Below are 57671 nucleotides of genomic sequence, written 5' to 3' on the forward strand. Positions count from 1 at the left end.
ATCAAAAAAATCAACGTCGGGAGCTTGAAGAAGCAACACCGTCCCTATTCTTTGACCTGAATACATATTCACTTGACGCAAAATATTCGTTGAGTGAAAAAAATGGCTGGCAACATGTATTTGGTATTAGTGCTAGCCAAGAACACAGTTTAAATAAAGGCGTTGAATTCTTAATTCCGGCCTATGATCAGTTGGAATTGGGCGCTTTTGGCTATGCAAAGAAAACCTGGGGCGAAAATACCTTTAACGTTGGATTACGCTATGACTACGTCAATAACAAAGGCAAGCAGCTCTTTATTGAAGACGAAGAACAGTTCGCTGGTTTTAAAAATAGTTTCAGCAATGTTAGCGGAGCGCTTGGATATACCCATATTTTCAGCGAAGACCTCAATTTCAAAGCAAATGCCGGTTCGGCTTTTAGAGCGCCTAATCCGGCAGAATTAGGTTCCAATGGGGTACACGAAGGAACGTACCGCTATGAAGTGGGAAATGAAAACCTGAAACCTGAACGAAGCTACCAAGCGGATGCAACCCTCGAGTTTGGGCATAGCATCGTTACAGGAAGTGTCGGAATCTACGAAAACTATATCCACAATTTTATCTATGCCTCAACAACAAAAGGCGACACGAAAACCGTGGTGGGCGAAGATGGCGATGCGCATACCTACGACGTATATCGCTATGGCCAGGTCAATGCCAATCTTTACGGTGTCGAAGGAAGCCTGAATTTTCACCTGTTGAACTGGATACACCTGGATAATACATTTAGCTATACCCATGCACAGAACAATACCTTTAACAGACCCTTGGCATTGATTCCAGCTGGCGTTGTACACAATACACTGCGTCTTGAGCCCAAGATTAGCGGCCTGAACGCTTTCTACGTTTCTGTGGGGCTGGACAATTATTTCAAACAGAACCGCATTGATGAAACGTTCGAGACTCCAGCGGACTCCTACACTTTATTGAATGCAGGAATCGGGACGACATTACATCTCGGATCGCAACAGCTCAAAGTATTTGCAGCAGCTTCAAACTTGACCAACAAACGTTATTATGATGCATTGAGCCGATTGCGCCCAGGACGTCTTTCACAGGAAGACACGAGCTTTGGTGTCTACAATATGGGTAGAAATATCACCTTCGGTGTGTATCTGCCATTGCGTATAAAGTAAATTAATCGTGATAATAAATGATCGTGAAACGGAGTAAGAATTAGTCCATAATAAAAATAGAAAAGCGGGATCTTCAATATCCCGCTTTTCTATTTTATACTTATTTGGGGTCATCTGCTGTTGCTTCCCTTGCCAAGGCCACTTCGTCGGGCATGGCTTCCAAGGAAGAATCCAACGCAAACAAGGACTCATCTGAAGCGCGGTCACCACCAGCGATTTTCAGTTTATCAATCAATTCCAATGCTAACTTCTCTTCCTCGATCTGCTCCTTGACAAACCACTGTGCAAAGTTCCATGTTGCCCAGTCCTTCTGGGCCAACGCTAAATTGACAATGTTATAGATCGCTTCGGTATTATCGACTTCGTGTTTAAAAACGCGATTAAAGCATTCGGTCAGCGATTGCGGATCCGCGGGCGGCGCTGCAATAGCCTGTATTCTGGGGCGGCCACCTCTTTCCAGAATATAACCCATAATTTTAGTCATGTGATTTCGCTCTTCTTGGGCATGTCTATACAGAAAATTGGCGATTCCGCCATAACCCTGATCATCTGCCCATACCCCCAACGCCAAATAAATCTGTGCAGCCTCAGCCTCTTTTGTCATCTGACTGATTAAAATTTCCTGCATTTCCTTTGACAATCGATTCGTTTCCATAATATTCATTTTGATTTAGGAAAAGAACAGTTTCAGTGCCTAATTCGTTTGAAATTTATCAAAGTAAAAACTGTCGAAAATTTACTCCTCGAAATGAAACTGGCTCTCATTTGTGACAGGCATATTCCAACTGTTACATTCCAATAAGTACATTTCAATCGGCACAAAATCAACAGGCACAAAATCAACAGGTACAAAATCAATAGGTACAAAATCAATAGGCACAAAAAAAAGGGAATACCATTGGCATTCCCTTTATCTATGCTTTTATAGCGATACTATTTCAAGTTATCTCTATATACTTTCGCTTTTTTGATTTCTGTTTGGATATCTTTTTTCGATGCATCAAAGCTCAACACTTTTTCGTAATCCTTGATTGCATTGTTATAAGCGTCAGTTGCCATTGCCTTATTGTAGTTAGGGGTACCCTCTGTTCCGATCAAGATACCTAAATCACGATTAGCGATCGCTCTATTTTGATAGAATTTCGAATCGGTAGGCGTAATGGCAATTGCTTTTGAATAATCTTCAATAGCTACTTTCAACAACTGTTCTTTATTCGCAACAGATGTTTTGTTCGTTGATTGAACAGCCAGATTGTTTGTTGCTTTCGCTTTGAAGTATAGCGCATTGGCATTTTTCCCGTTTAATGCAACTACTTTTCCAAAAGTTTCAGCTGATTTTTTATAGTCACCATTTTGAAATTGAGAATATCCCAACATATATAATACGTCCGGATCTTTCCCTTCCTGAGGGAGGGCTTTAGTCAAGTATGACTCTGCATTCTTGAAATCACCATCCAAAAGAGCTTTCTGCCCCATTCTCACATTAGCGTTGCTATGCTCAGCCTGTTTTGGTTGTTGTGCATTCGCGCTAAAAGCAACTAAAGCAAAAACCCCAGTAAACAAACCCAATTTAAATGATTTTAAATTCATATCTAAATAGTTACGTTTTTATATTCACTCTTTAATGATCACTTGTGATCGTTTCTACATCTGTAAAAAAGCATCCGATTGATTTCTTTAAACTTAAAAACTGCCATCGGCGCCCTTTCACATTCCAATATTACAATTATTATGCCTATTTCTCCAACAAATGGCAGATAAATTTTATTTAACCTGCCTTTTTTTCCTATTCTAGAAAATAGATTTGTAATTTTGCTCACTTTTAGCAATTGGCACTTCCCTTGCAATATAGGGGAAACAACAATAGAAGCTTAAAATTTGAAAGTCAGCCGTCAACATGTCAGCGACTGCCAAATACACAAAATAAATACTATGAGCAAATTCGAAACTTTTGATTTCAGTCAAGCAATTCCAATCGTTGCAGAGGATACCGAATTCTTCCCCCTACTTACACAAGAGGATGAAGATAATATGGCGAATGCTGAAATTCCAGAAGCATTGTCTATTTTGCCTTTACGTAATACCGTATTATTCCCCGGTGTTGTCATTCCGATTACCGTAGGTCGAGATAAGTCCATCAAATTGGTCAAAGAGGCCTATAAAGGCAGCAAGACTATCGGTGTTGTCTCTCAAAAGGATATGACAGTAGAGGACCCAGGATTTGAAGAACTAAATAAAGTGGGCACGGTAGCTCATATCATTAAAGTGCTCCAAATGCCGGATGGTAATACCACCGTCATCATCCAGGGAAAACAGCGGTTCAACTTGTTGGAGATTGTGGAAACCGAGCCTTATTTAAAGGCTCGTGTGGAGAAATTCAACGAGGCAAAGCCGAAGATGACCAAGCACTTCAAAGCGACCATTTCCACTTTAAAAGAAATGGCGCTGCAGATCATCCAACTGTCGCCAAACTTACCTAGTGAAGCTGGTATCGCTATCAAAAATATTGAAAGCCCTTCTTTTCTGATCAACTTTATTTCGTCGAATATCAATGTCGAAATGACAAAGAAACAGGAGCTGCTTCAAATACCTAAAGTAGAGAATCGTGCCAAACTTTTATTGGAGCTGTTGACGACAGAAATCCAGATGCTGGAGCTAAAACACCAGATCCAGAATAAAGTACGCGTCGACCTTGACAAGCAACAACGTGATTATTTCTTGAACCAACAGCTTAAAACAATTCAGGAAGAGCTGGGAGGAAACACGCCCGATCTTGAGCTGGAAGAGCTTAAAAAACGGGGTAAGAAAAAGAAATGGAATGTTGATGTTGAAAAACATTTCACAAAAGAACTCGAAAAGCTATCGCGTATCAATCCTGCCGCTGCAGATTATTCGGTACAACTCAATTACCTTGAGCTACTACTTGATCTACCCTGGAATGAAACAACAAAAGACAATTTTGATTTAAACAAAGCACAAAAAGTACTCGATAAAGATCATTATGGGCTTGAGAAAGTAAAAAAACGTATCATTGAATATCTTGCGGTATTGAAATTAAAAAATGATATGAAAGCACCTATTCTTTGTTTAGTAGGCCCTCCGGGAGTCGGTAAAACCTCTTTGGGAAGATCTATTGCCAAAGCATTGGGGCGTAAATATACCCGTATGGCCTTGGGTGGTGTACGCGATGAAGCAGAAATCAGAGGACACCGTAAAACTTATATCGGCGCAATGCCGGGCCGTATCATACAGTCACTGAAAAAAGCAGGAGCAGCAAATCCGGTTTTTATTTTGGACGAAATCGATAAAATGAGCGCGGACTTCAAAGGAGATCCTTCGTCGGCCTTATTGGAAGTATTGGATCCGGAACAAAACACACATTTCTATGATCATTATGTCGAAATGGAGTTTGACCTTTCCAAAGTAATGTTTATTGCGACCGCCAATTCCTTGAGTTCTATTCAACCTGCGTTATTGGATCGGATGGAAATTATCGAAGTGAATGGTTATACCATCGAAGAGAAAATCGAAATCGCGAAAAAGCACCTTTTGCCAAAACAACGCGAAATGCATGGAATGGCAGCCAAAGATGTGTCGTTAAAAGCTAAGATCATCGAACAGATTATCGAGGATTACACACGTGAATCTGGTGTCCGCGGATTAGAAAAAAAGATCGGCTCCGTGGTACGTGGTATTGCAACACGCATTGTCATGGAAAAGGATTACAGTCCGAGTATCAACGAACAGGATCTGCTCGATATCCTGGGTGCTCCAATATTTGATAAGGACATCTACGAAAATAACAATGTTGCCGGTGTTGTAACGGGTCTGGCCTGGACATCCGTAGGTGGCGATATCTTATTTATAGAATCTTCTCTGAGCCCCGGAAAAGGACGTTTGAGCCTGACAGGTAATTTGGGTGATGTCATGAAAGAATCTGCGTCGATTGCACTAGCCTACCTGAAAGCCCACGCTTCGGATTTCGGCATTAACTATCGCGTTTTTGACCATTGGGATATCCATATTCACGTTCCTGCGGGCGCCATTCCAAAAGATGGTCCCTCAGCTGGCATAACAATGCTTACCGCACTGACATCGCTATTTACCCAACGTAAAGTGAAGGAAAAATTAGCCATGACAGGTGAAATTACCTTACGTGGTAAAGTATTGCCTGTTGGCGGTATTAAGGAGAAAATCCTTGCTGCAAAACGTGCGAACATCAAAGATATTATCCTTTGTAAATCCAATGAAAAAGACATCTTGGAAATCAAGGAAGATTATATCAAAGACATGCAATTCCACTATGTGACTGAAATGTCGCAGGTGATCAAACTCGCGCTATTGGAAGAAAAAGTAACTGGTGCCATCGATCTGGCTCAAGATATAGAAAATACCAAAAAAGAGAATTAACAGATACCCGAAAGGTTTTGAATAGAAAGGGATTGTCCAAATGGACTGCCCCCAAAAGATTGGACAAATTTAGTTAATTAGATTTGTAATAATGAGCTCGATATTCTGTCGGGCTCATTCCATTTAAATTTAGTTTTATCCGTTGGTTATTGTAATAGGAGATATAATCTTCTATTTCGCTCACAAAACCTGATCAGCTATTCTTGAACAGTTTGAGCTGATTTCCAAACAATTCTTTGTTGGAGCCAAGCTTCTTTTATCATAGCTTTGATTGCAGAAATCATCGTTTAGAACCTAACTTTTCATGTAGGAGCTCCTCGTCCAGACTATCTTCATATTTTGAAATCACCAGCGTTGCCGCTGAATTTCCGATCAAATTGGTTATCGCTCTTGCTTCACTCATAAAACGATCCACACCAAAGATCAAAGCGACAGATTCTACCGGTACATGGCCAACTACAGGCAAAGTCGCGGCAAGGGTAACGAAACCACTTCCTGTTACGCCCGCAGCCCCTTTGGAGGTCAATAGCAATACCAGCAATAAGGTAATTTCCTGCTCCAGGCTGAGATGCATATTGAGGGCCTGCGAAATAAAGACCGCCGCCATAGTCAGATAGATACTTGTCCCATCGAGATTGAAAGAATAACCCGTGGGGATAACTAAGCCCACAACAGGCTTGGCACAGCCCGCATCTTCCATCTTCTGCATAATGCCCGGCAAAGCCGACTCAGAAGAGGAGGTCCCCAAAACGATTAAAATCTCTTCTTTGATATATTTTAAAAACTTAAAAACGTTCACCTTGAGATAAAAATACAATACCGCCCCAATCACAATGATCACGAAGATAATACAGGTCAGGTAGAAGCTCAACATCAGCATACCGAGTTTAGATAAGGCCTGGATTCCAAACTTACCGATCGTAAAACCCATTGCTCCCATTGCCCCGATTGGAGCCAGATACATGATCATTTTGATAATGGAGAAGAGAACCTTCAGAAAAGATTGCAATACATGGAGCACAGGCTCAGATGCTTTCTGTCCTATTTTTGTCATACCGATCCCAAATAGCACTGCAAAAACGAGTACCTGCAACATGTTGTCCGACGCCACCGCAGCAATCACATTACCTGGAATAATCCCGATGATAAAATCCATAAAACCATGTGGCTCTTTGGATTCTGAAATATAATGGGATACCGAAGATACATCAAGACTAGCGGGATCGGCGTTCATTCCGGTCCCCGGTTGTATCCAATTAACAAAGACCAAACCGATAATCAGGGCAATCGTTGTCATGATCTCGAAATAGATAATGGAGGTTAAACCGATTTTCCCCACTTTTTTCGTATCCTGCATTCCCGCTATACCGATCACAATGGAGCTAAAAATCAATGGCGCAATAACCATCTTGATCAGTTTAATAAAAGCATCTCCTAGTGGTTTTAGCTTAACAGCAAAGTCTGGGTAATAGATACCACAGATAATCCCTACAAGTATACCCACGATGACTTGAAAATAGAGGCTCTTAAAAATGTGCTTCATGATAGATTTATTTACGGACAGCAATTCCCTTTGCTTTAATCGGTTTTTGGTTTAGGATATTGAAATTAATCGGTACGAATATAAAAAAAAAGGGATGCATTTTTGCATCCCTTCCTATGATAATTTTGAACTTAGCTACTGAAATATGCTCTTACATTCTTTCCTTCAATCCAGTTCATATAAGCTTTATTGACAACCTTGTTTCCACCAGGTGTTGGGTAATCGCCGGAGAAATACCAATCACCTTTATGGTCTGGACAAGCTTTGTGTAAATTATCCAAAGTTTGATAAACTACTTCAAGCTCTGCTTTCAGGTGGTGAGGTCTTACAATACGAGCGATTTCTTCCGAAATCTCTTCATCAGTAAAAGGCGCGTAAATGGCTTTGACATAATTATCGATATCATTGACATCTTGGGTCATTGATACCACACATTTTTGATAAACTTCATCGATAATATGTGCCATACCACGTTGTTTTAGGAGATTAATAGCGGCTTCGAAAGCGACAAACTCACCCATACGTGACATATCGATACCATAACAATCTGGATAACGGATCTGAGGCGCAGATGAAACGATCACGATTTTTTTCGGATTCAAACGATCTAGGATCGTTAAAATACTTTGTTTCAATGTTGTTCCCCGAACAATCGAGTCATCAATGGCAACGATCGTATCTTCGTGATCCTTTACAATACCGTACGTTGTATCGTATACGTGCTGTACCATATCTGTACGATCCGCATCCTGCGTAATGAACGTGCGCAGTTTAGCGTCCTTCACGTTAAGTTTTTCAAAACGAGGTTTAATACTCAAGATCTCATCCAATTCTTCATCAGAAATTTTTTCTGAGCGATTCAATAAAGTATCTTTTTGAAAATCCCGAACATAGGTATTGATACCATCCATTAAGCCATAGTATGATACTTCAGCTGTATTTGGAATAAACGAGAATACGGTATTTTTGATATTATTTTTGACAGATTCCAATACCTGAGGCACCAGTAATCTACCCAATTCTTTACGTTCTTGATAGATATCAGCATCTGATCCACGTGAGAAGTAAATACGCTCGAAAGAACAAGAACGTTGTTCTACGGGTTGTCTAAACATCTCTTGGGATACTGTACCATCTTTTTTAGCGATCAGGGCATGGCCTGGTTTAATTTCCTTCACAGCACCAATAGGAATATTGAATGCAGTTTGGATGACCGGTCTTTCCGATGCTACAACCAGGATCTCCTCATCCTGATAATAAAACGCCGGACGGATACCAGCTGGGTCACGCATAACAAAAGCATCACCATGACCAAAGATACCTGCGATGGTATAACCGCCATCCCAAGTTTTGGCCGAACGCTTCAATATTTTGGTAACATCAATATTTTTAGCAATCAGCGAACTGATCTCAATATTAGAATGACCTTCTTTTTTGAATTGATCGAAAAGATCTTGGTTCTCATCATCTAAGAAATGGCCAATTTTTTCCAAAACGGTTACGGTGTCCGCTTTTTCCTTTGGATGTTGTCCCAACTCATATAACTGTTGCAACAATTCGTCCACATTGGTCATGTTGAAGTTACCCGCTACCACCAAATTACGAGACATCCAATTGTTTTGTCTTAAAAATGGGTGACAGCTTTCGATACTGTTCTTTCCATGCGTTCCATAGCGCAAATGTCCTAAAAGTACTTCTCCCGTAAAACTTACGTTATCTTTTAACCATTGCGTATCTTTTGACTCCTCCGGAAATGCTTTCTGAACAGAAGCAAATTTTTTCTGTACATATTCGAATATGTCTGCCACAGCAGTTGAGCCCATTGCTCTGTAACGCGAAATGTAACGATTTCCAGGTTTTACATCAAATTTAATGGTTGCAATTCCAGCCCCGTCTTGTCCACGGTTATGCTGTTTTTCCATTAATAGGTACAATTTGTTGATGCCATAAAATGGCGTACCATATTTTTCCTGATAATAAGATAAGGGTTTTAACAGGCGAATTAGTGCGATTCCGCACTCGTGTTTAATAGCGTCGCTCATATCTTGATTTGATGTCGCAAAAATAAGAATTATTTAGCACTTAGCGATCGCCCCGCTCACTTTTTCAGCAATAAAATTACAGTGAATAGACAGAGGCTCTTTTGAATAGCTCCTTAAGGCCTATTGGGCGATAAAAACAGGGACTTTCACCGCATGTCGCAGCTTGTTAACTGTCTCACCGAAAACAAAATCCTTCACACCACTGTGCCCATGGCTTCCAACAACCAGTAGATCGGCGCCGTATTTTTCACATACTTCGGCAATACTCTTGATCCGGTTATTGTATCCCAGTTCATATTCAGTTTGATGTCCTTGCGACAATAGAAAATCAGCATACAATTTCAGTCGTTCCAAATCCTGACGCGATTCGTAATCATCTGTCGAATCCCCTGTATATTTCACCGATGCACTCTCGACGATATGGACAACGACAAAGGTCGTGTCGTCATGCGACAGCTGTAAAGCATATTGGATTACTTTCTGATCTGAATTTGAGAAATCCAACGCAATCACAACTTTCTTAAAAGAGCCCTTATGTTCAAAATGCAATGCCTCAAATGGTGGGTGAACCTCCAGCTCCGTTGGTTTCGATTTGAGTAAAATGGGGTATAATACGGTCATCATCAATAAGGCAAACAAACCCACAGCGCCCGTCACCAATAATACCGTTACCACAATATTATCGACTTCACCAATCCAGCCGACCACTTCGTCGTAGACCAATTTAAAATTCAGAACAGCGATAATGGCCGCTATCAGCCAGGCCGCAATTTTTGTTAGCGGTTTAATGGCAAAAGAACCCATCTTGACTTTATCGCTCACAAAATGGATCAACGGAATGACGGCAAAAGCGAGCTGCATACTCAAGATCACCTGACTAAAGATCAGCAGCTGTCCAACGCGACCTTCACCCGAAATAAGTATCACCAATACAGCCGGGATAATCGCCAAAAGTCGGGTTATAATCCTTCGCAGTGTCGGACTAATCCGCAATCGAAGGTATCCCTCCATCACGATCTGGCCGGCTAGGGTTCCCGTCACCGTTGAGCTCTGTCCGGCAAGAATCAAGGCAACAGCAAATAATTTTGAGGCCCATTCTGTTCCAAGAAGATTACCCAATAGGTGATAAGCATCTTCAAGTTCGGCAACGTCATGAATACCGTTTTTGTGAAAAACAGAGGCTGCAAGAATCAATATCGCGGCATTTACCAAAAAGGCTAGGTTCAAAGCAATGGCACTATCCCAGAAGTTATACTTGAGCGATTTTCGGATCGAAACCTCATTCCGGTCAATCTTCCGCGTCTGCACAAGAGCCGAGTGCAAATATAGATTATGTGGCATGACGGTTGCACCTATAATGCCTATAGCAATATATAGTGCGGCACTATTCGGGATACTGGGTATAAATCCAGTGGCCACCTCCGCAAAATCCGGTTTAGCCAAAAACATTTCTACCATGAAACACATGCCGATAAGCGCGATCAGTCCAATGATAAAAAGTTCCATTTTCCGCATCCCCAGCTTCTGAAGATAGAGCAATAAGAAGGTATCTGCAAAACTGATCATTACTCCCCAGAGCAGATCAATGCCGAAAAGGAGGTTAAGACCGATTGCCATCCCCAAAACCTCCGCCAGGTCACAGGCCGCAATCGCAATTTCAGCAAGCACATAGAGCACAAAATTCATCCGTTTAGGATAGGTCTCCCTGTTACACTGCGCAAGGTCTTTACCGCGTACAATACCTAAACGGGCACATAGATTCTGTAGTACTAGCGCCATGATATTACTCATCAACAGCACCCAAATCAGGGTATAGCCAAATTGGCTTCCTCCAGCAAGATCGGTAGCCCAGTTACCTGGATCCATATACCCCACACTAATGAGATAAGCTGGACCAAAGAAACTAAGTATCTTCTTAAATTTGGATTTACCTTGATTGACATCTACACTTTCATGGATATCAGATAGGGATTTATGATGAGATTCGTCGTAATGCATAAAATACTGTAAGTGCAATATCGTCTATTGTCAGCCTTAAAGATAAAAAGCTTTACATTATTAGGCAATTAAACCGCGATATTATTAGAATTTAAATGCCAGCTGGCCAGAATTTTCCTTCGATTGGTTGCCAAATTGGATGAAATCGATGATCTCATATTGACCTAAATCAGGTTTAAACTGCCGCACATGAACGCCCTTGCACATAAAGCTCAGGTCGACAGACCGCAACTGTTCTTTTGCAATTTCAAGCTGTTCTGGCTCCAGACATCGTCCAATCGAAATATGGGGTTCGTCGCTAATCTCGATCAAATCAAATTCCGATAAAGTTTGAACAACCTTCCGCGCCCGATCCTTGAGATAACTGCGGGCATGTACTGTCGGTGCAATATAGAAAGCACCACCGGCAAATGATGAAAAATGATCGAAATAAACATACTGACTCCGCTCATAGACCAAAGTCTCCTGCAAAGCCTCAATAGCCATTGTCAGTTTGCTCCCGTCCGCTTCAAAAGCACATATCGTTACATGGGCTTTGGAATTGCAACTGGGGTACCAGCCTTTGTTTTTGTCCGGAAACAGCTCGGCTAACGATGCACGTAGTCGCCGCTTCAAGCCATCTACCAAGACAATACCAGCTTCATCAGGCTGAAAAACAAACGAATATTTATTGACACTACCCTCCATAACAAAAATCAGTTTCCGATCAGTAGGTAAGATAACAAATACCACGGAGATAACAAAACCAAAACCGAACAGCAAGCCAATGAGACGCTACCACCCGATGCCATAGTCCTCCCCGTTGTTGCTGCTGCCGCCCCAAAGCGTATGGTGCTGCTGGTCGAAATAAATAGCATTTATAGGGCCGCTGGTACGATCACCGAGCTGTATGCTATACCCCATTTTCTTTAATTGTTCAATAATTGCTGGTGCTGTATTTTTATCCAATAAAAGGCTACCTGAGCGCGGCTTTCGATCGTCGGTCTTCGCTCCCCCCAGCGATAGCCAAAGCTGGTTACTGTTGATATTGGCCGCCTCGCTGGCTTGTTGTGGCGTCATACCAAACTCGACCATATTCAAGAAAAACTGCAATAGGTTTTGATCCTGTGTATCTCCGCCCTGCACGGCAAAAGAAAGGTAAGGTTTTCCGTTTTTCAAAGCCATCGAAGGCGTAAGCGTTACACGCGGTCTTTTACCCGGCTCGACCACATTGAACGGGTTAATCAATGAATCTAAGACAAAACTCTGTAAGCGCTGACTCATGCCCACCCCGGTATTTCCGGCAATACAGGCAGGGAGCCAACCACCACTCGGTGTGATCGAAACAACCCAACCTTCTTCATCCGCAGCTTCAACGCTTGTTGTTCCCCGCAATAAACGGTCGACATAAGCACTATCCACGGTTAAAGATGCCAAAAGAGCTGTTTTTGGCAATTCCGTTAGCGACGAACTTGTGCGTGCGTCATGTTTAGGAACAAAATCATTTTTCAGCTCCGTATGTGGCGTAAACTCCTTCTTACGCTGCTCCAGTAACGAAAGATACGGATTCTGCTTACCTTCGTAGGGATAAGGGTCTCCCGGAAGTACATTCGGGTTATTTTGCGTAAGATCAATGGTTGCGGCCCTCGACTTGGCATAGGACTCATGTAAAAGACCTTGAATAGGTGTCTTAGGTTTACCGTAAGGATCACCGTAATAAAAATCCCGATCAGCAAAGGCCAAGTTCATAACCTGATAGAGTGTATGAATATAAGAAGCAGAATTATAACCCATTGCCTTTAGATCGAAGTTTTTCAGCAACTGCAAACTCTGTAGCATGGCTGGTCCCTGTGTCCATTCTTGTAATTTATATACGTCAACGCCCTTATAATTGACATGCAATGGTTCCTCCTCAATGGGTTTCCAATTGGCTAAGTCTGCTTTCGTTATTAAGCCACCCTGCTCCTTACTGCCACGGACAAATTCATCTGCAATATCGCCGGTATAAAACCGGTCATAAGCAGCCATGATTGCAGCTTTCCGGTCTTTTCCCGCAGCAAGAGCCTGCTTTTCGGCTTCTACCAATTTGGACAGGGTCCTATGCAGATCCTGCTGCACGAAAACCTCTCCCGCCTCTGGAGCTTCCCAGGATTTACCTTCATGTACTAAAAATACCTTTTTACTGTACGGCCATTCTTTAATGCGCTCTTTGCCACGTTCAATACTCGTTGCAGTTTGCGCATCAATTGGGTACCCTGCAGCCATTTCAAGAGCAGGAGCTAATACTTCTGCTAGACTTTTCGTTCCATAATGCGCCAACATATAGCACAATCCGCCGGGTGTACCCGGTGTGACAGCAGCAAGAGGGCCATATTCTGGTGGAAATTCGTAGGCCTTTGATCTAAAAAAATCGACTGTCGCTCCACTGGGTGCTACCCCCAAGGCATTTATCGCAATGACCTTCTTTAGTTTCGGATGATAAATTAACGCTTGCGTCTCTCCGCCCCAACTCAGTACATCCCACATCGTACAGGTTGCTGCGAGCATTGCACAAGCAGCGTCCACCGCATTTCCGCCTTGTTGGAATAGCTGGGCACCGGCTGTTGCCGCCAAGGGTTTGCCCGTAATAGCCATCCAATGTTTTCCATGTAAGGGTGGTTTCTGTGTGCGCTGAGCAGAGCTCAGCATTGGTATACCGGTAATAAGCAATCCAAACAGCGTCGTCAGCAGCAAGGGGGATCTTCTCTTCATAGCAGCAATCTTTCGTTAAGTAATCTTTCGTTAAGCAAAGGTTTTAGTAAAACCAAGATAGGTATTTTTAAAACAAACAAAAAACTCCCATCAACCGAGGTTGATGGGAGTTTTTAAAATCTTATTTGCTATTGAATTACCAATAAATTGAATATAATGCTGTAACCAATAGCGCTACGATCAATGCAATGACCAAAAACGCCCGGTGTGGTTTAAACATCGTGGTATCAACTTCCAATCCAGCTGGCACAACACCACGCTTATTGTCGATGATACTGATGAGAATCATACCGATAATACAGATCACGAATACAAATCCCATTCTATCCAAAAATGGAATTTCGTAGATTCCTGTTGTTGGATTTGGAACGGAGAAACCTGTCGATGACAAGAATGACAAATCGACCCAATCCGGCAATTTCTTGAAGATGATGGAGAAAATAAAACCACCAATTGTTGCAAACAAAGCTGCATTTGAAGTTGCTTTCTTCCAGAAGAATCCTAAAATGAACATCGCAAAAATACCAGGAGATACAAACCCCGTATATTCCTGAATATATTGGAATCCACCTTTTTTATCGATACCCAAATGTGGCGCAATCAGCACACCCAAGATCATGGCAACCACAACAGTTAGCTTGCCGATATTGACCAATTTCTTATCCGATGCTTCTGTATTGAATACTTTTTTATAAATATCCAAGGAGAAGATTGTTGCAATACTGTTTGCTTTACCTGCCAAAGAAGCGACCACTGCAGCTGTCAATGCTGCAAACGATAAGCCTTTTAAACCTGCTGGCAATAAATTCAACAAAACTGGATAAGCGTGGTCAGGGTTCACCTCACCATGTTGCATCATTTCATTTTGGAACAAGCCATCTTTCCACATGACATAGGCTGCAATACCCGGCAACACGACAATGATAGGCATTAATAACTTCAGAAATGCAGCAAACAAGATACCGTTTCTTGCGGTTTTCAAATCTGCTCCAAGCGCGCGTTGCGTGATGTATTGATTACATCCCCAGTAATTCAAATTAACGATCCACATACCGCCAATCAATACGGTTAGCCCCGGTAAATCGAGATAGTTCTCATTTTTACGATCCAGAATCATATGAAAGTGGTCGGAAGCTTTTTCGGTCATCAAGTGATAGCCTTCCAATATTCCTGATCCACCATAGTGTTCTGAAACGAGATTCAAGGCTAGGTAAGTGGTCGCCAAACCACCCAATACCAAAAAGAAAACCTGAATAATATCCGTATAGCCGATTACTTTCATACCACCTAAGGTAATGATCACAGCAAAAATCGCTATGGCATACATACAGGCCTCCAGACTGATACCGGAAATACTACTTACCGCAATAGCTCCCAAATAGAGGATGGATGTCAAATTGACGACAACATACAACAGCAACCAGAAAACGGCCATGATCATCGCAACAGTTCCATTATATCGTTTATGGAGAAACTGTGGCATCGTAAAGATCTTGTTCTTTAAGTATACCGGGATAAAAAATACCGCAACAACAATCAGTGTAATGGCAGCCATCCACTCGTAAGTCGCGATAGCCAATCCCATCTTAAATCCGGAACCGCTCATACCGATAAATTGCTCGGCCGAAATATTGGATGCAATAAGTGAAGCTCCGATAGCCCACCACGTCAATGACCCCTCAGCCAAAAAATAGTCTTTGGAACCTACAGATTCAGATTTCTTGCGATAATACACCCATAATCCGTAACCTGCCACAATAACAAAGTATATCAGGAAAACGATGTAATCTTTTGTGCTTAAATAATTATTCATGTATTGGTAATTGGTTTAATTTGATCGCCTAATATAGAAATATTTTTAGAACTATATATATCTATTGACCAAATTTTCTAAATACTCCTGCTTACCGCTAATCGTTTTTGGTTCTCCTAATTCCACAGCTAAATCCCTTAAGTTCTCCAGGGTCAGTGTCCGTTCTTCAAATGATGCGCCATGGCCTGTATCAAAAGAAGCATAGCGGTCGGCCCGTATTTTTTTGTAATCCGAGTCCTGCAGGATACGATCTGCAGTAATAAGCGCGCGTGCGAAAAGATCCATACCACCGATATGTGCATAAAACAAATCTTCAGGATCTGTCGAGTTGCGGCGTATTTTGGCATCAAAATTCACACCTCCACCTTGGAATCCACCACCTTCTAAAATAATCAACATGGCTTCGGTCAATTCATTGATATCATTCGGAAATTGATCCGTATCCCATCCATTTTGATAATCACCGCGGTTAGCATCAATGGAGCCCAATTTACCTGCATCTACAGCAACCTGTAGCTCATGCTGGAACGTATGTCCGGCCAATGTCGCATGGTTTACCTCTAAATTTAATTTAAAATCTTCCAAAAGATTATACTGACGCAGGAAGCCCAGCACGGTAGCCGCATCATAATCGTATTGATGTTTTGTAGGCTCACATGGTTTCGGCTCGATAAAGAAAGTTCCTTTAAAACCATTTTTGCGGGCATAATCCTTGGCCATATGTAAAAACTGTGCAAGATGTTCCTGCTCACGCTTCATATTGGTATTTAAAAGGCTCATATACCCCTCTCTTCCACCCCAGAACACATAATTTTCACCACCGAGAGCAATCGTTGCGTCCAAGGCAGCCTTGACCTGTGCGCCACCATGTGCAAGAACATAAAAATCAGGGTTAGTTGCAGCTCCATTCATGTAGCGTTTATGGCTAAAAAGGTTGGCTGTTCCCCAAAGCAATTTTATACCGCTTTCCTGTTGTTTTTCCTTCGCATAATCAACGATAGTTGACAGACGTTTTTCATTTTCAACCACATTATCCGAATAATCAACCAAGTCTACATCATGAAAGCAATAATAGGGTATGTTTATTTTACTGATAAATTCGAATGCTGCATCCATTTTATCTTTTGCCCTCGTGATTACGTCGTTGCTTTCATCCCATGGAAATTGATGTGTCGGTCCGCCAAATGGATCAGATCCGTTACCGTTGAAAGAATGCCAGTATGAACAGGCAAATTTAAAATACTCTTCCATGGTCTTGCCACCAACAATTTGTTTTGGATTATAATAACGGAAAGCCAATGGATTTGTGCTGTCTTTTCCTTCGAATTGAATTTGGCCAACGCCTTTGAAAAATTCCTTTTTCCCTTTGATAATATTCATCTTATTTGTTATTTATTTGTTTGTTTAATAATTCCTTCCATTGCTGATAGTGCTCCTCATATTGCGCTACAAATTGAGGTTCCACTGTATAAACCGGTTTCAAAGAACGAAAAGCTTCTGTAAAATCGGCATAATACCCATTTCCTATACCTGCTCCAAGAGCGGCACCAATACTGCCATCATGATTAAAGATTTCTACAGGAACGTCAGTGGCCCCCACAAATGACTCCCTGAAAACGGAGCTCAAGAATAAATTCGCATAACCTGCACGAATCATATTTGGATGCAGATTATTTTCGCGCATGATATCCAAACCATAGCGAAAAGCAAATGCAATACCCTCCTGTATAGCACGCAGCATATCGCTTGTCTCATGCCTATTCAAATCTATCGCTGAAATTGAAGCCCCAACGGTCTGGTTGTTGAGCATCCGTTCGGCACCGTTGCCAAATGGGATAACCTGCAATCCTTTGCTACCGATAGGAGATGCGCCAGCCATCGCATTAATCTGCTCATAAGACAGATCGTGGCCCAACAAACGTCTCCCCCAGCTATTCATAATGCCTGTTCCATTGATACAGAGCAGTACACCTGTCCGGATATCATTCTCCTGATAATTCACATGGGCAAATGTATTTACGCGCGATTCGCGGTCGGCGATCAGTTTGTCACTGACGCCATAGATCACCCCTGAAGTGCCAGCCGTCGCAGCAACTTCGCCAGGCTGAAGGACATTCAGCGAAAGTGCATTGTTGGGCTGGTCGCCGGCTTTATAATTGATGGTCACGGCACCGGACAGACCAAGTTCTTCAGCAACAGCGGCTTTAATTTGGCCATGCGTTGAAAACACAGGTAAGATCTCAGGAATAAGATGATCATCAAAGCCATAATAGTCCATAATCGTACGCGACAATACATTGTCCTTGAAATCCCAGAATATCCCCTCAGATAGGGCCGAGATGGAAGTCGTCACCTGCCCCGAAAGTTTCATGGCGATGAAATCCCCCGGCAACATGATCTTATCTATTTTTTCATAAATTTCCGGCTCGTTTGCTTTTACCCAGGCCAACTTTGACGCTGTAAAATTACCCGGCGAATTCAGATGATGACTCAGATTGAAAGACCTTCCGATTTCTTCAAAAGCGATATTTCCCAATTCAACTGCCCTGCTGTCGCACCAGATAATGGCATTTCGCAACACATGCTGATCTTTATCGACCACGACTAAACCGTGCATCTGGTAGGCAATACCAATGGCCGAAATTGCTTTGGGGTCATACAGGCCCAACCTGTTTGCCTTCAACAGAGCCTGTTTAAAGTAGTCCCACCAATCGAGCGGGTTCTGTTCAGCCCAATTGGGCTCCAACGTAATGATGGGAGCTTCTACGTCCGGATATTGCACTGAGCAAACCTTACGTTGTGAAGATGCCTCAACAATCGAAACTTTTACGGAAGAAGTACCTACGTCTATACCTAATAAATACATGGTAATCAATTCTAATTGGTTATAAAAAACAACATCGGCCTTATACTGCAACCGGTTGCATAAAAGTAGGGTATGTTTCTGAATTATCAAAATATTAAATAAAATTATTTACTTTGGAGCGTGAATAAAAAAACGACAATTTATGATATAGCCCGTGCGCTTGGAGTGACAGTCTCTACCGTATCGCGCGCACTGAATAATGTGCCTACGATCAGTGAGGCGACACGAAAACTGGTGTTAGACAAAGCAAAGGAATTGAATTACAGCGTCAATAAGTTGGCCTCTTCTCTTTCCTCGGGCAAGTCCAATACCATCGGTGTCATTGTTCCTACCATGCAAATTCATTTTTTTGCAGAAGCCGTGCATAGCATTGAAAAAGAGTTAAAAAAACACAACTACAGCCTATTGCTTTATCAATCGAATGAATCTTTTGAAGATGAAGTCAATGGCGTGAAGACTTTACTTGAAGCTCAGGTAGACGGCATCATTGCTTCGTTGTCGCTGGAGACGCAGGAAACCCAGCATTTTCAGGAAGTGATCAACCAGCGCAAATGCCTGGTTATTTTTGACCGTACCCATAAAGATATTCCTGCTCCTGTGGTCAAACTTGACGATTTTAAAGCAGGCTACCTTGCAACACAGCACCTGCTCGAACAGGGTTACAAAAACATTGCCTTTATCACAACGGACAAAGAAATCGCTATTTTCCAGGATCGTTTCCATGGTTTCGAAGCGGCCTTAAAAGATGCGCAGATTTCGCCGCAGGAAGACTTTATCATTCGTGGCGACTTATCCATTGAAGCCGGCATCAAAGGAACCGAACAGATTCTAAAATCTGTAATCCAACCGGACGCCTTTATTGGTGGTGATGACTTTACAGCCGTGGGAATTATACAGGCATTAAAAACTGCAAATATTGCCATTCCAGCGACAGGAGTGATCGGTTTTGCAAACCAGACCTTTTCTTCCTTTATCAGCCCTACACTATCAAGTATTGATCAACAGGCCAACAAAATGGGGGAAGAATGTGCAAAACTCTTTCTGAAAATGGTTAAACAAAAAAGTCCGTACGAAGCGATCGAACAGATTGTTCTTGATCCCATATTGATAAAAAGACAATCTACCAATAGAATAGACAAATAATCAGTACCTTTGCCTAAATTTGTTTAAATGCAAGCCCGGCAGAAATTTAGGATAATAAGCATCTGCTTATTATTTGTCATTCAGGCCCTTTTTTTAGTGGCCATCTTTGTAGAAAATACACATTCTTATATTGTATTGGCTTTTATTGGCCTATTGTCCTTACTGATCTTATACAGTTATCTTAGGTCGCCCATTCATCATCACAGGCATGAATATGAATCGATCAAAATTGCCGTTTGGGTACCTGTAGGAGCGATTGCATCCTACTATTTCAATCAGATCTTCGGCTTGGGCCCTGTATTGGGCGCTGCGCTGACAGGTACCATAGCTTCTTTCATTCCCAATATCAACAAAAATTCAACTTATCTGCCCCACCTCCCTGCAGCAATTTATTGCGGTGCATTTGTAGGAATGTCCAATGCGCAGGTGGCTCATGGATTCTCTTTTATTTTAGCAGCCAGTATCTTTACAGCGATCTTTCTGATTGTATCGAAGAATTTATTAAATGGTGTCGGCGGTAAACTAGGCACATTGGCCTTTCTTGGGGTTTCACTGACTTACCTGCTGTTATATATTTTTAAGTAATATGGAAACATTCATTTTATACCTAGTTGGCATCATCGGGAGCACAGCGACATACTATGTCAACACCAAGTTTCACCAAGGGGCAGTGCGCTCGTCCGCAATGCTGACCTTAGTTGTCGCAGGTTTCCTTCACTTCTTCCCACAAAGTGTTTCTCCTTATCTCACACAGTACATCCCCCCTATTTTTATAGGCGCGTCATTTATAGGCATGGTCTCAAAAAACCAGCTATCAACCTATTTCGGTTTGGCTCTAGCTGGCGTTATTTTCACGACAATTCTGCTCAATACCAGTAAATTTTTTACTGGTTATGGCGGAGCCCTCGGCACTTCCGCCTGCATTGCGCTGTTGGTCGTATTGAGCATTCCTTATTTTAAATCACCGAGGAAAATGACGGTTGGATTTCTTCAGCTCCGCAAAACAATCTTAAAAAAACAAGGAAAAGTTTCAAAAAGACGAGTAGATTTGTTTAAATAAAAAGTATAACCACATGAAACCTTTATTTCTGATTTTTATTACCCACATCTTGTTCCTGGGCCATCTGAACGCTCAACAAGCGACCATTAACCTTGTAAATCAAGAGCGAAACAGCAGCTACAGAGGCCTAAGCGTGGTCGATGATACAACGGTATGGGTAAGCGGAAGCAACGGTACCGTCGGGCTCAGCACCGATGCCGGAAAAAACTGGCAGTGGGTCAATCCAATTGGCTACGAAAAAACAGATTTTAGGGATATCGAAGCATTTGATGAGAATGAAGCCTTAATTATTTCGGCAGGTTCCCCTGCGATCATCTTAAGTACTCATGACGGCGGTCGAAGCTGGAAAGAAGTATTCACAGACAAACGACCCGAAATATTTTATGACGGTTTTGCTTTCACACCAAAAGGGGTCGGCATTGCCTTTGGCGACGCCATTCATGGGAAAATGCCCCTATTAAAAAGCATAGATTTCGGAAAGTCCTGGAAAGATATATCCGCAAATATGCACTTTACAATTACGGAAGGAGAGGCAGGTTTTGCGGCCAGTGGAACATCCATCTATTGCGATAATAAAGGGACATACTGGATTGCCACTGGTGGAACAGCGGCCAATATCTACAGCAGCAAAGATCAGGGGGACACATGGGAACGTTACAGCTGCCCCATCATTCAGGGGAAAAATAGCACCGGCCCTTTTTCCATTGCTTTTTACTCGTCGAAAACTGGCATTGTAGTCGGTGGCGATTACAAAGAGGATAAAAACAAAGAAAAAAATAGCCTACTAACCAACGATGGCGGTAAAACATGGCTTGCACCAGAAACAGCTCCCGCTGGCTTTAAGTCGGCCGTGATATATCTTTCCAAAAAACAGCTAATCAGCACAGGTACCTCGGGTACAGATCTGTCGAATGACGGCGGGAAAAACTGGACCGCTATCGGAAAGGAAAGTTTTAATGCCGTCCAAAAGGCAAAAAAAGGTCGAGCAATATTTTTAGCGGGCGATAAAGGAAAAATAGCGAATTTAGCATTATAAGCTAAATTCGCTATTTTTTGCACCTCCGCGCACGATTACTTACAACACTAGCGCACTATTTTTTGCTCGACTAAGCACATTTCTTTCAATGCCGACACTAGGTTTCGCCGTGCAAAAAAAAACGAGGTTTACTCGTTTATAAACAACTATTTGCGCGACAAACGCGATTCTTCCAGATCCAGGGAATACTCGATCTCTTTAATAACATCACTGTCAAAAGCCTTACTTTCTTTGATCTTGTAAAGACCGTCACGACGTAGCGCCAAAAGTTCCAACATAATTTTATTATAGAGCCCCCTTACTGCAGAAAGCTGCGCACGGGTATCCTCCTCTTTTGCTCGTTCGGATGCATTTACGCTCCGGATGATCTGCTCTTTAACACGGGCAATTGTCTCATGCTCCAGCATTTCCTTTGCGTAATGTTTATCCAGATACGCAATAGATTCTTTGCCAAGACGTACCCGAATCTCATCGATCTGTTCTTCCATCGAAGCTTGCTCATCGACCTCTTCAATTTTTATCAATTTAATCAACAAAGGCAATGTAAGCCCCTGAAAAACAAGCGTCACTAAAATCACCACAAAGGTAATAAACAAAATCAGATTTCGGTGTGGGAAGGCCGTTCCATCATATAACGTCAATGGTATTGCTAATGCTGATGCCAAAGAAACCACTCCGCGCATACCGGCCCAGCCAACGACCAGGGGCAATTTCCATCCTGGACTCTTTTCCTTGATGCGGACCCGTTTGAACAATATCCTGGGAACAAAAGCCGAAAGATAAACGGCGATTAATCGCAAAACAATAACAATTACGCAAATCGCCAATGCATAATCAATAGCTTCCTCCATGGAGTATTCCCCCAAACCATTGATGATTACCGGAAGTTCAAGTCCAATTAAAATAAAGACAAATCCATTTAAGAGAAAACCCACTGTCGCCCAAACCTCTTTCGTTTGGATACGCGTATGATAGTTAAGGTAATCCCCTGCCCGGAAGGAAAGAAACAATCCGCCACTAACCACGGCCAAGACCCCCGACCACTCAAAATGCTCCGCAACAATATACATCAGGTAAGGTGCAATGAGGGTTATGGGTGTTGAAATGCTCGACGACTTAGCTACATAACGTAAGAATATATAGAGGATGTGACCGATGACCAGACCAACGACAACACCCATGACCGATAACATCAGAAACTGCGTCGTCGCAGTGCTCATCACAAACTGGCCGGTAAGAATCGCAATAGATGCAAATCTAAATACTGTCAATGAGGCCGCATCATTCACCAGGCTTTCCCCTTCCAATATCGCAATTCCACGCTTAGGAATACTTACCCCTTTCAGGACAGAACTAGCAGCCACGGCATCTGGGGGAGAGATAATCCCACCCAGTAAAAAACCCAGCGCCAAGGTAAACCCCGGAATAATACTGACCGAAAAGTAGGCAATCGCCAGCGATGTGAAGAAGACTAAACCAAAGCCCATGATAAAAATAGACCGTCGCCACTTCAGAAAATTCCCCCAATTGGTATACCAGGCCGCTTCAAAAAGCAAGGGTGGCAAAAATACCATAAACACGATATCGGGATCAACACTTATGACAGGTGCCCCGGGAATCAACGAGATCACAAGTCCGCCAATAACCAACAGAATGGGGTAAGAGATCTTGAGGCGTTGACTCAGCACAAATAACATGGCCATAAAGAAAAACAGCACCATCACCAATAACAGGTTACTGTGAATTTTCTGACCTGCCTTTCCACCTACGGCCGCTTTCACATCCGCATATGGTGCCGACATGGAAATGCTGTATTGACGAAGCTTCCATTCATTGTCCAGCTTAGTTAATACGCCCACGCCACGAAAGGACTTGGTATTGATCTTAAACGTTTCATCAAACCAGGCCGTCGTGCTATCGCCATTAAAACTGATATGCCGCTTGTCATAGGTGTAAGTCCAGGCATTTTTTGGATTGAAATATTGATCGCTGAACTTCTCCGCATGAGCTTTATCCCACCTTTCATCATGATCAGTACCCAAAATAACTCCATCCGAAGCAATAACATTCAAAAATGGGCCATATTTTACCTCACCCGAAGTTTTGTGCCAACGATCCAGTAGCCCATTGATTTCGTCCATAGGCTGCTGGGCACTTGTCGGAAAGACAAATAAAATTAAACTAAGAAAACAATACGTACCTAAAATGATCTTTCTAATCATACATTATAAAACTTCGTAATAGCTAAGACAATCCTCTTACGATGAGATCAGTCTTAAAACAAAAAGCTGCATATGCAGCTTTTTGTCTTTATTTAATTATTTCTTCAATTTCGCGGATAATCTTCTGCGCGATCTGCTCAGCAGCTTCAGGCGTAGGTCCCTCCGAGTAAATCCGAATAATCGGTTCGGTATTCGATTTACGTAAATGAACCCATTCACTTTCAAAGTCTATTTTCAATCCATCGATTGTTGAATGGTCTTCATTTTTATATTTTTCCTCCATTTTGGCCAATAGGTTGTCAATATCCAATTCCGGAGTCAGTGTAATCTTGTTTTTTGACATAAAGTACTGCGGTAAAGAGGCACGGTATTCGGAGGCTTTTTTACCAAGTTTAGCCAGATGTGTCAAGAAGATGGCCACCCCTACCAGCGCATCACGGCCATAGTGAGATGCAGGATAGATAACACCGCCATTTCCTTCTCCGCCAATTACCGCATCGACTTCCTTCATCTTTGTAACAACGTTGACTTCACCAACAGCAGCGGCATAATATTCGCCACCATGTGCTTTAGTTACATCACGCAGTGCGCGTGTAGAAGATAAATTAGAAACTGTATTTCCTTTTTTATGCTGCAATAAGTAATCTGCTACGGCCACTAAGGTATATTCTTCACCAAACAACTCACCATCCTCCATCATAAAGACCAATCGATCTACATCTGGATCTACAGCAATCCCTAAATCAGCTTTGTTTTCAATAACTGCAGCCGATAGATCTGTCAAATTCTCTTTTAATGGTTCGGGATTATGCGGAAACTGACCATTCGGCTCACAATGGATTTTATAGATTGTCTGCACACCAAGCGCATCCAATAAGGCAGGTATAAATGTACCACCTGTACTGTTTACGGCATCCAAAGCAACTTTAAAATTAGCGGCTTTAATCGCTTCCTTATCAACATATTCCAACGCCAATACAGCGTCTACATGTTTCTGTAAATAGGAATAGTCTTTATGAACCTGTCCTAATGCTTCAACTTCGGAAAAATCAAAGTCTAAGGATTCTCCAAGGGCCAATACCTCTTGCCCTTCGGCATCTGAAATAAATTCGCCCTTTGCATTCAGTAACTTTAGCGCATTCCATTGACCTGGATTGTGTGAAGCAGTCAAAATAATACCACCAGCAGCTTTTTCCATAGGTACAGCAATCTCTACCGTCGGCGTTGTTGAAAGACCTAAATCAACCACATCAACACCGATGCTTTGCAGGGTTCCAATCACCAAATTACTTACCATCTCACCAGAAACACGCGCATCTCTTCCAACAACAATTTTTTTGATACCACTCTGCTTAACAATTATTTTGCCATAAGCAGCCGTAAACTTAACGATATCTATCGGGGTAAGTGCCTCTCCAGCACGCCCGCCTATCGTACCTCGTATTCCTGATATTGATTTAATTAAAGTCATTTCTTTTGAATTGATTAACGTGTAAATTTAGCACAATGGCAATAAAATATCGAATTAAAATTATAATTAATGAATATTTAACGTATATTTGTTGCAACAAAGTTGTTTTTAAAAGAAACAACCGTTTGCAATGAAATTATTTTTACTTTTGAAAAGTGAGTTTTTAAAGTTTGGGAATTTCATTGTCATCAACAACATTTATGATTCAACAATTAGTACACATCGATCAAGAGATTTTTCTGGCCATTAATCAGGGCTTGAGTAACCCCGTATTTGATTGGTTATTGCCTATATTACGCAATCCATACACTTGGGCCCCCTTGTATTTATTTCTGATCATATTTTTCATAAAGACCTATGGAAAAACAGGAATTCTAATTGTTGCCATGACCTTGGTTACCTTCGGAATTTCCGATGGTATATCATCTCATTTGATCAAAAAGACTGTAAAAAGGATCAGACCATGTAACGACGTGGAGTTTAAAGAAAATGTCAACATCCGGGTGCGATGTGGCTCTGGCTTTAGCTTTACCTCCTCTCATGCGGCCAATCATTTTTCACTTGCTTTTTTCTGGATTGTACTTTTCCGGAGAAGATGGAAACATGCGCTTTGGCTTTGTATTACCTGGGCAACCCTAATTTCGGTCTCTCAAATTTATGTTGGTGTCCATTACCCGTTTGATGTCCTCTGTGGCTCAGCCTTAGGTATCCTGGTTGGATTGGCAACAGGCTACTTATTCAAACGGTTTGTGCCTAGCTTTTTTAAAACTGAACGCGTATAATGAATTCAATTTTATTGATTTTAATTTTATTCATACCTGCATTTGCAAGTGGAATTGCTGTATTTTTTGTACAAAAGAAAGGAACCAGTTTCCTTAAACTCATCCTTTCTTTCAGTGGAGCCTATTTATTCTCTATTACGGTACTGCACCTCATTCCGCATGTCTATCAGTCCAACAATACTTCACCTGAGGTATTGGGTATTTATGTGCTTGCTGGATTTCTTTTCCAGCTCTTTCTTGAACAGTTCTCCCAAGGGATCGAGCATGGCCATATCCATACCGATAATGATCACGACCACCACAATCATCGTTTTCCAATCGGTATTATGTTCAGTCTATGTCTTCATGCGTTTCTTGAGGGCATGCCACTTGCAGCAACACATCAGACTGAACTTGCACTAGGCATATCCATCCACCACATTCCGGCGGCATTTGCATTGGGAAGTATTTTATTGAGTACACATTTAAAGAAAAACACCATCCTTATTACACTAGCTTTATTTGCGGCAATGACTCCATTTGGTTTTTTGCTGAGTAAAGCCATCAGCGCAGGTGAAGTAGGAAATATCCAGCAATATTTTGATAAAATCATGGCTGTGGTTATTGGTATTTTCTTGCACATATCAACGACGATACTTTTTGAATCGGGCTCAATTGACCATCATAAATTCAATAAAAAGAAAATGATTGCTGTGATAGCAGGTGTTGCTATTGCACTCGGAAGTTTCCTATTTGTCGGAGAACATGATCATGGGCACGACCAGGATCAACAACCGCATGATCATGAACATCATGACCATGCGCATTAATTTCTTTAGCCGCGAAGTTTATCCAACAGTGTGTTTAGGGTAACAGCTTCTTCTTCGCTAATTCGATTAGGTAAAAGATCCTTCATCAGCATATCCTCATCTAAACTCTTAAGAATCTCGAGGCCCTTCTCAGTGATAACCAAATCCACTGCCCTTTTATCCCCACCCGATTGACAACGTGAAACCAATTCTTTGGAAACCATACGGTCAATCATACGTGAGATGTCTGGGGTAGAGCTCAACATTCTTGATTTAATCAGATTATTGGTTGCAGGCTTCGGATATTGGCCCCTCAATATGCGCAAGACATTAAACTGTTTCAAAGTGATTCCTTCTTTGGCAGCACGCTGTTCTAGCTCATTGTTAATCCAATTGTACGTATATAGAATATTTACCGTACAACGATGCCATTCATTGCTGAACTTATTTACTTTGATTTCGTCCTCAATCTTCATTCTGGTTGATAATTAATCGTTCTTAACAGTAAAGATAGCTGTTTTTTACTAAATACATAACTATGACATTAGAATCATTCTAAATGGTAGAAATTCTGTATATTTGAAGAATTCAAAAAAACAGGTAGATGCGTAATAGAACTAGCTTAGATAAGCTAAAAAAAGGGGAAAAGGCGGTAATTATCGATTTTGATTCACACGAAATTCCAGCTAAATTTTTCGAATTGGGGTTTACTCCCGGTACTGAAGTAGAAGTGAAACATATCGCACCTTTGGACGGTCCTATATGTCTAAATATTAGTGCTAATAACGCCTTAATTGCTATCCGCAAATCAGAAGCTAAAGTCATCCTTATTGATCAGAAATAATGAATAACCCGATTATTGCACTTTTGGGTAATCCAAATGTGGGTAAAACATCTCTATTTAACCGGATTACAAAATTAAATCAGAAAGTAGGAAATTATCCCGGTATTACGGTCGAAAAACGTGAGGGGCAAGTTAAAGCCAACAACAAAGTTTATCGTATTATTGACTTACCGGGCACATATACCCTGTTCCCAAGTTCATTGGACGAAGAAGTTGTTTTCAATACTTTAGTCAATAAAGAAAGTAGTTTCAGACCAAACCTCGTCGTTGTCGTCGCCGAACCAACGAACCTAAAACGGTCTATTATTCTTTATCAACAAGCCCGGGAACTCGGTCTGCCGGCCATCTTTGTCATCAATATGATTGATGAAGCCAAAGAAAAAGGAATTACAATCGATGTTCAGAAACTTGAGCACCTATTAAATACAAAAGTATACGAAACCAATGCGCGTACGGGGCAAGGTATCGATCAGCTGATCAAAAACTTTGATGCTGTTCCGCCCATGTATATCAGCAAATTCAGTTTACCAACGGAAGCTGATGCAGCATTAGAGGAAACTAAACGTCTTTTCCCATTAGATACGGAATACCATACCTGGCAATACCTGGCCAAAGGCGAAGTATCTTTTTTATCGAAGGAAAAAAATCAGGCTATTCAGCAAATCCGTGAAAAATATCAATTGCGGGCCGAAAAGCTGCAAAAAGACGAAGCCATACTGCGTAGTAAATCCTTAGATAGCAGCCTTGCTGAAATCTACGTAAAGGATGAATCCTCGAATAAAAACAAAACCAATACGATCGATAGCATCCTGCTTCACCCAATCTTTGGTTATGTCATCTTCTTTGGCATCCTCTTTTTAATCTTCCAGGCAATTTATACCTGGTCTGGACCAGCCATGGATTTTATCGATGGTTTATTTGGTGATCTTGCAGCCTATACACAAACAGCACTTCCTGCAGGACCTCTGACCGATTTACTCAGCAATGGTATTATCAAAGGTATTGGCGGGATTGTAATCTTCATTCCACAGATTGTTATTTTATACATCTTTATCTCGATCATGGAAGAAACGGGCTATATGAGCCGTGTTGTTTTCCTGATGGACCGCTGGCTTCGTCCCTTTGGTCTGAATGGAAAATCAGTGATTCCATTGATTTCGGGCGTAGCCTGTGCTGTTCCTGCGGTCATGTCTGCACGTAACATCGAAAATAGCAAAGAAAGACTGGTCACTATTCTGGTAACGCCTTTTATGACCTGCTCGGCACGTCTCCCTATTTATATCGTTCTGATCGGACTGGTGATACCGGACACGAAATTAGGAGGCTTTCAAATACAAGGTATTGTATTGTTTGTGATGTACCTGCTTGGCATATTCGCAGCTTTGCTATCCGCGATTATCCTGACCAAAGTCATCAAATCAAAACACAAATCATTTCTCATCTTTGAACTCCCCACCTATAAGACTCCGGATTGGAAAAATGTAGCCTTAAATGTTTGGGAAAAAGCATCAAGCTTTGTCTTCGGCGCAGGTAAAATTATTTTAGCCATTTCCGTTATACTCTGGGCATTAGGCAGTTTTGGTCCAAACGACAAATTTAGCCAAGCAGAAGAGTATGTAACAAAAAATAACCCCAACCTGTCCGAAGCAGATTTGGAGCATGAAGTTTCATCTTATCGGCTGGAGCACTCCTTCCTTGGTTATCTTGGCATGGCTATTGAACCTGTTGTTGAACCATTGGGTTATGACTGGAAGATGGGTATAGGTCTTATTTCCTCTTTTGCTGCCCGTGAAGTATTTGTTGGCACAATGGCCACCGTGTATAGCCTTGGTGACGAAGTGGATATCGAAGATGAAGCATCTAAAACAACGGTATTAGGCAAAATGAAAAGCGAAATTAACCGGAATACCGGTTTACCGGCTTACAATTTAGCTTCCGGTGTATCCTTATTACTGTTCTATGCTTTTGCTATGCAATGTATGAGTACAATTGCGGCAGTAAAAAGGGAAACAGGTTCGTGGAAATGGACTTTAATACAGCTTGGTTTTATGACAGGTTTGGCCTATTTCAGTGCCTTAATTGCTTATCAACTTTTAAAATAAAAAGCTATGGATAATTTAACAGTACAATATCTCATCGTAGGAATTCTCGTTTTGGCGGCTGTATGGTATGTCGTTAAAAATGTCCGAAAATCATTAAAGGGCAAGTCGAGCTGCTCAAAAGGCTGTGGATGCGACTGCAGCATAGAAAAAACACAAAAAACAAATTAATTTATCTTTTTGAGTAGCATTTGCAAATAAGATTTCGTTATTAGCTAGAGTGGCCAAAAATCACACTAGCTACTAGTTCATAAAGCGCCGTATTTCTAAATTACGGCGCTTTCTATTTTTTAGCCAAACATGGTTACCGCCATTGTTTATAAAAAAACAACGAAATACATTAAAAGCACAACAGAATGTGCACAAATACCTGAGTGTTTTGTTAACTTTATGCGCTTAGGGCAAAAGATGCACTGGGAGCCACGATATTCGTCGGCACATCATACAGCGGCAGCAATTTTGACCAATTTGATTCTGGTACGGAGTAAAGTCTTCATAGGTTTCCCCTGCCAAGGATCAGTCAAAACAGACTAGTAACCGTATTAACCATACACATGGAGAAACAGAACAATAAGGAAGAATTAAAAAGAGGACTTCAAAATAGACATATTCAATTAATTGCCCTGGGTGGTGCAATTGGTACAGGCTTATTTCTGGGTATTGGGAAGGCTGCCACACTAGCTGGGCCGGCAGTTATACTCGGCTATGCTTTCGCTGGAATTATTGCTTTTTTTATTATGCGCCAATTGGGCGAGATGGTCGTTGAGGAACCTGTTTCAGGAAGTTTTAGCTACTTCGCCAACAAATATTGGGGTTCTTTTGCAGGTTATGCTTCGGGCTGGAACTATTGGGTCCTGTATATCTTGGTGAGCATGGCCGAACTCACAGCAATAGGCGTTTATGTGCAGTTCTGGTGGCCTGAAATACCCCTATGGGCATCAAGTTTATTTTTCTTCTTTGCTATCAACGCCCTTAATCTTGCCTCTGTCAAAATTTATGGCGAGACGGAATTTTGGTTCTCCATTATTAAGGTTATTGCGATTATCGCAATGATTGTTTTTGGTGTATACTTACTGGTAAGCGGTACTGGAGGTGAGCAGGCAAGTCTCAGCAACCTGACTTCACATGGTGGTTTTTTCCCAAAAGGCTGGTTTAACGAAACATCGGATGGAAATTTTGAAGGTCTCCTTTCGGCCATGGCATTGATTATGTTTTCTTTCGGTGGCCTAGAGTTGGTTGGTATTACTGCTGCAGAAGCCGAACATCCCGAAAAGAACATCCCCAAAGCGACCAACCAGGTGATCTATCGGATCTTGATCTTTTATGTAGGTGCACTCGTTATTCTTTTCTCTTTGACGCCGTGGACGAATATCACCGCCGATACAAGTCCCTTTGTACTGGTATTTGATAAACTTAATGGGTTTGAATTTACCATCTTTGGAAAGACTTTCTATTTCACAAAAATTATCGCAAATGCGCTAAATCTCATTGTCCTTACCGCCGCTTTATCGGTATATAATAGCAGTGTGTACAGCAATAGCAGAATGCTATATGGACTGGCAGAACAGGGGAATGCCCCTCGTTTTCTTTCGAAACTCAACAAGAATCATGCGCCTATTAACGCAATTTTGGTCTCGGCACTGTTCGCTGCGATCTGTGTATTTATCAACTATGTTGCGCCGAAAAATGCCTTGGAGATCTTGATGTCGCTTGTGGTATCTTCACTGATTATAAACTGGGTGATGATTTCCATTACACACTTGTATTTCAGAAAGAATAAACTCGATGCCCACTTACAGACCAAGTTTCCATCCTTTCTATATCCTCTAAGTAACTATATCTGTCTGATCTTTTTGATCGCTGTACTTGGCATTATGTGGATAACGGGAATGAAACTTCCGGTAGAATTGATCCCTGCTTGGCTTATATTACTCTATGTGAGTTATGTTTTGATCAAAAGAAAGAAATCTTAGTTCACTGGAACCTTGATCTTATCAATCAAAAAAGCCTGATTCATTGCATGAATCAGGCTTTTTTGATAAAATTTAAAGCGGGTATTCCTCCTCGAGAATAGCAAATTCATAATTGTCGCTCCAACCATCTTTTAAAGGCAAAATTTTCCGTCTGCGGGCCTCTTTGACCATGCCTACTTTCTCCATTACTTTCGCGGAAGCGATATTTTCAACAGCACAACCGCCCTCAATTCTATGAAAATTAAGTTCCTTGAAACCAAATGTCAAGATTCGGTTCAATGCCTCTGTTGCATAGCCCTTATTCCACATTGTCGGAACAAGCTTAAACCATACTTCTGCATTTCGATAGCGTAGCTTGACAACGCTGATATTAATTAGACCAATAAATTCCTTTCCTTCTAGAGTTTCTATATAAAAGGTATAATCCTTTCGGACATCGGATTCATTGATTTGCGCTGACCAAGCTTCCACCATTTGCGCCGTATGGGCTATTCCATCCGGAAATCCACTCGGATTAAACAATGCAGATTCAGGGTACATTAATAGGGAATGGATATTTTCCACATCTATTTTCTCTACGGATCTGAGCTTGAGCCGTTCTGTTTTAATTTCCATTTTTAAAATTACACAAATGGCTTAATTTTCTTCAGCCATTTGACAATAATAATTAAAACAAGCCGAGCTGCGTGCCTGCATCGGGTAAGCGGAAAAGATCCCTTCTCAAGGATGGAAGTGTCCCATTATTCATATATTTCTTGACGGAAAGCTTGAATAAATGCTGTAAACTCTCGGCCATATGACCATCCCCTTTTATCCTCCGTCCAAAATCGGTATCGTTAATTTTTCCGCCATGGCAGGCTTCAATCCAATGTAATACCTTTTCGGCACGGTCAGGATAATTCTGATAGAGCCAATCCTTAAAGATACCACCGATCTGTCCATTGAGCCGCACGATGGTATAAGAGGCTGTAATTGCTCCCGCATCTGCTCCCGAACGAATCAGATCTGAAATCTCATCACTATTGATCCCCGGAACGATGGGTGCCATCATCAGCATGACGGGTACACCAATCCCTGCCAATCCCTCAATCAGTTTCAACCGGGCCGATGCCGTTGCAGTACGGGGTTCCATTTTCTGACGTACCTCCTCGCGCAACGAATTGATGGTTACTGCAACGGAAACCAGATTGTGCGCTGCAAGCTCACGCAAAAGATCAAAATCCCGCCGCATCAGTACATTTTTGCTGATGATAGAGACCGGATGCTGGTATTTGACCATCAATTCTAGAAGTGAACGTGTGATACCCAGCTTTCGTTCAATAGGTTGATAACAGTCTGTATTGCCGGAAAGCATAATCAAATCGGGCTGATAGCTCGATTTTCTAAACTCCTGTTCGAGAAGCTGAGCCGCATTATGTTTTACCAGGATCTTACGCTCAAAATCCAATCCTGCACTAAAACCCCAATACTCATGCGAATTGCGCGCATAACAATAAATACACCCATGCTCACAGCCCTGATAGGGGTTAATGGATCTTTCAAAACGGAGATCCGGACTATTTGACTTAGAAATAATGGATTTTGGATGAGTCGGAATAAATTGTGTTTTTTCGGCCCCCAAGAACTCCTCATCCAGCCCTTCAACATGCTCCTGCACGTATTGGTTAGAAAAAAATTTGTTATTGGGATTGATCTGTGCCCCCCTGCCTTTAAGATATTCCGATGCATTCATAGGTTAAAATTACTAAAATTATTAGTAAAAACAAATTTGGATCTCTTAATTTTCCCAAAGGCCGAAAGCGAATATCCTCGAGTTTGAAGCCCAAATAAATCGCATTTTAAACCAAACAAAAAATCCCTATACTGTCGTTACAGTATAGGGATTAAAATTTTTATGCTAGATCTCAATCCAGCTTCTTCTTATTTCATTAAGAAACCACCACCGAGTAGATCATTGCCTTCATAAAAAACGGCCGATTGTCCAGGAGCAATACCTTTCACATTGTGTACAAAATCAATGCGCACTTTATCGCCTTCTTGGGAGATGGTCGACAAAGCACCAGAATCTTTATAACGTACCTTTGAAATTGCTTCCATCGGTTGATCCAGTCCTGCATATTTCACAAAGTTCACATTGCGAACATAGGCATGTGACTTTTCAAGTTCGTGTTCTTCACCCAATACCACCGTATTACTTTCTGGAAGGATTTCGATCACAAACATCGGTTTACCCAAGGCAATACCTAAGCCTTTACGTTGACCGATGGTGAAATAAGGGTAACCAATATGTTTACCGACGACGGTACCATCGGAAAGGATAAAATTACCAGGACCAATTTGTTGATCCAATGTTGGCACCTTATGTCTCAAAAACGCACGGTAGTCGTTGTCAGGTACGAAACAGATTTCATAACTCTCAGACTTATTGGCCAATTCTTTTTGTCCCATATCCAAAGCCATCTGACGAATTTCCTTCTTCGTGAAAGATCCTAAAGGGAACTGCGTCCGCGCAAGGTTTTCTTGCGACACGCCCCATAGAACGTAAGATTGATCTTTATTTTCATCCTTACCTTTTGATATCACATAGCGACCATTGTCGTGCATACGGATATTGGCATAGTGCCCGGTAGCGATAAATTCACAGTCCAATTTGTCAGCACGTTTCATTAAAGCCTCCCACTTGATGTGGGTATTACACAATACGCATGGGTTAGGCGTGCGTCCAGCAATATATTCTTCTACAAAATTATCAATCACAAAATCTCCAAACTCATCACGTATATCTAATATATAATGAGGGAAACCATAGTTTACGGCTAATGTACGAGCGTCATTGATACTATCAAGGCTACAACATCCGGTCTCTTTCGACGAACCACCTGCAGATGCATAATCCCATGTCTTCATCGTGATACCGATAACTTCATATCCTTGTTCGTGGAGCATGACAGAAGCAACGGAGCTATCTACCCCTCCACTCATTGCAACTAAAACTCTTCCTCTTTTACTCATCTCTAATTATTGAAATGCAAAGATACAGCTTATTCCTTTTCCTATATGTTAGTTTCTTGTAATTTTATCTCGATCAAAATCAACACGTTCGAAAAAAGTACGAAAATAATCTGCATAAAAGTTTTAGAATTCAAATTATCGGACTATATTTGCATCGCAATAGGGGAACAAACCCATAGCAAAAAAGCGGTGCCATAGCTCAGCTGGTAGAGCAAAGGACTGAAAATCCTTGTGTCCCTGGTTCGAACCCAGGTGGCACCACGCTTCAATCTGATGATCACAGATTTAAATAAAAGGTCAACTGGTGCCATAGCTCAGCTGGTAGAGCAAAGGACTGAAAATCCTTGTGTCCCTGGTTCGAACCCAGGTGGCACCACAAAAAAAGCTTGTTCATTGAACAGGCTTTTTTTGTTTTAGCTAACTGCATTTCATACAACTTCCCCTTCGTCTTCGCTATGTAGAACATTCACCATACCACCACTACCCGAGTTCGATGGGAGATGTTTTCATTGATTGAAGGGCAATATCAAAAAACGCTCATGGATTTTGGAAATGAACCAAGTTGTCACTTTAAAAACCACACAAGTTTAATTTCCAAAACCCAATCGCTGCTCTACTACGATTCAGCAATAATGGAGCGATCCAAATGCACATAGCCGCCGTCCACATGAATCAATTGGCCAGTTGTATGACTTGATTTGTTAGACAGCAAAAAGACTGTTGTATCGGCGATTTCTTCTGCTGTCGTCATGCGATGCTCCAATGGAATGCGATCCGTAATTTTCTTCAAGGTTTCCTCCGGATTTGATAAGGTTTGAATCCAGGTATCGTATTGCGGAGTGGCACATTCTGCCACGATAATGGCATTTACACGAATCGAATAAGGCAACAACTCTACAGCCCACTCGCGTGTAAGCGCATTACGTCCGCCATTGGATGCCGCATAAGCCGAGGTATTCCCCTGTCCTGTTTCGCCAGTTTTGGACGAAATATTCACAATACTGCCCTTAGAAGCTTTCAATGCATCCAAGGCGTGATGTGCCATCAGATAGTAGTGAATTAAGTTCTTGTGCAGCGAAGCAACAAATTTTTCATAATTACCGGATGCTAATCCGACACCATCATTTTGCCCAGCATTATTCACCAAACCATCGATACGGCCATATACTTCCAATGTTTTTTGGACTGCTCGTTCACAATCTTCGGGTTTAGATAACTCTGCTTCAATACAGAGTGCATCCACACCAAATTGCTTGATTTCTTCCTTGACTTTTTCATTATCCGCCTGTTTACGACCAACAATGACCGGAATAGCCTGTTCTTTAGCTAAGGCATGAACTACGGCCCGCCCGATTCCTTTTGCTCCGCCGGTAACAATAACAACTTTATCTCTTAAATGAAGATCCATAATACTTTTATTGAATGGTTTGTTTCATTGATTGTGCTTAACATTCGCAACAATGAACTCGTTCTCTGGTTATTGATTAATTTTATATTGACGTTATTCAGCCCATTTATCCGGCTTCATGGCCAATAAAAAACTTCAGCATGTTATTTTTCCCTTTCATAACATACTGAAGTTTTTCCTTTTAAAGATTATATACACGTATAGCGTTCTCTGCCCAAAATGCGTTCTTCTCTGCAGCTGTAAATTGTCCTAGTTTATCTTCAACTATGGCAATACTTTCTTCATAAGATGCCGCCAATAGACATACCGGCCAATCTGACCCATACATAATGCGCTCCTTTCCAAAACGTGCAAAGATATGCTCCAGATATTGTTTAAAATCATCAAGCTTCCATCCCTCCCAATCGGCCTCTGTTGCAAGTCCAGAAACTTTACATACAACATTCGGAAAAGCCGATAGCGCATCGATAAACGCTGCCCACTCATCAAATGCTTTCGACTTGATTGGCGGTTTAGCGATATGATCCAGCACAAATTGTAGATTTGGATTTTGCTGCACACAATCTAGCGTTGCTGCATAATGACGTGGACGGATGAGCAGATCATAAGTATAACCATAATCTGCCAATGCCTTCAGTCCATTTAGTACGGCAGGGCGGATAAGAAAATCAGGATCCGCTTCTCCTTCAACAATATGACGAAATCCTTTGATGACCGTATCTGACTGATAGCTATCCAACTGTTGTCGAATATCTGCTGCTTGAAGATCAATCCAGCCCACAACGCCTTTAATAAAAGGATAATCATTAGCCAGCTGAACCAAGTAAGCAGTCTCTTCTTTGGATTGATCTGCCTGAACAGCAACACTCCCTCCGAATCCATTTCGTTCAAGCACAAACTGAATATCCAAAGGGCTGAAATCACGTCTTATGACCTGCATTTCTTCGGTAATCCAACTATCTCTAATTGGGTCGAATTTCCAGAAATGCTGATGGGTATCTATACGCATAATGAAATGAAAACCTGATGAGCAATTAATTTTTTGAATACGCTACAACAGTCTGACGGGACTCCCCAAGACCATCTGCTCCTAACTCGATAACATCGCCGGGTTTCAAGTAAATCGGTGGATTAAATCCTAACCCAACACCTGCAGGTGTACCTGTTGAAATAACGTCGCCAGGCAACAAAGTCATAAATTTAGACACATACGACACCACATGTGCTACCGAGAAGATCAAATCCTTGGTATTGCCATCCTGATAGGTTTTTCCGTTTACCTTTAACCATAGACGCACATTGTTGATATCTTTGATTTCCTCTTTTGTCGCCATGAAGGGTCCCATTGGTGCGAAAGTATCACATCCTTTTCCTTTATCCCAGGTACCGCCACGTTCCAGCTGATACTCACGTTCGGAAACATCATTGTGCAACACATATCCAACCACATAATCTAAGGCCTCATGCTCTTCTACATAAGAGGCTTTTTTGCCGATCACGATACAGAACTCCACTTCCCAATCTGTTTTTAAAGAATCTTTAGGAATCATGACATTATCGTATGGACCTACCAACGAAGTGGTTGATTTCATAAAGATGATCGGTTCAGCAGGAATAGGTGCATTGGTTTCCTTTGCATGGTCTAAATAGTTCAATCCAATACAAACAATTTTGGATGGGCGGGCAAAAGGTGCTCCGATACGCTCGTCTTGAGGAACTTCAATCAACTTACCTTCATTTGCCTTCACAAATTCTTCTAAACGAGCTACACCATCCTCAGCAAAGAATTGCTCATTGTAATCACCACCAAATGCGCTTACATCGTAATTTACACCATCGATCTGAACACCGATTTTCTCTTTGCCTTGAGCTCCAAAACGTATTAATTTCATTTTTATAGTATTGAGATAATAGATATTTTATTTTTAGCTTTTTAATTGTTCAATTTAATAAAACCACCATCAATTGGATAGTCATTCCCAGTAATAAAGCCCGCGTCGTCACTACATAGGAAAAGTGCTAATTTGGCAATTTCCTCCGGTTGTGCCATGCGGCCTATTGGTTGGCTTGCTGATAATTTTTCAAACATTTCTTCCTCTTTTCCAGGATAGTTTTTTGCGATAAATCCATCCACAAATGGCGTATGTACACGTGCAGGCGAAATGCTATTGCAACGAATACCGTATGCCATGTAATCCCTTGCAACAGACATTGACATCGCGTAAATAGCACCTTTGCTCATCGAATAAGCAAAACGATCCGTGATACCAACCCATGCAGCGATGGAAGCAAGATTAAGGATTGCTCCCGAACCCTGCGCTTTCATCATCGGCACGATAGCATGCAATGCATTATATGCTCCCTTAACATTCACATTAAAAACACGCTCAAAATCTTCTGATTGACAATTTTCCAAATTACCAACGTGAGCAATACCAGCATTATTTACTAAAATATCAATTTTTCCGATATTTTGTGCTATAGCAGTAATTTCTTGCTGGTCAGTTACATTACAACGATTAAACACAGCCTGGCCACCCAAAGCCAAGATCTCATCAACCACCGCATTACCACCGTCTTCATTCAAATCCAGAATATGAACTTTTGCTCCTTCTGCAGCAAATTGCAGACTGATCGCACGGCCTATCCCACTACCACCACCGGTAATTACAGCTACTTTTTGTTCTAATTTTCCCATTGTTATTTAATTGTTAATGTCAATACCAAATCTGCTTCATCTGTCGATGCTGGCAAATCCACGCGTAGACTATTGTTCTTATGACTAAACTTAATCTCTTTCTTTCCGATAAATGTGCTTACTTTTTTCACCTGATAAGGCAGGTTATTGATCAACAATTCCTTTTTATCCGTTTTAAACACATGTAGATACACCTGATTTCCTTTTTTTGTCAACGCATAATCGTCTGTTGGCGGCACCGCTCCTCCTTCTGTTCCATAGATTGTTTCACCATACACCGATAGCCATTTTCCAAGTTCTTTCAAACGCTCCTGTTGATAGTCCTGAATCTCGCCGTTCGGCATCGGACCTACATTGAGCAATAAATTGGAACCATGACCAGCTGCTTTGACCAGATATTTCAGCACTTCCTGAAAAGATTTTCGTGTCCGATCTTTCAGCTCAAATCCCCACGATCCTGCAATTGTTCCACATACTTCCTTCGGCAATTTCCCAACATCATGTGCTTTCGTGCCGAACCCAGTGGTATTCTCGCCAGGCAAATCACGTTCGAACATCTGAAAATCTTCACCTTCAAATGGCGCCAGATGGTGATTGTTACCCACCAAACATTGCGGCTGTAACTTATGAATCAATTCATAGATTTCTTTAAAATGCCAATCTTCATTGGGCTTGTCCCAATGACCATCAAACCAGATCCCATCGATGTTGCCATAATTGCTCAAAAGTTCGGTCAATTGGCTTTTCATAAACTGGACATAATGATTCCAATCCCCTTTTGTTGAATCGCGGCCCGCAATGCCGCCGCCCGTTTTACCAACGGGTAGATAATCATCCCGGTGCCAATCTAAAAGTGAATAGTAGAACATCACTTTTATCCCTTCTGCATGGCAAGCTTCCACCAACTCTTTCACAATATCGCGTTTGAAGGGCGATTTCTTCACCACATTATAATCTGAGATCTGGCTATTCCACATCGAAAACCCATCATGATGTCTGGTGGTAAAGGTGATATACTTGGCTCCGGCCTGTTTAAATAACTTCGCCCATTCTTTCGCATTGAAGGAAATTGGATTGAAAAATTTAGGCAGCAATGCATATTCATCCAAACTGATATTTTGGTTGTTCATGACCCATTCACCATCTCCCAGCACACTATATACCCCCCAATGGATAAAAACTCCAAACCGAGATTGTTCAAACCATTCCCTATTTTTTAGATTTTCGGGACTCGGTTGATAATGTTGCTGGCTATAGCTCGCGGATACAGATCCCAGCAGCAAGGCCAAACCACAGATTACATGTTTAAGTTTCATATGTAAATAATTAGTTTTCATGGATTTTCAATAAACTCATTATACTCAGCTACAATGAAACACCTCTACGCCAAGGGATGAAATCATCCTGACCCAACAACACCGCTTTTGGTTTCACTTCACCGGAAGCAACTTCTATCACATAATCCAAAATACGGTGTGCAGCCTCCTCAATAGTCTCTGTACCTTCGATAATAGTACCACAGTTCAGATCCAGGATATCGGGCATTTTCTCAAAAGTTTTGGTATTTGTTGAAAGTTTCACAACCGGTGTGATCGGGTTACCTGTAGGTGTACCTAGGCCCGTCGTAAACAAGACGATATTGGCACCTGCGGCCACCTCTGCAGTGGTACTTTCCACATCATTACCAGGAGTACACAGTAAGTTTAACCCCGGACCATTGGCCAATTCAGGATAATCAATCACCGCTGCAACAGGTGATGTTCCTCCTTTTTTGGCTGCTCCTGCAGACTTAATCGCGTCAGTAATCAAGCCATCACGAATATTTCCCGGAGAAGGATTCATATAGAAACCCGAGCCATCAGCTTCGGCTTTTGCATTATACGTACGCATCAGCGACATAAAACGCTCCGCAGTTGGCTCATCGATACAACGATCACTCAACTCCTGCTCCACGCCACATAATTCAGGAAATTCCGCCAGAATCACCGATCCGCCTAAAGTCACCAAAATATCCGATACAAAACCGAGCGCTGGATTGGCAGAGATTCCCGAGAATCCATCCGAGCCACCACATTCCAGTCCAATGCACAATTTGTCCAATGTGGCTGGTTTGCGCTCATTTTTATCCGCTTGCATCATCCCCGCAAAAGTTGCCTTAATAGCCTTTTGCATAAGTTCCTTTTCAGTTCCTTCTTTCTGCTGCTCGAAAATATATAGCGGGCGATCAAAACCCGGGCTTCGCTTTTCAATCTCCGCCTTCAGAATAGAAGCCTGCGCATGCTGGCATCCTAAACTCAATACGGTTGCCCCCGCAACATTCGGATGGGTAATATAGCCTGCTAAAAGACCACATAAAGCATCCGAATCCATACGTGTTCCGCCGCATCCCATTTCATGATTCAAAAACTTGATACCGTCGACATTTTTGAATAAGCGTTCCTGCTCACTGGAAGTCGAATTAGCAAGTAGATCCTGACTAAGGATCGTATTTACATCAGCACCAGACTTATATAAGCCAATGAGATCTTCGACCTCGGAAACGTAATTATTCGCTTTTACTTTATAGCCCAGCTTCTCCTCAAATGCAGCCTTCAAGGTCAATACATTTCTGTTTTCGCAAAAAACCAACGGAATAACCAACCAGTAATTGGCCGTTCCAACCGTCCCGTTTGAACGGTGGAATCCATTGAACGTTTTATCTTTAAATGCAGTAACATCAGGTTTTGTCCAATCGGTCTTACGGTTGCCCATTCTAAAATCTTCCGATGCATGCCGCAAGTTTTCGGTGGTAATAAGTTCCCCTTCAGCTAAGGGAGTATTCAATTTCCCAACCAGAACACCATACATCAATATCTCCGTATCTTGTTCCATTGGCTGGATCGTGAATTTATGTTTGGCGGCAACAGCTTGCTTCAATGTAAATTCCTTACCTTCAAAAACAATCGTTGTTCCCTCAGCCAAGTCCTGTAATGCAACAAGGACATTATCCATTGGATGGATCTGTAAATAGCGCTGTATAGCCATAATTATACTAATTCAAATATTTTTGTCATCATTACCCATTTCTCTCCTGGCTTTGCCCCCGGAATAGCCGACTGATATTTCCACATCAGTTGTTCCCATTCCTGAACTTTTTCATTGGCAGCATCCATAGCTGATTTTTTTTCAAATGAAAAATCTTCACCTACCTCCATGTTCATAAACAATCTATTTTCAAAACGATAGATCTCCATCTGCAGAATACCTGCATCCAGGATCGAGCGTTTTATTTCCGGCCACACTTCACGGTGGTAATCCTCATATTCCTTGATCAATTGTGGATCGTTCACAAGATCCAAGGCCATGACATATCTTTTCATTACTAACTAATTAATGTGATTTAAGATTTTCTGTTTCCGCAATACTGACATTTCTATTTTGGAACGCAAACAACAAGACAACAATAAAACAAACCAATGGTACAAAATAGCCATATTGGAAATGTCCCGTTTTATCAGAGATAAAACCCAATATTGGCGGCAATAAAGCACCACCTACAATAGACATGACGATCAAACTAGATGCAGATTTGGTATCGGCACCAATACCTTGTACACCAAACGCGAATATCGTTGGAAACATAATGGACATAAAGAATGCAATGCCAATCAGCGCGTATATGGTCTGAATACCCGATCCGAAAATGACAAAGAGGGATAGAACGATTGCTATAGCGGAATAGATGATCAGAAGCTTGGAGGCTGACACAAAACGCATAAAAAATGTACCGATAAACCGGCCCAACATAAATGCCAATCCAGCAAACCCAGCATAATCGGCACCATCCTTACCTGATATGCCGGCAGCTTCTGTTGCATATAATACAAGGAAGCTTAAAATACAAACTTGCGCTCCCACATAGAAAAACTGAGCCACCACTGCCCAACGCACATTTTTATGACGCAACGCATGGAAAAAACCGGCTCTACCTTCTTCCTCAGCATCTTTAATATCAGGTAATCTGGTAAAGAAAAACAACGCAGCGATCAATAAGATCAATATCCCTAATACCACATAAGGCAATTTCACAGCAGCTGTTTCCGACTGAATATACGCCATCTTTGCCTGCTCCGCCATTTGCGACAGTTCTTCCTGTGATTTGGGTTCATGGGATAAAATAAATTTTCCACCAAAAATCGGAGCAACAAAGGCCGCTAACCCATTAAAGGACTGTGCAAAATTAAGTCGTTGCGCCGACGAAGCTGGATCTCCTAAAATCGCTACATACGGATTTGCTGCAGTTTCCAGAATAGTAAGACCACAAGCAACAACGAACAAAGCCCCCAAAAAGAAAACATAACTTATCGTATTGGCCGCAGGTACAAAAAGAAAACAGCCAATGGCAAAAAAGATCAATCCGATCAAAATACCGGCTTTATAGCCATATTTTTTCATGATAATTCCAGCGGGAATCGCCATCACAAAATAAGCGATAAATACAGCTGAATCGACTAAGGAAGCCTGAAAATGGGATAAACTAAACGCATTCCTCAAATGCGGAATTAAGATTGGATCAAGGTTATGAATAAATCCCCAAAAAAAGAACAAGGATGTCACCAAAATCAAGGCAAATGCGTAACTCTTTTTATTCGTCATATTTTTCAAATGGTTATAAGTAGTTATTTAATGTAAAATAAGCTTAAAAATGCTAGACAATATTCAAGTATATTATCAAATTATTAAGCTATATTACCATAGCTAAACTGAATTATGTAACTTTACTGCATATATTTCATAATTATGAAAGCACAACTGCTTCATTTAAACAGCAATCTTGAGCATTCGTTCAACGCGAGAAGAGACAATACGCCCCAGTACCATAATCTTTGGCATTACCATGAAGAACTGGAATTAATATATTTTGCCAAAGGCTCAGGTACCCAATTTATTGGGGATAGTGTCCGGCGCTTTGAATCGGGCGATATCACCCTTGTTGGTTCAAACCTGCCTCACTATTGGTTATTTGACGAAATTTATCTTCAAGAGGAAGAAGCAGAAAGCGCAGATATTCGTGTGCTACATTTTAAGGAAAACTTTTGGGGAAATGATTTCATTAATTTACCTGAAAATAAATCCATCAAAGACCTTATACGTGTAGCCAAAAGAGGCATTTCATTATTGGAGAGCAGCCGACTAAAAACTGTGCAATTAATTGACGCTATCTTGGCAGCAACAGGTACCACACGTATTATTCATTTATTAGAAATCTTACAATATATTTCGGCCGAAGAACAACATGATTTATTAACGAGCCCCACTTTTACCATACAGCTGCAAGATCAGGACGCCAACCGTATGCAGATTGCCATGCAATATATCGGTGAAAATTATCGCGACCAGATACGACTGCAGGAACTTGCTTCCCTAACGGGAATGACCCCCAATTCGTTCTGCCGTTATTTCAAATCACAAATCGGAAAAACACTCTTTCAGTTTCTGATCGAAATGCGTGTGAAGACAGCCTGCAATTTATTAATAGAAAACAAACAGACGGTGAAGCAGATCTGCTTTGAATCAGGTTTTCAAAACTTTTCGAGCTTCCATAAATACTTCAAAAATGTAACTGGCACGACACCGCTCAGCTTTCAGCGATCAAAAACTTAAGACGATTTTACCCAATACGCTTGAATCTTCCATCAATCGATGGGCTTCAGCGGCCTCCGCAAAAGGAAGCACACGGTATAAAGTAGGTCTGAAATCGCCAGCGCTAAGCTTCGGCCATACTTGAGACCAGATATCATCCCGTAACACTTGCTTAAATTCACGGTCTCTCGCCCGCAGTGTACTTCCCGTTAAAACAATCCGTTTCTGCATTAATTTGAGCAAGTTTAACTCGACTCTTGCGCTTTCCATCGCATTAATGTAAACCAACCGGCCATCAGGGTTCAATAGATTGATATTTTTCTCAAAATATGATCCGCCAATACTGTCTAAAATAACATCAACCCCCAAAGGCTTCAGCGCCTCCAGAAAATCCTCGGTTTTATAATTTATTGTTTTGCTGGCTCCCAATGATTTACAAAAGCTAGCCTTTTCAGCTGAGCTGACTGTCGTATAGACTACCGCACCAAACAAGGTCGCTAATTGAATGGCCGTACTGCCGATCCCACCAGCACCACCGTGCACCAAAAAATGATCGTCGGCCTGCAACCTTCCCCGTCGAAAGACATTGTCCCAGACCGTAAAAACGGTCTCGGGCAGCGAAGCAGCCTCCGCAAAATCTAAATGATCGGGAATAGGTAAACAATGCCCCTGATAGACTTTCGCATAGGAAGCATAGCCTCCACCGCCAACAAGTGCACATACACGATCACCAATAGACCAATCAACCACATCCTTCCCTTTAGCGACTACAATCCCTGCTATTTCCAATCCCGGTATTCGCGCATCCACACCGGGAGGTGCCGGATAGTTGCCTTTACGCTGAAAAACATCAGGCCTATTTACTCCTGCAGCCTTTACTTCCACCAAAACCTCCAGTTCACCGATCTGTGGCATCTCCACATCGTGGACTTCCAAAACTTCCGGTCCACCCGGTTCAGTAATAATAACGGCTTTCATCATGATTTTTTTGGGTATTTCTGTAACCTTATATTGAGCGAAAGCATAAAATAACGAGCCAAACGATTGTTCCGAACATCTAAAATATCATTTCCCACCACGGCACGTGAAATACCAGTATTCTGATTCATCAGATCGAATCCCTGAAATCTCAACATCCCCAAGTTATTCCTTCCAAAAGTATATTCCATATAGGCATTGATTATCGTCGGATTAATATTGTTCCATGAGCTCGAATAACCCGCATTAAATTTTTGAGAAAGCTCAAGTCCCATGGTAAAATGTTTCCCTAAATACGCTTTAGATCCCAACCCAACAATCCCGGAATGCGCCGTGATATTATCTTGTACAGGCCAGTCAAATGTCGCCCTGTTTAAAGAATAGTTTCCATTTAATTCGGCTTCAAAGATATCACTCCAGGTATAGCGGAATTGAAGAGCCTGTGTAAACAAAAAGTGCCCACCAAAGCTCTTTTTATCATTGACATAGGAAATATTGTTGTAATAATCTGCATTACCATTCAAGCTCATCTGCAAATTATCCGACAATAAAGAAGCTGTAAACAAATAATAGCTCTTAATATCATAATAACCTTCTGTATTGCGATAAGTCGTTTTCTGTATCGTTGAATTCGGTTCAATTGTCCGGTTTGCTACAATCTTGTCATTTACCAAGTTAAAAGCTAGACTGGCCTCTAAATATTGCCCCCTTCGTGTAATGGATTTCCGATACTTTGAAACAATACTATGTGCAAATTCGGATTTCAGATCCTTATTTCCGATCACAATATTTTGTGTGTTGGTATTATCCACTACAGGCTGTATCTGATAGAAGCTAGGCTGGTTATTACGTCCATAATAGTCCATGGAAAGATCCTCTTCTTTGGTAAACTTCCATTTCAATCCAGCAGAAGGCACGAGGTTAACATTTGAATAGGAGGTTTTTATCAGTTTGTCCGTTGAACTTCCCGTTAATTCGGAAGGCTGAACAGCAAAACCGAAGTTCACTTTCACTTTCTCGCTTAAATCTTGCCGGTAAATCATGCCGACTTTATTGCTAGCAAAGGAGTAGTCGTACTTCAAACTAAGGGAGTCTACCAGTATGGGGCCGTTGTTAAAATTATTGTTATTATCAAAAGTGGAGCGGCGGGCATCAATCTTGGTATAGTCGAAATCGTAATTGATCTCCAAGGTACCCCCTAAATCAACGGGCTCCACCAACGACAACCGACTTTGGATATTTTTATTCTCATTGCTGGAACGGACCATTTGATTCAGATAAGTCTCTGTTATTTTCGGCACGTTCGTGCTGCTGTCGATCGCTCTATTAAAATCGCGCACTTCCTCATCTTTATCCAGGGAATTAAAATCCGTATGCAATGTATAAAGCACTTTCCGCCCCGGTTTAGTAAAACTTCGCACGTAAAAAAGATCTAAAGCTGCTGCAGGACTTTCTGTACTATTGGCCGCGCCATAGTTTCCCGTACTACTCAACCGATTATTTTGGATCCTCCTATCTTTTAAGGTATTGCTGGTCGAATTGGCCCAAGATAGTTTGGGCGATATTTTAAGCTGATCTTTGGGCGACAGCTTCATATCAAAATCCCAGTCCATTTTATGTATACGATCGATTGATTTTATCTTGTAGTCTTCATAATTACTAATCAAATTATTCGCGACTTTGCCGTATCCATATATCGATTGTAATAAAGAATTTCCCTGGATATAATTATTCCGCTGCGTAAAGGAATACTTACCGCTTGCTGTTACCGTTTTAGAAAGCGGACTAGAAAAACTCCCCCCGACAGATCCAATTTTATTGACCCCATCCGTAGGGTCTGCAAAGTCGGCTAGCTCGCCCATTTCCCGTTCCCGCTCCCCTCCATTGGGAGAGCCGAAAGAAAAGAGATTGGTATTCGTATTATTCACCGATGCGATAACAGAGTACTCTTTACCGTCATTGAAACGATTCAGTCCAGCACTCCCCAAATAACGATCTACCGAACCTCCGCCAAGCGTGGCTTGACCAAAAGTAATTTTCTTCTTATCATCTTTGAGCACGATATTCAGGACTTTTTCGGATTCAGTACTTTTAATTCCTTTTGCCGTCGCCTCATCACCATAAAAATCAATAACCTGCACACTTTTAACAAAATCTGCAGGAAGATTACGTGTAGCAGTGAGCACATCGCCACCAAAAAATTTTTTCCCATCTACCTTAACAGAGGATATGGGCTTACCAAAAGCATAGACAGAACCATCGCGGGACACCTGTATATTGGGCAATGCTTTAAGCGCCTCTTCTAAGAGTGCCCGACGATCAAATTGAAAGGCATCCAGGTTAAATTGCACAGTATCCTGCTTATATACTATGGGTTTATATTTTAGAACAACAACTTCTTTTAAAAGAGATACATGGGGAAACATGGTCAATTTTCCAACATCCAATTTAGCTGTCGTGCTATTGTACAAGGGATAACTACGCTCCAATATACTTAAGCCCAGCTGGCTACAGCTAATACGAATATCATTACCGAGTACACGACTAAAATGAAAATAACCTGTTGCGGAAGTGGATGAGAACAAGGTATCGCGAGAACTCGTCAGATGAACACTGACGCCATTTAAGGGCCTTCCTGCAGTATCTACAACAATTCCATAAACTTCTTTTTTTGACACCTGCCCTAAAGCGCTTTTGGGTAAAAAAAACAAGTTCGTTATAGCTAAAAAAAGTACTAACCGGATAATATTCCCGCCCCTTAGTTCCATCAAATAGACTTTGCAATAATACAATTCAATATAAGAATTCTTAAGCTATTAACGTAAAAAGTTGTGATTTTGTATATAAAAAAACGAGCTGTTTTACCAACAGCTCGTTTTTTACACTATTTTTTACAATTTATTATTCACCCGCAAAGCTAACCTTAACAAGGTGTTTGTCAATTTCCCAACGGCCAGTACCGTCTTCACCAATCACATCGAATAACTCAAGGATACGTCTTGCAACAAACTCCTCCTCTACTTGCTCTTCCAAGAACCATTGTACAAAATTAAAAGTGACATAATCCTTCGCTTTAGCACATTTATCAGCGATGTTGTTGAACTGTTCAGTAACAAACATCTCTTGTTCCAATGTTTGTTCAAAAACGCCACGGAACGATTCAAAATCTTGCGGGATACCTGTAACTTCCGGAGAAATTGCACGACCACCGCGGTTGTTGATATAATTGAAAAGCTTCAACATGTGCTCGCGCTCTTCGTTGGATTGTTTCGCAAAAAATTCTGAAGCATTTTCCAAACCTTGATCATCACACCATGAAGACATTGCCAAATATAAGGCTGAAGAATGAGCTTCAACTTTAATCTGTGCATTCAATATATTTTCGATTTCTTCTTTCAAAGAAGATTTTAATTTCAATAAATCTTTCATATTTACCTTAAGTTTAATTTCTAAAACATTAACAGGTGAAACACATCATCACCCGATTACATTACAAAGATACAGTAGATCTTCAAAATCTGTATCAAGAATATGCAATACAAATTCAGTCTAAATTAGACATGGAAACCGCAACTTGTTTAGAATCAATACAATTACAAATACATAATATTGATACTTTCAATAAGCGATAAATTAAAACAATAAGTGGCTTAAAGGCCTAAAAATCATTGAATGTCAATAAAACCAGCGGACGACCTCATTGACACTTATTTAAATTAAAATTAAATAAGGTCTTTCCAAACAAAAAGCGGTGTACATCACAGACGTACACCGCTTTTTTCAATTCTTTTATATGTATAGCCTTATGCAAAAACTGCAAATGGCGAAACCTGCAAACAAGTTCTGACGACGCTATTCAATTCCATCATAAATTTAGCGCCATCTAACAATTCGCGCAATTGAAGGACATCCTCTACAGCTAAGATGAAACATCTTTCCGTACGGAAAGGCATAATGATTTCAAAATCCGATGAACGTGTTGTGTCGTGAAGCATGTGCTCAACATCAATCGCATCGATACGTTTCTTAAACTTCAAAAAATCCGATACCGAGAAAGAGGTTGTTTCATTATTATATTCCAACCAGAAACAATTTTTGCGGCTACATTGATAAACTGTACCTGCTGTGGTTGAAAAAACTTCCTCAACATTTGCTAACGGACAAACCAATTTTGACATTTCTATTTCTCTTATCATTTAAATCGATCAAAAATAAATATTATTTATAATCAATCCAAGTAAAACAGAAGATTATTTTGATTTAATATAAATAAGCCTTCCAACAAGTCCTGAAAATAAATCCTTCCTAATTTCACATAGATCAACAGCCCCGAAAATCCACGTAAGGTTCTTACGGACCAATTACAATAGAGCGGTACAAAAAAAGAGGCCAGTTTTTATAACTGACCTCCTACATTTACATCTATATTTTAATAGTTATTAATCGTATTCTTCCTCTTCTTCTTCCTCTAGGGTAAAAACTTCATTACGTCCATTGATAACTGTATTTTTTGTCTTTGTTTTATGTTTATTAATCTGTCTACGCAAGGATTCGACAGCAATATCTGTCGCCTCCTCAAAGCTCTTCGCTTGCCCTTTCGCAAAAAGCTGGCTTCCCGGGATATTTAATTTAATTTCTGAAATTTTATTTGCCTCATCATCGACATTTTCCAATCGCAGGTAGCATTCGCCACCAATAATGGAATCCAAAAACTGCTCCAATTTTCCTGTTTTCTTTTTAATAAACTCGATTAGCTTTTGATCAGCAGTAAATCGAATGGATTGCACAGTAATGTTCATTTTTCCTCCTTTTTTTAAGCTTTTGGATGAGCTTGTTTATAAATTGACTTCAATCGTTCTGCTGAGTTATGCGTGTACACTTGTGTTGCCGCAAGCCCTGCATGCCCCAGCAGCTCTTTAATTGCATTTAAATCCGCCCCATTGTCCAACAGGGCCGTTGCGAAAGTATGTCTCAAAATATGAGGACTTCTCTTACCTTGAGTAGAAATCAGCGTCAATTGCCGATGTACAATATCATAGATCAGCTTGGCATATGCCGGCTTGCCTTCTTTCGTAACGATTAGTAAGCTGTTATTAGTATCAACAAATTGCGTCGCCTTTTGTTGCAAATAGTTTTTCAATTCTTTCAATAAAAGATTATTGATCGGAACCAAGCGTTCTTTGTTCCTTTTACCTAATATAAGAATATTTTTATTAAAAAAATCGATATCCTGCTCCTTAATTTTCAACAATTCGGCCAAACGAATCCCGGTACCGAACAACAATTCCATAACCATATAATCGCGGCAGGATTCGAATCCATCCTGCTCCTGTCCCATCTGATCCAATAAACGCACCAGCTTTTCCTTTTCAACGACTACAGGTAGTTTTTTAGCAGTTTTTAACGCTTTAATGAGTGTCATGGGATTTTTCGCGATACACTCTTCTCTTTGCAAAAATTTAAAATAAGTTCGCATGGAGGACATACTCCGGTTGACCGAACTTGCATTTTTTCCGGACTCTACCATTTGCGCGAAATAATGGCGTAAATCACGGTATACGATATCCGGCACGGTCAGTCCCTCACGATCCAAAAAAGACTGAAACATCTCCAGCTCATGCTTATAGGCAATAACCGTATGTTCTGAATACCTTTTTTCAATCTGCAAAAACCGAATAAACTCCTTTTCCAACATATTTTCCCTTGCTATATAGCTTAAATTACAAACTTAAAAGCACAAAAAAAAGGGAAAAGCAATGCTTTTCCCTTTATATTTTAAAATTCTCAGCGAATCAATTAGTTAGCTACATCTTGATTCAAAGATTGTTTGTAAATCGCTTTTTTCACTTGAATGCGACGAGTTACAGATCTCTTTTCGTAAGCTTGACGTGAACGCAACTCTCTTAAAACTCCAGTTTTTTCGAATTTCTTTTTGAAACGTTTCAATGCTCTATCTAAAGATTCTCCTTCTTTTACATTTACGATAATCATGCGTTATATATACCTCCTTTCGCCGCTTTTAAATTTAAAGTGGGACAAAGGTAAGCTATTTATTTTTAAAAAGGAAAACAAAATTATTTTTTATAGCAATTCGAATTCTTCCAACAAAATTCTTAGCGGTTTCTCCTTAGTACACAATGCCGTATGCCAACCCAATTGTTTTGCTGTTGCCAGATGTTGAGGACTATCATCAATAAATAAAGTCTCCGCCGGATCTAATTGTTGCTCTTGCATAACCAATTCAAAAATCTCTGCATCTGGTTTGCGCATCCCTACTAAATGGGAGTAATAGGTCTTTTCAAAAAAACCTTCATTGTCGGCAACACCATATTTTTCATGAATATCATTCATACAGTAGGCATAATGAATTGCATTGTTGTTACTTAACAAAAAGGTACGGTATCGATCTTTCAACTGGATTAAAATCTCATGATTACCCTGTGGTACACCGATCAGTAAACTGTTCCAGGCTGTATCAATCTGTGCATCCGTCAGTGCTGGGTTTTGAGTTAATTCTCTTATCCCCTCACGAAACTGCGTCGAATCAATTTTTCCTTTATCAAAATTATCAAAAAGTGCACTTTGACCATGATGTCCAAATACGGCATCAACATTTTCTATACCTAACTGAGTAAAAGCATCTTTCAATTTTACAAAGTCGATCATAAAGATCACATTCCCATAATCAAGAACAATATTTTTAATTTTTTCCATCGAATTATTTTGAAATATCGATACAAATATCGATAATTGCATCGTCAAAACGGCACAACAGCTGTTTAAATTGACAAAACAAAAGACCTGCTCCTATAGCTCAGTCGGTTAGAGTAGAAGACTCATAATCTTTTGGTCCCTGGTTCGAGCCCAGGTGGGAGCACAAATAAATCCTCATAGCAATATGGGGATTTATTGTTTAATCCCGACGGATAACAAAAAAAATTCATTGCCCCAGAACATCTGCCAAAAAGCTATCAAGTACACTGAGCATGTGTATGGGATGCTTTAGCTACTTCTTTTATTTTCTTTCTGTGTTTAGCACCAAATTCCAACAAGGCATTGTAAACTGCTCTTGCTTCGTAAGCATGTGCTGTAAGTGAATAAGAAACCGTAATGGGTTTAGTATTGTTTATCGTTCTTACCACCAAATAATTTTGTTCCAACTGCTGCAACTCTGCTGTCAGCACTTTTGGCGAAATGCCAATAATGGTTTCCAGGAGGTCTTTAAACCGCATAGTACCTAAATACGAAAGTTGCTGCAGGATACATATTTTCCATTTTCCTCCTAATAGTTCAATAGCATCTCTTAGCTCCAGCGATCTTTCTTTACCGGTATCTTTTTCGCATCGTGTAATTAATGTCATTTGTATCGTGTTTATCACTTACCTCAAGGTAAGGCATGGTGTCTATACTATAAAGATAAAATAGTTTTGTGATCAAATTTTAAAACCAAGATATGAAAGTTACATTGATAGCAAACATCTCCGCAAACGGAAAAGTACTATTAGCTGAAAACAGCAGCTACCAGGCACCACAGGAAGCCATAATTGAATTTATGAGCATAGCTACCAAAACCGGCAACTATGTTATGGGAAGAAAAACCTTTGAGATGTTAGAAGGCGCATTTGTAAATATCAAAGCCGCTTTCCAGGGTCTTGAGCTGGTCATTCTCTCTGAAGGAGGGAGTATATCAAAAGAGTTCAAGGTTGTGGCCCACCCGAATGAGGCTATGAAGCATCTCTCAGAAAAAGGATTTGAGGAAATTATTATTGGCGGTGGCACCGCAACTTATAATCTTTTCCTTGAAGGCAAATGGGTGACGGATATTTACTTTAACATACATCCCGTAATTATTGGCAATGGTGGGATTTTAGCAACAGACCATAAATTGATCTCTAATTTTAAACTGGTGGGCCATAAACAGGTAACTGAAAACATTCTTCAGCTTCATTTAACAAAGATGTGAGGACTCAACATCTTTGCGTACCATTCTTGATTGCCCACATGGCTGTTGCATTCCTGCCAGCGCACGTACTATATTAGGAGCTCAAATGGGAGCACAAGAGCGGAATCAATAAAAAAATCCCCATCGCATGATGGGGATTTTTTTATGACGGGCTCTCCTTATATTTCCTTTCGATTATCATCCGATTCAATATCGATCAATTTATTGTAAGGATCTATACCTACCTGTTCGGGTTTTTGATCAACAACTAACGTCATCGTATTGTTGATTCGATCGATTTTATGCTTTTTTAGATAAAGCTCCTGACGTTTATTACCGTCTTTGCTTTTCTTATCCGAGAAAACACCTACCTCGATATAGTCTGCCAATGGCAATGATTTCAGGGTCACACGATCTGATTTCTTAAAGGACAGCGGCTGTCCACCTTCGTCATTGTAACTCTTTTTCCCATTGCCATCTACGCGGTACTTGGAAACTTCAAATTGGATATCAACCTGGTATTTACCATTCTTAAGTTTCTTAGAACTTACTTTTTCTATTTTATTGTTATACAGGGTGATCGTTTCAAACATATCTTTAATCAGGTAACGTAATGAGTCCGGAGTCGCCTGCCTAAAACTATCCACAAACTCTGATGAAGTTGTATACGGTGGGTTTTGAAACGCTGTACGTTGTAAATAAGACTGGGCTGTCCTGTTAAAAAGATCCTCCCCCAGATAATCGCTCAAGGCATAAAGTACCAGGGATCCCTTTTGGTAATGGATGTACATTTGATTTTCATTATACATCAACGGCTTTTCACCTAGCTTTTCGGCACTTCGTCCCTGTAAATAGCCATCGAGCGCATCTTTGAGAAACTTACGCATCTGCCCTTTGCCATATCTTTTTTCCAAAACCTTGAGCGATGAATATTCAGACATACTTTCGGACATCAATGTAGCCCCCTGCACATTGGCTCCTACCACTTGATGTGCCCACCACTGATGTGCAATCTCATGGGCTGTTACCGCATAGGGATAATCGACCGCATCTTCCTTCTTCTCATTGACATCAGCAATAAAACCGATCGCTTCGGAAAAAGGAATTGTATTTGCAAAGGACTGCGCGAAAGTTCCCGCTGTGCGCGGAAATTCAATAATACGCAATTGTCGATGCGGGTAAGCACTGTATTCCTTCGTATAGTAAGCCAAAGAAGCCTTACTGGAAGCCATCATGCGATCGAGGTTATAGGTATGCCCCTTATGGTAATAAATCTCCAAATTAACCCCGTTCCACTTATCTTTTTTGACTTCATATTCGGCCGAATTAAATGCAAAAAAGTTCAGAATTTCCGAATCCATTTTATATTGATAGTACTTACGACCATCTTTCTCCCATTGTTTTGTGAGATAGCCCGGAGCAATAGCCAACTGATTCTTGGCCGTACTAACTGTAGCTTCAAAACGGATCCAATCGGCATCGTTGGATATATAGTTATTCTGCAGAGCCCTTTTGTCAGTCTGCGGAGCCATTCTATCGCGATACGGAAGTCCATACTTTTTGCGGACATCATTATCGACCAACTCGCCACGGTCAAGATAGCCTATATTCGGGAAAAGCATATTGTTGATAAACGTACCATTGCCCTTTACAGGCGATTTTTCATTTATCCAGGTATTGGGGGGACTAACAGTACTAAATTTCAACACAATAGAATCGCCTGGAGCCATCGGCTTCTCGAGTTTATAAATGTTGAAATTATATTTATCGTCGGCAGAGATCAATTTATTTGGTACACTTAAAGAAAATGTATAATCGTAATTATTGTAATTGACAAAAATAGAATCAATAGGCGTATTGGTCTTATTTTTTAATACATAGTCCGCATGCGCTTTAAAACTTCGCGTATCGGGAAAAATATCCAGATTAAACTTAATATCCACGACACGGGGCTGCGGCCTGTACTGGTATTTCTTATATTTTTTTTCCCATTCTACAGCCTGTTTTTCATGATCTAAACTGGTATAATATGGATTTTTGATGTGGTTTTCGTAATATATTGCAGCACCGATGCCAATAAAGCCCACAAAGGCAAAAATGAGCATTGCCGTTGTTACCGGCCCTAAATTCGCTTTAAAAATACCCCAACGCTCCCGAACTCCCGAAAAACCGCCTCTTCGCCATAACAGCAAGGCAATAACGGCAAAAAACACCGCAAAAAGCAGCCAATAAACCCGATACGTTAAAAATGGAAGAACATAGCCGAATCCATCCATATCCGAGTAATCCAGATCCGGTCCCTGGTTAAACTGATAAATTTCCTGTTCTACACCGACCATGGATAAAAAAGGTAATCCAATAAAGAGGGTCAATAAAACAAAAAATCCAGCGAGGTAATTTTTGAAAAGCGTATGTACAAAAAGTGAAATAAACAGCCATACCAAATTTGACAGCATACCATACACCATCAGATGCATCACATATTGTCCAATTTCAAAATTATAATAGTGATGGTACACCTGGAACCCCATGCAGGTCGCAATCACAACGGCCAGCAAAGTCAATTGCATCAAAAGAATTGCGATAATCTTCGATCCCATAAAAGCCCAGTTGGGCGTCGCTGTTGTATCCAACAATCCTCCCATCCGCGTAATGCTTCCGCGATGGACAAGAAGTCCCGTAAAAAGAAACGTCAGGATCAGCAGGAAAAACTTAAATGTAGTCCCCGGGATCATCAGCATTTTCCAGGTCACCGGATAAGTCGACGTTCCGAATATCGAGCCAATGGTGCTTGCCATCAAGATAATGAATAATACTCCTACCAAAGTCAATATTAAAAACACCGGATTTTTGACGATATAGCGATAGTCGTATCGCGCCATTGTCCATGTTGTTTTCAAATAATGAAAGGTCGAAAAATCATAGTTTACTTTAGGTAGATTGATTTTGAAGATACTATCAAAGTTATTTTTGGTTAAACGGGCTCCTTTTTTCGATGATTTAAAGGAAATCGAATGTTGTGAAAAAGAAAACAACATATAAAACCCGCCAATGAATAAGGCTGCGACAGCGAGCCATATTAACCGGTTATAAATAACAGCTCCGGTAAAGGGAAGATTATTGACATTCTTCTCATCTGGAGACCAATATTGGGTATAGTATGAGATGGCACTATCCCCAAAAGGATCTATCAATGCCCCTACAAAACGATTGTCCATATTGTTCGCCAGATTCTGAACCAGCACCTGAAGAATAATAAGGATCAACACCGCGACAAAACCAACGTAGACGTTTCGTGTCAATGTTACCAGCACAAAGATAATTGCACTAAAAATAATGAGATTCGGGATAACCTGTACAAGATAGGTCTGTAAATATGCCCAAACATGAATTGGCCCCAATAAGGATTGATTGATACCCGGCACAAATTGTGCGACGATAATACCCAAGGTTGAAGCAAATACAATAACCAATACAACAGCTACTGATCCAAAGAATTTACCGAGTAGATAGTCCGTTTTTGAGAAAGGGTAGCTGAAAAGTATCGTATGCACCTGGTATTGAAAATCCCGGTAGACGCAGGCTCCAACAATGGACGGTATCAAGAAATAAATAATAGTCGACATCCCATTGACCATACCATTAATCGCCCATGGAGAGTTCATAATGGTGTTGGATGAGGTCGTTGCTGTTATACCGTCAAAGATGCCGAGCGAAGACAACATAATAAACAGCGAAAGCGCAAAGAAGAGTGCCATATAGATGTAGACGGCAGAACTCTTAAACCAACGCGCAAACTCAAAATGGAAGATGGCTTTAAACATGGCGTTGATCATTTTTTAGCGCTACAAAATAGACATCCTCCAATTGGCCTTGAGCGTTCACAAATGATTCATCAGGACGCGCATCGCTGTACACCCGGATATTGAGTGTATTGTCCTGATTGTAATTGGTTGAAATAACGTTATATTTTTGTGTATACTCATCCAGTTGATCCCGACTGATGATACGTACCC

The 57671-nt window shown here is 41.0% G+C and carries 50 protein-coding genes and 3 tRNA genes (2 of these 53 running past the window's edge); 17 read left to right on the plus strand and 36 right to left on the minus strand.

Annotation, left to right across the window (positions count from 1 at the left end; translation table 11 throughout):
* Positions 1 to 1175, plus strand: the 3' portion of a protein-coding gene (locus ACLCDV_RS20350) for a TonB-dependent receptor (RefSeq protein ID WP_411972111.1). It extends 1120 nt beyond the left edge of the window; the window shows 1175 of its 2295 coding nt (coding positions 1121-2295); its start codon lies off the left edge, out of view; the stop codon is at positions 1173 to 1175.
* A gap of 100 nt (positions 1176 to 1275) precedes the next feature.
* Here ACLCDV_RS20350 and ACLCDV_RS20355 read toward each other — a convergent pair whose 3' ends face one another.
* Positions 1276 to 1830: a ferritin gene (locus ACLCDV_RS20355; RefSeq protein ID WP_411972112.1), complete on the minus strand. Its 555-nt coding sequence runs from the start codon at positions 1828 to 1830 to the stop codon at positions 1276 to 1278.
* Between the two features lie 278 nt (positions 1831 to 2108).
* A complete protein-coding gene (locus ACLCDV_RS20360) occupies positions 2109 to 2765 on the minus strand; it encodes a tetratricopeptide repeat protein (protein ID WP_309362354.1) in 657 nt (218 codons plus the stop codon).
* 342 nt (positions 2766 to 3107) lie between these two features.
* On the opposite strand from ACLCDV_RS20360, the gene lon reads away from it, so the two are divergent.
* Positions 3108 to 5585: an endopeptidase La gene (gene lon / locus ACLCDV_RS20365; RefSeq protein ID WP_317664439.1), complete on the plus strand. Its 2478-nt coding sequence runs from the start codon at positions 3108 to 3110 to the stop codon at positions 5583 to 5585.
* A gap of 73 nt (positions 5586 to 5658) precedes the next feature.
* Here lon and ACLCDV_RS20370 read toward each other — a convergent pair whose 3' ends face one another.
* The 9 genes from ACLCDV_RS20370 to ACLCDV_RS20410 form a co-directional block, all read right to left on the minus strand.
* On the minus strand, positions 5659 to 5769 hold the full coding sequence (locus tag ACLCDV_RS20370) for an IS3 family transposase (protein ID WP_083295844.1): 111 nt from the start codon (positions 5767 to 5769) through the stop codon (positions 5659 to 5661).
* A gap of 96 nt (positions 5770 to 5865) precedes the next feature.
* Positions 5866 to 7128: a C4-dicarboxylate transporter DctA gene (gene dctA, locus ACLCDV_RS20375; RefSeq protein ID WP_317664438.1), complete on the minus strand. Its 1263-nt coding sequence runs from the start codon at positions 7126 to 7128 to the stop codon at positions 5866 to 5868.
* Positions 7129 to 7259: 131 nt separating this feature from the next.
* Entirely contained in the window at positions 7260 to 9170 is a 1911-nt protein-coding gene (locus tag ACLCDV_RS20380; protein WP_333574374.1) for an amidophosphoribosyltransferase, read from the minus strand.
* A gap of 120 nt (positions 9171 to 9290) precedes the next feature.
* Positions 9291 to 11168: an Nramp family divalent metal transporter gene (locus tag ACLCDV_RS20385; RefSeq protein WP_411972113.1), complete on the minus strand. Its 1878-nt coding sequence runs from the start codon at positions 11166 to 11168 to the stop codon at positions 9291 to 9293.
* Between the two features lie 84 nt (positions 11169 to 11252).
* On the minus strand, positions 11253 to 11855 hold the full coding sequence (locus ACLCDV_RS20390) for a 2'-5' RNA ligase family protein (protein WP_411972114.1): 603 nt from the start codon (positions 11853 to 11855) through the stop codon (positions 11253 to 11255).
* 87 nt (positions 11856 to 11942) lie between these two features.
* Positions 11943 to 13898, minus strand: coding sequence for a gamma-glutamyltransferase family protein (locus tag ACLCDV_RS20395; RefSeq protein ID WP_411972115.1), 1956 nt, complete (start codon positions 13896 to 13898; stop codon positions 11943 to 11945).
* 136 nt (positions 13899 to 14034) lie between these two features.
* On the minus strand, positions 14035 to 15711 hold the full coding sequence (locus ACLCDV_RS20400; RefSeq protein ID WP_411972116.1) for a sodium/sugar symporter: 1677 nt from the start codon (positions 15709 to 15711) through the stop codon (positions 14035 to 14037).
* 51 nt (positions 15712 to 15762) lie between these two features.
* Entirely contained in the window at positions 15763 to 17091 is a 1329-nt protein-coding gene (gene xylA, locus ACLCDV_RS20405; RefSeq protein ID WP_411972117.1) for a xylose isomerase, read from the minus strand.
* A gap of 1 nt (position 17092) precedes the next feature.
* Complete coding sequence (locus ACLCDV_RS20410; RefSeq protein ID WP_411972118.1) at positions 17093 to 18577, minus strand: xylulokinase; 1485 nt, start codon at positions 18575 to 18577, stop codon at positions 17093 to 17095.
* 120 nt (positions 18578 to 18697) lie between these two features.
* Here ACLCDV_RS20410 and ACLCDV_RS20415 point away from each other — a divergent pair, with 120 nt between their 5' ends.
* The 4 genes from ACLCDV_RS20415 (at position 18698) to ACLCDV_RS20430 (ending at position 21816) form a co-directional block, all read left to right on the plus strand.
* Entirely contained in the window at positions 18698 to 19720 is a 1023-nt protein-coding gene (locus ACLCDV_RS20415; protein ID WP_411972119.1) for a LacI family DNA-binding transcriptional regulator, read from the plus strand.
* Positions 19721 to 19816: 96 nt separating this feature from the next.
* A complete protein-coding gene (locus ACLCDV_RS20420; protein WP_411972120.1) occupies positions 19817 to 20305 on the plus strand; it encodes a hypothetical protein in 489 nt (162 codons plus the stop codon).
* Position 20306: 1 nt separating this feature from the next.
* Positions 20307 to 20780, plus strand: coding sequence for a hypothetical protein (locus ACLCDV_RS20425; RefSeq protein ID WP_411972121.1), 474 nt, complete (start codon positions 20307 to 20309; stop codon positions 20778 to 20780).
* A gap of 13 nt (positions 20781 to 20793) precedes the next feature.
* On the plus strand, positions 20794 to 21816 hold the full coding sequence (locus tag ACLCDV_RS20430; protein WP_411972122.1) for a WD40/YVTN/BNR-like repeat-containing protein: 1023 nt from the start codon (positions 20794 to 20796) through the stop codon (positions 21814 to 21816).
* A gap of 146 nt (positions 21817 to 21962) precedes the next feature.
* Here ACLCDV_RS20430 and ACLCDV_RS20435 read toward each other — a convergent pair whose 3' ends face one another.
* Positions 21963 to 24038 (minus strand): Na+/H+ antiporter, encoded by a 2076-nt coding sequence (locus tag ACLCDV_RS20435; protein WP_411972123.1) that lies wholly within the window; start codon positions 24036 to 24038, stop codon positions 21963 to 21965.
* Between the two features lie 88 nt (positions 24039 to 24126).
* Entirely contained in the window at positions 24127 to 25509 is a 1383-nt protein-coding gene (glmM, locus tag ACLCDV_RS20440; protein WP_411972124.1) for a phosphoglucosamine mutase, read from the minus strand.
* 200 nt (positions 25510 to 25709) lie between these two features.
* On the opposite strand from glmM, the gene ACLCDV_RS20445 reads away from it, so the two are divergent.
* On the plus strand, positions 25710 to 26291 hold the full coding sequence (locus ACLCDV_RS20445; RefSeq protein ID WP_333574364.1) for a phosphatase PAP2 family protein: 582 nt from the start codon (positions 25710 to 25712) through the stop codon (positions 26289 to 26291).
* Positions 26291 to 27100 carry a ZIP family metal transporter gene (locus ACLCDV_RS20450; RefSeq protein ID WP_317664414.1) on the plus strand — a complete coding sequence of 270 codons (810 nt, stop codon included), beginning with the start codon at positions 26291 to 26293 and terminating at the stop codon, positions 27098 to 27100. The genes ACLCDV_RS20445 and ACLCDV_RS20450 overlap by 1 nt, the downstream gene beginning before the upstream one ends.
* A gap of 5 nt (positions 27101 to 27105) precedes the next feature.
* Here ACLCDV_RS20450 and ACLCDV_RS20455 read toward each other — a convergent pair whose 3' ends face one another.
* Positions 27106 to 27555, minus strand: a complete 450-nt coding sequence (locus ACLCDV_RS20455) for a MarR family winged helix-turn-helix transcriptional regulator (RefSeq protein ID WP_317664412.1) — start codon at positions 27553 to 27555, stop codon at positions 27106 to 27108.
* A gap of 128 nt (positions 27556 to 27683) precedes the next feature.
* On the opposite strand from ACLCDV_RS20455, the gene ACLCDV_RS20460 reads away from it, so the two are divergent.
* The 4 genes from ACLCDV_RS20460 to ACLCDV_RS20475 all read left to right on the plus strand — a co-directional run bounded on the left by ACLCDV_RS20460 (position 27684) and on the right by ACLCDV_RS20475 (position 31995).
* Positions 27684 to 27923: a FeoA family protein gene (locus ACLCDV_RS20460; RefSeq protein ID WP_317664409.1), complete on the plus strand. Its 240-nt coding sequence runs from the start codon at positions 27684 to 27686 to the stop codon at positions 27921 to 27923.
* Positions 27923 to 30025 carry a ferrous iron transport protein B gene (gene feoB / locus ACLCDV_RS20465; protein WP_317664407.1) on the plus strand — a complete coding sequence of 701 codons (2103 nt, stop codon included), beginning with the start codon at positions 27923 to 27925 and terminating at the stop codon, positions 30023 to 30025. Before ACLCDV_RS20460 ends, feoB begins: the two co-directional genes overlap by 1 nt.
* Before the next feature lie 6 nt (positions 30026 to 30031).
* Positions 30032 to 30193 (plus strand): FeoB-associated Cys-rich membrane protein, encoded by a 162-nt coding sequence (locus ACLCDV_RS20470; RefSeq protein ID WP_317664405.1) that lies wholly within the window; start codon positions 30032 to 30034, stop codon positions 30191 to 30193.
* Positions 30194 to 30576: 383 nt separating this feature from the next.
* Complete coding sequence (locus ACLCDV_RS20475) at positions 30577 to 31995, plus strand: amino acid permease (protein ID WP_333574362.1); 1419 nt, start codon at positions 30577 to 30579, stop codon at positions 31993 to 31995.
* Between the two features lie 72 nt (positions 31996 to 32067).
* On the opposite strand, the gene ACLCDV_RS20480 is transcribed toward ACLCDV_RS20475, so the two are convergent.
* The 3 genes from ACLCDV_RS20480 to mnmA form a co-directional block, all read right to left on the minus strand.
* Positions 32068 to 32610, minus strand: coding sequence for a GNAT family protein (locus ACLCDV_RS20480; protein ID WP_317664401.1), 543 nt, complete (start codon positions 32608 to 32610; stop codon positions 32068 to 32070).
* A gap of 52 nt (positions 32611 to 32662) precedes the next feature.
* Positions 32663 to 33727, minus strand: a complete 1065-nt coding sequence (locus ACLCDV_RS20485) for a PA0069 family radical SAM protein (RefSeq protein WP_411972125.1) — start codon at positions 33725 to 33727, stop codon at positions 32663 to 32665.
* Positions 33728 to 33915: 188 nt separating this feature from the next.
* On the minus strand, positions 33916 to 35007 hold the full coding sequence (gene mnmA / locus ACLCDV_RS20490) for a tRNA 2-thiouridine(34) synthase MnmA (protein WP_046672147.1): 1092 nt from the start codon (positions 35005 to 35007) through the stop codon (positions 33916 to 33918).
* Positions 35008 to 35195: 188 nt separating this feature from the next.
* Between mnmA and ACLCDV_RS20495 the strand changes: the two genes are divergently transcribed.
* Together ACLCDV_RS20495 and ACLCDV_RS20500 are read left to right on the plus strand one after the other, a co-directional pair.
* Positions 35196 to 35268: transfer RNA gene (locus tag ACLCDV_RS20495), tRNA-Phe, on the plus strand.
* Between the two features lie 42 nt (positions 35269 to 35310).
* Positions 35311 to 35383: transfer RNA gene (locus ACLCDV_RS20500), tRNA-Phe, on the plus strand.
* 240 nt (positions 35384 to 35623) lie between these two features.
* Here ACLCDV_RS20500 and ACLCDV_RS20505 read toward each other — a convergent pair.
* The 8 genes from ACLCDV_RS20505 to fucP form a co-directional block, all read right to left on the minus strand.
* The gene (locus tag ACLCDV_RS20505; protein ID WP_120336224.1) at positions 35624 to 36415 is read right to left on the minus strand and encodes an SDR family oxidoreductase; all 792 of its coding nucleotides are present in this window, start codon (positions 36413 to 36415) and stop codon (positions 35624 to 35626) included.
* A 181-nt stretch (positions 36416 to 36596) separates the two neighbouring features.
* A complete protein-coding gene (locus ACLCDV_RS20510) occupies positions 36597 to 37424 on the minus strand; it encodes an amidohydrolase family protein (protein ID WP_333577643.1) in 828 nt (275 codons plus the stop codon).
* Positions 37425 to 37449: 25 nt separating this feature from the next.
* Positions 37450 to 38307 carry a fumarylacetoacetate hydrolase family protein gene (locus ACLCDV_RS20515; RefSeq protein ID WP_075993923.1) on the minus strand — a complete coding sequence of 286 codons (858 nt, stop codon included), beginning with the start codon at positions 38305 to 38307 and terminating at the stop codon, positions 37450 to 37452.
* A 41-nt stretch (positions 38308 to 38348) separates the two neighbouring features.
* Positions 38349 to 39113, minus strand: coding sequence for an SDR family NAD(P)-dependent oxidoreductase (locus ACLCDV_RS20520; RefSeq protein ID WP_075993924.1), 765 nt, complete (start codon positions 39111 to 39113; stop codon positions 38349 to 38351).
* A gap of 2 nt (positions 39114 to 39115) precedes the next feature.
* Entirely contained in the window at positions 39116 to 40429 is a 1314-nt protein-coding gene (locus ACLCDV_RS20525; RefSeq protein ID WP_411972126.1) for an alpha-L-fucosidase, read from the minus strand.
* Positions 40430 to 40478: 49 nt separating this feature from the next.
* A complete protein-coding gene (locus tag ACLCDV_RS20530; RefSeq protein WP_317664390.1) occupies positions 40479 to 42137 on the minus strand; it encodes an altronate dehydratase family protein in 1659 nt (552 codons plus the stop codon).
* A gap of 2 nt (positions 42138 to 42139) precedes the next feature.
* Positions 42140 to 42472, minus strand: a complete 333-nt coding sequence (locus ACLCDV_RS20535; protein ID WP_333577640.1) for an L-rhamnose mutarotase — start codon at positions 42470 to 42472, stop codon at positions 42140 to 42142.
* Positions 42473 to 42482: 10 nt separating this feature from the next.
* Positions 42483 to 43748 carry an L-fucose:H+ symporter permease gene (gene fucP / locus ACLCDV_RS20540; RefSeq protein WP_411972127.1) on the minus strand — a complete coding sequence of 422 codons (1266 nt, stop codon included), beginning with the start codon at positions 43746 to 43748 and terminating at the stop codon, positions 42483 to 42485.
* Between the two features lie 144 nt (positions 43749 to 43892).
* Between fucP and ACLCDV_RS20545 the strand changes: the two genes are divergently transcribed.
* On the plus strand, positions 43893 to 44756 hold the full coding sequence (locus ACLCDV_RS20545) for an AraC family transcriptional regulator (protein WP_411972128.1): 864 nt from the start codon (positions 43893 to 43895) through the stop codon (positions 44754 to 44756).
* Here the strand turns inward: ACLCDV_RS20545 and ACLCDV_RS20550 are convergent.
* From ACLCDV_RS20550 to ACLCDV_RS20585, 8 genes are all read right to left on the minus strand, one after another.
* Positions 44745 to 45716, minus strand: a complete 972-nt coding sequence (locus ACLCDV_RS20550; RefSeq protein ID WP_411972129.1) for an NAD(P)H-quinone oxidoreductase — start codon at positions 45714 to 45716, stop codon at positions 44745 to 44747. The two genes, ACLCDV_RS20545 and ACLCDV_RS20550, sit on opposite strands and share 12 nt — an antisense overlap.
* A complete protein-coding gene (locus ACLCDV_RS20555) occupies positions 45713 to 48391 on the minus strand; it encodes a TonB-dependent receptor (RefSeq protein WP_333577638.1) in 2679 nt (892 codons plus the stop codon). The genes ACLCDV_RS20550 and ACLCDV_RS20555 overlap by 4 nt, the downstream gene beginning before the upstream one ends.
* A 223-nt stretch (positions 48392 to 48614) precedes the next feature.
* Positions 48615 to 49142, minus strand: coding sequence for a ferritin (locus ACLCDV_RS20560; protein ID WP_286775086.1), 528 nt, complete (start codon positions 49140 to 49142; stop codon positions 48615 to 48617).
* A gap of 374 nt (positions 49143 to 49516) precedes the next feature.
* Positions 49517 to 49891, minus strand: a complete 375-nt coding sequence (locus tag ACLCDV_RS20565; RefSeq protein WP_286775085.1) for a DUF6686 family protein — start codon at positions 49889 to 49891, stop codon at positions 49517 to 49519.
* Positions 49892 to 50152: 261 nt separating this feature from the next.
* On the minus strand, positions 50153 to 50512 hold the full coding sequence (gene hpf, locus ACLCDV_RS20570) for a ribosome hibernation-promoting factor, HPF/YfiA family (RefSeq protein ID WP_411972130.1): 360 nt from the start codon (positions 50510 to 50512) through the stop codon (positions 50153 to 50155).
* A gap of 14 nt (positions 50513 to 50526) precedes the next feature.
* Positions 50527 to 51408 carry a tyrosine-type recombinase/integrase gene (locus ACLCDV_RS20575; RefSeq protein ID WP_075993932.1) on the minus strand — a complete coding sequence of 294 codons (882 nt, stop codon included), beginning with the start codon at positions 51406 to 51408 and terminating at the stop codon, positions 50527 to 50529.
* Positions 51409 to 51509: 101 nt separating this feature from the next.
* Positions 51510 to 51704 carry a 30S ribosomal protein S21 gene (gene rpsU, locus ACLCDV_RS20580; RefSeq protein ID WP_046672133.1) on the minus strand — a complete coding sequence of 65 codons (195 nt, stop codon included), beginning with the start codon at positions 51702 to 51704 and terminating at the stop codon, positions 51510 to 51512.
* 90 nt (positions 51705 to 51794) lie between these two features.
* Positions 51795 to 52427: an HAD family hydrolase gene (locus ACLCDV_RS20585; protein WP_172840733.1), complete on the minus strand. Its 633-nt coding sequence runs from the start codon at positions 52425 to 52427 to the stop codon at positions 51795 to 51797.
* An 89-nt stretch (positions 52428 to 52516) separates the two neighbouring features.
* Here ACLCDV_RS20585 and ACLCDV_RS20590 point away from each other — a divergent pair.
* Positions 52517 to 52590, plus strand: a tRNA-Ile gene (locus ACLCDV_RS20590).
* Between the two features lie 94 nt (positions 52591 to 52684).
* Here the strand turns inward: ACLCDV_RS20590 and ACLCDV_RS20595 are convergent.
* Positions 52685 to 53074, minus strand: coding sequence for a helix-turn-helix domain-containing protein (locus tag ACLCDV_RS20595; protein ID WP_317664363.1), 390 nt, complete (start codon positions 53072 to 53074; stop codon positions 52685 to 52687).
* 92 nt (positions 53075 to 53166) lie between these two features.
* Between ACLCDV_RS20595 and ACLCDV_RS20600 the strand changes: the two genes are divergently transcribed.
* Positions 53167 to 53676, plus strand: coding sequence for a dihydrofolate reductase family protein (locus ACLCDV_RS20600; protein WP_411972131.1), 510 nt, complete (start codon positions 53167 to 53169; stop codon positions 53674 to 53676).
* Positions 53677 to 53834: 158 nt separating this feature from the next.
* On the opposite strand, the gene ACLCDV_RS20605 is transcribed toward ACLCDV_RS20600, so the two are convergent.
* On the minus strand, positions 53835 to 57479 hold the full coding sequence (locus ACLCDV_RS20605; RefSeq protein ID WP_411972132.1) for a M1 family aminopeptidase: 3645 nt from the start codon (positions 57477 to 57479) through the stop codon (positions 53835 to 53837).
* A protein-coding gene (locus ACLCDV_RS20610) for an ABC transporter ATP-binding protein (protein WP_411972133.1) crosses the window boundary here: on the minus strand, positions 57472 to 57671 show its 3' end. The gene runs 685 nt beyond the window's last position; only the last 200 of its 885 coding nucleotides appear in the window; its start codon lies beyond the right edge, outside the window; the stop codon is at positions 57472 to 57474. The genes ACLCDV_RS20605 and ACLCDV_RS20610 overlap by 8 nt, the downstream gene beginning before the upstream one ends.

This window comes from Sphingobacterium sp. Lzh-3, assembly GCF_046764375.1.
GTDB lineage: Bacteria > Bacteroidota > Bacteroidia > Sphingobacteriales > Sphingobacteriaceae > Sphingobacterium.

What these genes read in the sequence shown, in the direction of transcription:
- ACLCDV_RS20505 (WP_120336224.1), bottom strand. Translation starts at nt 36,415, where the DNA reads ATGGATCTTCATTTAAGAGATAAAGTTGTTATTGTTACCGGCGGAGCA.
- ACLCDV_RS20380 (WP_333574374.1), bottom strand. Translation starts at nt 9,170, where the DNA reads ATGAGCGACGCTATTAAACACGAGTGCGGAATCGCACTAATTCGCCTG.
- lon (WP_317664439.1), top strand. Translation starts at nt 3,108, where the DNA reads ATGAGCAAATTCGAAACTTTTGATTTCAGTCAAGCAATTCCAATCGTT.
- ACLCDV_RS20400 (WP_411972116.1), bottom strand. Translation starts at nt 15,711, where the DNA reads ATGAATAATTATTTAAGCACAAAAGATTACATCGTTTTCCTGATATAC.
- ACLCDV_RS20450 (WP_317664414.1), top strand. Translation starts at nt 26,291, where the DNA reads ATGAATTCAATTTTATTGATTTTAATTTTATTCATACCTGCATTTGCA.
- ACLCDV_RS20565 (WP_286775085.1), bottom strand. Translation starts at nt 49,891, where the DNA reads ATGTCAAAATTGGTTTGTCCGTTAGCAAATGTTGAGGAAGTTTTTTCA.
- ACLCDV_RS20515 (WP_075993923.1), bottom strand. Translation starts at nt 38,307, where the DNA reads ATGAAATTAATACGTTTTGGAGCTCAAGGCAAAGAGAAAATCGGTGTT.
- hpf (WP_411972130.1), bottom strand. Translation starts at nt 50,512, where the DNA reads ATGAACATTACTGTGCAATCCATTCGATTTACTGCTGATCAAAAGCTA.
- ACLCDV_RS20455 (WP_317664412.1), bottom strand. Translation starts at nt 27,555, where the DNA reads ATGAAGATTGAGGACGAAATCAAAGTAAATAAGTTCAGCAATGAATGG.
- ACLCDV_RS20520 (WP_075993924.1), bottom strand. Translation starts at nt 39,113, where the DNA reads ATGGGAAAATTAGAACAAAAAGTAGCTGTAATTACCGGTGGTGGTAGT.
- ACLCDV_RS20460 (WP_317664409.1), top strand. Translation starts at nt 27,684, where the DNA reads ATGCGTAATAGAACTAGCTTAGATAAGCTAAAAAAAGGGGAAAAGGCG.
- ACLCDV_RS20355 (WP_411972112.1), bottom strand. Translation starts at nt 1,830, where the DNA reads ATGGAAACGAATCGATTGTCAAAGGAAATGCAGGAAATTTTAATCAGT.
- ACLCDV_RS20530 (WP_317664390.1), bottom strand. Translation starts at nt 42,137, where the DNA reads ATGGCTATACAGCGCTATTTACAGATCCATCCAATGGATAATGTCCTT.
- ACLCDV_RS20535 (WP_333577640.1), bottom strand. Translation starts at nt 42,472, where the DNA reads ATGAAAAGATATGTCATGGCCTTGGATCTTGTGAACGATCCACAATTG.
- ACLCDV_RS20525 (WP_411972126.1), bottom strand. Translation starts at nt 40,429, where the DNA reads ATGAAACTTAAACATGTAATCTGTGGTTTGGCCTTGCTGCTGGGATCT.
- ACLCDV_RS20445 (WP_333574364.1), top strand. Translation starts at nt 25,710, where the DNA reads ATGATTCAACAATTAGTACACATCGATCAAGAGATTTTTCTGGCCATT.
- ACLCDV_RS20390 (WP_411972114.1), bottom strand. Translation starts at nt 11,855, where the DNA reads ATGGAGGGTAGTGTCAATAAATATTCGTTTGTTTTTCAGCCTGATGAA.
- ACLCDV_RS20585 (WP_172840733.1), bottom strand. Translation starts at nt 52,427, where the DNA reads ATGGAAAAAATTAAAAATATTGTTCTTGATTATGGGAATGTGATCTTT.
- ACLCDV_RS20480 (WP_317664401.1), bottom strand. Translation starts at nt 32,610, where the DNA reads ATGGAAATTAAAACAGAACGGCTCAAGCTCAGATCCGTAGAGAAAATA.
- ACLCDV_RS20395 (WP_411972115.1), bottom strand. Translation starts at nt 13,898, where the DNA reads ATGAAGAGAAGATCCCCCTTGCTGCTGACGACGCTGTTTGGATTGCTT.
- ACLCDV_RS20575 (WP_075993932.1), bottom strand. Translation starts at nt 51,408, where the DNA reads ATGTTGGAAAAGGAGTTTATTCGGTTTTTGCAGATTGAAAAAAGGTAT.
- ACLCDV_RS20600 (WP_411972131.1), top strand. Translation starts at nt 53,167, where the DNA reads ATGAAAGTTACATTGATAGCAAACATCTCCGCAAACGGAAAAGTACTA.
- ACLCDV_RS20360 (WP_309362354.1), bottom strand. Translation starts at nt 2,765, where the DNA reads ATGAATTTAAAATCATTTAAATTGGGTTTGTTTACTGGGGTTTTTGCT.
- ACLCDV_RS20605 (WP_411972132.1), bottom strand. Translation starts at nt 57,479, where the DNA reads ATGTTTAAAGCCATCTTCCATTTTGAGTTTGCGCGTTGGTTTAAGAGT.
- ACLCDV_RS20595 (WP_317664363.1), bottom strand. Translation starts at nt 53,074, where the DNA reads ATGACATTAATTACACGATGCGAAAAAGATACCGGTAAAGAAAGATCG.
- mnmA (WP_046672147.1), bottom strand. Translation starts at nt 35,007, where the DNA reads ATGAGTAAAAGAGGAAGAGTTTTAGTTGCAATGAGTGGAGGGGTAGAT.
- feoB (WP_317664407.1), top strand. Translation starts at nt 27,923, where the DNA reads ATGAATAACCCGATTATTGCACTTTTGGGTAATCCAAATGTGGGTAAA.
- glmM (WP_411972124.1), bottom strand. Translation starts at nt 25,509, where the DNA reads ATGACTTTAATTAAATCAATATCAGGAATACGAGGTACGATAGGCGGG.
- fucP (WP_411972127.1), bottom strand. Translation starts at nt 43,748, where the DNA reads ATGACGAATAAAAAGAGTTACGCATTTGCCTTGATTTTGGTGACATCC.
- xylA (WP_411972117.1), bottom strand. Translation starts at nt 17,091, where the DNA reads ATGAATATTATCAAAGGGAAAAAGGAATTTTTCAAAGGCGTTGGCCAA.
- ACLCDV_RS20430 (WP_411972122.1), top strand. Translation starts at nt 20,794, where the DNA reads ATGAAACCTTTATTTCTGATTTTTATTACCCACATCTTGTTCCTGGGC.
- ACLCDV_RS20435 (WP_411972123.1), bottom strand. Translation starts at nt 24,038, where the DNA reads ATGATTAGAAAGATCATTTTAGGTACGTATTGTTTTCTTAGTTTAATT.
- rpsU (WP_046672133.1), bottom strand. Translation starts at nt 51,704, where the DNA reads ATGATTATCGTAAATGTAAAAGAAGGAGAATCTTTAGATAGAGCATTG.
- ACLCDV_RS20545 (WP_411972128.1), top strand. Translation starts at nt 43,893, where the DNA reads ATGAAAGCACAACTGCTTCATTTAAACAGCAATCTTGAGCATTCGTTC.
- ACLCDV_RS20560 (WP_286775086.1), bottom strand. Translation starts at nt 49,142, where the DNA reads ATGAAAGATTTATTGAAATTAAAATCTTCTTTGAAAGAAGAAATCGAA.
- ACLCDV_RS20385 (WP_411972113.1), bottom strand. Translation starts at nt 11,168, where the DNA reads ATGCATTACGACGAATCTCATCATAAATCCCTATCTGATATCCATGAA.
- ACLCDV_RS20475 (WP_333574362.1), top strand. Translation starts at nt 30,577, where the DNA reads ATGGAGAAACAGAACAATAAGGAAGAATTAAAAAGAGGACTTCAAAAT.
- ACLCDV_RS20510 (WP_333577643.1), bottom strand. Translation starts at nt 37,424, where the DNA reads ATGCGTATAGATACCCATCAGCATTTCTGGAAATTCGACCCAATTAGA.
- ACLCDV_RS20410 (WP_411972118.1), bottom strand. Translation starts at nt 18,577, where the DNA reads ATGTATTTATTAGGTATAGACGTAGGTACTTCTTCCGTAAAAGTTTCG.
- ACLCDV_RS20470 (WP_317664405.1), top strand. Translation starts at nt 30,032, where the DNA reads ATGGATAATTTAACAGTACAATATCTCATCGTAGGAATTCTCGTTTTG.
- ACLCDV_RS20550 (WP_411972129.1), bottom strand. Translation starts at nt 45,716, where the DNA reads ATGATGAAAGCCGTTATTATTACTGAACCGGGTGGACCGGAAGTTTTG.
- dctA (WP_317664438.1), bottom strand. Translation starts at nt 7,128, where the DNA reads ATGAAGCACATTTTTAAGAGCCTCTATTTTCAAGTCATCGTGGGTATA.
- ACLCDV_RS20485 (WP_411972125.1), bottom strand. Translation starts at nt 33,727, where the DNA reads ATGAATGCATCGGAATATCTTAAAGGCAGGGGGGCACAGATCAATCCC.
- ACLCDV_RS20425 (WP_411972121.1), top strand. Translation starts at nt 20,307, where the DNA reads ATGGAAACATTCATTTTATACCTAGTTGGCATCATCGGGAGCACAGCG.